This window comes from Oceanobacillus longus, from assembly GCF_042650085.1.
GTDB lineage: Bacteria > Bacillota > Bacilli > Bacillales > Amphibacillaceae > Oceanobacillus > Oceanobacillus longus.
Genome location: NZ_JBHSAO010000007.1, coordinates 1 through 57,671, shown reverse-complemented (window position 1 = coordinate 57,671; position 57,671 = coordinate 1). Strand labels below are relative to the sequence as shown.

61 protein-coding genes, 1 tRNA gene and 1 other RNA gene (1 of these 63 running past the window's edge) are annotated in these 57,671 nt (G+C 38.5%); 58 read left to right on the top strand and 5 right to left on the bottom strand.

Annotated features, from left to right (window positions below):
- Positions 1–300, bottom strand: partial view of an isochorismatase family cysteine hydrolase gene (locus ACFOUV_RS10160; RefSeq protein ID WP_379496658.1) — the 5' portion only. It extends 234 nt beyond the left edge of the window; the window shows 300 of its 534 coding nt (coding positions 1–300); the start codon lies at positions 298–300; its stop codon lies beyond the left edge, outside the window.
- Between the two features lie 88 nt (positions 301–388).
- Between ACFOUV_RS10160 and tadA the strand changes: the two genes are divergently transcribed.
- The 18 genes from tadA to rsmI all read left to right on the top strand — a co-directional run bounded on the left by tadA (position 389) and on the right by rsmI (position 12,891).
- On the top strand, positions 389–847 hold the full coding sequence (gene tadA, locus ACFOUV_RS10155) for a tRNA adenosine(34) deaminase TadA (RefSeq protein WP_379496657.1): 459 nt from the start codon (positions 389–391) through the stop codon (positions 845–847).
- Between the two features lie 54 nt (positions 848–901).
- Positions 902–1,167: signal recognition particle sRNA large type (gene ffs / locus ACFOUV_RS10150), an RNA gene on the top strand.
- Positions 1,168–1,357: 190 nt separating this feature from the next.
- A complete protein-coding gene (dnaX, locus tag ACFOUV_RS10145) occupies positions 1,358–3,043 on the top strand; it encodes a DNA polymerase III subunit gamma/tau (protein WP_379496656.1) in 1,686 nt (561 codons plus the stop codon).
- A gap of 172 nt (positions 3,044–3,215) precedes the next feature.
- Entirely contained in the window at positions 3,216–3,530 is a 315-nt protein-coding gene (locus ACFOUV_RS10140; protein WP_379496655.1) for a YbaB/EbfC family nucleoid-associated protein, read from the top strand.
- Positions 3,531–3,635: 105 nt separating this feature from the next.
- Complete coding sequence (recR, locus tag ACFOUV_RS10135) at positions 3,636–4,232, top strand: recombination mediator RecR (protein WP_379496654.1); 597 nt, start codon at positions 3,636–3,638, stop codon at positions 4,230–4,232.
- A gap of 41 nt (positions 4,233–4,273) precedes the next feature.
- Positions 4,274–4,486: a YaaL family protein gene (locus tag ACFOUV_RS10130; RefSeq protein WP_379496653.1), complete on the top strand. Its 213-nt coding sequence runs from the start codon at positions 4,274–4,276 to the stop codon at positions 4,484–4,486.
- A gap of 643 nt (positions 4,487–5,129) precedes the next feature.
- Positions 5,130–5,393: a pro-sigmaK processing inhibitor BofA family protein gene (locus tag ACFOUV_RS10125; protein WP_379496652.1), complete on the top strand. Its 264-nt coding sequence runs from the start codon at positions 5,130–5,132 to the stop codon at positions 5,391–5,393.
- A gap of 71 nt (positions 5,394–5,464) precedes the next feature.
- Positions 5,465–5,656, top strand: a complete 192-nt coding sequence (locus ACFOUV_RS10120; protein WP_379496651.1) for a sigma factor G inhibitor Gin — start codon at positions 5,465–5,467, stop codon at positions 5,654–5,656.
- A 122-nt stretch (positions 5,657–5,778) separates the two neighbouring features.
- Positions 5,779–7,191 carry an aminotransferase class I/II-fold pyridoxal phosphate-dependent enzyme gene (locus ACFOUV_RS10115; RefSeq protein ID WP_379496650.1) on the top strand — a complete coding sequence of 471 codons (1,413 nt, stop codon included), beginning with the start codon at positions 5,779–5,781 and terminating at the stop codon, positions 7,189–7,191.
- 21 nt (positions 7,192–7,212) lie between these two features.
- Positions 7,213–7,839, top strand: coding sequence for a dTMP kinase (tmk, locus tag ACFOUV_RS10110; protein WP_379496649.1), 627 nt, complete (start codon positions 7,213–7,215; stop codon positions 7,837–7,839).
- A gap of 15 nt (positions 7,840–7,854) precedes the next feature.
- On the top strand, positions 7,855–8,184 hold the full coding sequence (locus tag ACFOUV_RS10105) for a cyclic-di-AMP receptor (protein ID WP_379496648.1): 330 nt from the start codon (positions 7,855–7,857) through the stop codon (positions 8,182–8,184).
- 29 nt (positions 8,185–8,213) lie between these two features.
- Complete coding sequence (locus tag ACFOUV_RS10100) at positions 8,214–8,645, top strand: YaaR family protein (RefSeq protein ID WP_379496647.1); 432 nt, start codon at positions 8,214–8,216, stop codon at positions 8,643–8,645.
- 63 nt (positions 8,646–8,708) lie between these two features.
- Entirely contained in the window at positions 8,709–9,698 is a 990-nt protein-coding gene (gene holB / locus ACFOUV_RS10095; protein WP_379496646.1) for a DNA polymerase III subunit delta', read from the top strand.
- 4 nt (positions 9,699–9,702) lie between these two features.
- Complete coding sequence (locus tag ACFOUV_RS10090) at positions 9,703–10,527, top strand: PSP1 domain-containing protein (protein WP_379496645.1); 825 nt, start codon at positions 9,703–9,705, stop codon at positions 10,525–10,527.
- A 14-nt stretch (positions 10,528–10,541) separates the two neighbouring features.
- Positions 10,542–10,889 carry a DNA replication initiation control protein YabA gene (gene yabA / locus ACFOUV_RS10085; RefSeq protein WP_379496644.1) on the top strand — a complete coding sequence of 116 codons (348 nt, stop codon included), beginning with the start codon at positions 10,542–10,544 and terminating at the stop codon, positions 10,887–10,889.
- Between the two features lie 126 nt (positions 10,890–11,015).
- Positions 11,016–11,759, top strand: a complete 744-nt coding sequence (locus ACFOUV_RS10080; RefSeq protein WP_379496744.1) for a tRNA1(Val) (adenine(37)-N6)-methyltransferase — start codon at positions 11,016–11,018, stop codon at positions 11,757–11,759.
- The gene (locus ACFOUV_RS10075) at positions 11,749–12,015 is read left to right on the top strand and encodes a GIY-YIG nuclease family protein (protein ID WP_379496643.1); all 267 of its coding nucleotides are present in this window, start codon (positions 11,749–11,751) and stop codon (positions 12,013–12,015) included. The genes ACFOUV_RS10080 and ACFOUV_RS10075 overlap by 11 nt, the downstream gene beginning before the upstream one ends.
- On the top strand, positions 12,016–12,891 hold the full coding sequence (gene rsmI, locus ACFOUV_RS10070) for a 16S rRNA (cytidine(1402)-2'-O)-methyltransferase (RefSeq protein ID WP_379496642.1): 876 nt from the start codon (positions 12,016–12,018) through the stop codon (positions 12,889–12,891).
- A 602-nt stretch (positions 12,892–13,493) separates the two neighbouring features.
- Here the strand turns inward: rsmI and ACFOUV_RS10065 are convergent.
- Positions 13,494–13,769, bottom strand: a complete 276-nt coding sequence (locus tag ACFOUV_RS10065; RefSeq protein ID WP_379496641.1) for an AbrB/MazE/SpoVT family DNA-binding domain-containing protein — start codon at positions 13,767–13,769, stop codon at positions 13,494–13,496.
- Between the two features lie 320 nt (positions 13,770–14,089).
- Here ACFOUV_RS10065 and metG point away from each other — a divergent pair, with 320 nt between their 5' ends.
- From metG to ACFOUV_RS09940, 25 genes are all read left to right on the top strand, one after another.
- Positions 14,090–16,117, top strand: a complete 2,028-nt coding sequence (gene metG / locus ACFOUV_RS10060; RefSeq protein WP_379496640.1) for a methionine--tRNA ligase — start codon at positions 14,090–14,092, stop codon at positions 16,115–16,117.
- Positions 16,118–16,187: 70 nt separating this feature from the next.
- A complete protein-coding gene (locus ACFOUV_RS10055; protein WP_379496639.1) occupies positions 16,188–16,955 on the top strand; it encodes a TatD family hydrolase in 768 nt (255 codons plus the stop codon).
- A gap of 247 nt (positions 16,956–17,202) precedes the next feature.
- A complete protein-coding gene (locus tag ACFOUV_RS10050) occupies positions 17,203–18,435 on the top strand; it encodes a ubiquitin-like domain-containing protein (RefSeq protein WP_379496638.1) in 1,233 nt (410 codons plus the stop codon).
- Between the two features lie 109 nt (positions 18,436–18,544).
- A complete protein-coding gene (gene rnmV / locus ACFOUV_RS10045; RefSeq protein WP_379496637.1) occupies positions 18,545–19,111 on the top strand; it encodes a ribonuclease M5 in 567 nt (188 codons plus the stop codon).
- A complete protein-coding gene (gene rsmA / locus ACFOUV_RS10040) occupies positions 19,104–19,982 on the top strand; it encodes a 16S rRNA (adenine(1518)-N(6)/adenine(1519)-N(6))-dimethyltransferase RsmA (RefSeq protein ID WP_379496636.1) in 879 nt (292 codons plus the stop codon). Before rnmV ends, rsmA begins: the two co-directional genes overlap by 8 nt.
- A gap of 130 nt (positions 19,983–20,112) precedes the next feature.
- Complete coding sequence (gene yabG / locus ACFOUV_RS10035) at positions 20,113–20,979, top strand: sporulation peptidase YabG (RefSeq protein WP_379496635.1); 867 nt, start codon at positions 20,113–20,115, stop codon at positions 20,977–20,979.
- A 234-nt stretch (positions 20,980–21,213) separates the two neighbouring features.
- On the top strand, positions 21,214–21,477 hold the full coding sequence (gene veg, locus ACFOUV_RS10030) for a biofilm formation stimulator Veg (protein WP_379496634.1): 264 nt from the start codon (positions 21,214–21,216) through the stop codon (positions 21,475–21,477).
- 133 nt (positions 21,478–21,610) lie between these two features.
- Positions 21,611–21,793, top strand: coding sequence for a small, acid-soluble spore protein, alpha/beta type (locus tag ACFOUV_RS10025; RefSeq protein WP_379496633.1), 183 nt, complete (start codon positions 21,611–21,613; stop codon positions 21,791–21,793).
- A 126-nt stretch (positions 21,794–21,919) separates the two neighbouring features.
- Positions 21,920–22,771 (top strand): 4-(cytidine 5'-diphospho)-2-C-methyl-D-erythritol kinase, encoded by an 852-nt coding sequence (ispE, locus tag ACFOUV_RS10020; protein WP_379496632.1) that lies wholly within the window; start codon positions 21,920–21,922, stop codon positions 22,769–22,771.
- A gap of 65 nt (positions 22,772–22,836) precedes the next feature.
- A complete protein-coding gene (purR, locus tag ACFOUV_RS10015; RefSeq protein ID WP_379496631.1) occupies positions 22,837–23,664 on the top strand; it encodes a pur operon repressor in 828 nt (275 codons plus the stop codon).
- 176 nt (positions 23,665–23,840) lie between these two features.
- A complete protein-coding gene (gene spoVG, locus ACFOUV_RS10010) occupies positions 23,841–24,131 on the top strand; it encodes a septation regulator SpoVG (RefSeq protein WP_379496630.1) in 291 nt (96 codons plus the stop codon).
- A gap of 237 nt (positions 24,132–24,368) precedes the next feature.
- Entirely contained in the window at positions 24,369–25,748 is a 1,380-nt protein-coding gene (gene glmU / locus ACFOUV_RS10005; RefSeq protein WP_379496629.1) for a bifunctional UDP-N-acetylglucosamine diphosphorylase/glucosamine-1-phosphate N-acetyltransferase GlmU, read from the top strand.
- 15 nt (positions 25,749–25,763) lie between these two features.
- Positions 25,764–26,717 (top strand): ribose-phosphate diphosphokinase, encoded by a 954-nt coding sequence (locus ACFOUV_RS10000; RefSeq protein ID WP_379496628.1) that lies wholly within the window; start codon positions 25,764–25,766, stop codon positions 26,715–26,717.
- 136 nt (positions 26,718–26,853) lie between these two features.
- On the top strand, positions 26,854–27,483 hold the full coding sequence (locus tag ACFOUV_RS09995) for a 50S ribosomal protein L25/general stress protein Ctc (RefSeq protein ID WP_379496627.1): 630 nt from the start codon (positions 26,854–26,856) through the stop codon (positions 27,481–27,483).
- Positions 27,484–27,610: 127 nt separating this feature from the next.
- Positions 27,611–28,174, top strand: coding sequence for an aminoacyl-tRNA hydrolase (gene pth, locus ACFOUV_RS09990; RefSeq protein WP_379496626.1), 564 nt, complete (start codon positions 27,611–27,613; stop codon positions 28,172–28,174).
- Between the two features lie 99 nt (positions 28,175–28,273).
- The gene (locus ACFOUV_RS09985; protein ID WP_379496625.1) at positions 28,274–28,504 is read left to right on the top strand and encodes an anti-sigma-F factor Fin; all 231 of its coding nucleotides are present in this window, start codon (positions 28,274–28,276) and stop codon (positions 28,502–28,504) included.
- 77 nt (positions 28,505–28,581) lie between these two features.
- A complete protein-coding gene (mfd, locus tag ACFOUV_RS09980) occupies positions 28,582–32,109 on the top strand; it encodes a transcription-repair coupling factor (RefSeq protein WP_379496624.1) in 3,528 nt (1,175 codons plus the stop codon).
- Between the two features lie 128 nt (positions 32,110–32,237).
- The gene (gene spoVT, locus ACFOUV_RS09975; RefSeq protein ID WP_379496623.1) at positions 32,238–32,771 is read left to right on the top strand and encodes a stage V sporulation protein T; all 534 of its coding nucleotides are present in this window, start codon (positions 32,238–32,240) and stop codon (positions 32,769–32,771) included.
- A 131-nt stretch (positions 32,772–32,902) separates the two neighbouring features.
- Positions 32,903–34,489: a putative polysaccharide biosynthesis protein gene (locus ACFOUV_RS09970; RefSeq protein WP_379496622.1), complete on the top strand. Its 1,587-nt coding sequence runs from the start codon at positions 32,903–32,905 to the stop codon at positions 34,487–34,489.
- Positions 34,482–35,933, top strand: a complete 1,452-nt coding sequence (locus ACFOUV_RS09965; RefSeq protein WP_379496621.1) for a bifunctional methyltransferase/pyrophosphohydrolase YabN — start codon at positions 34,482–34,484, stop codon at positions 35,931–35,933. The genes ACFOUV_RS09970 and ACFOUV_RS09965 overlap by 8 nt, the downstream gene beginning before the upstream one ends.
- A gap of 4 nt (positions 35,934–35,937) precedes the next feature.
- Positions 35,938–36,195: an RNA-binding S4 domain-containing protein gene (locus tag ACFOUV_RS09960; RefSeq protein ID WP_379496620.1), complete on the top strand. Its 258-nt coding sequence runs from the start codon at positions 35,938–35,940 to the stop codon at positions 36,193–36,195.
- Between the two features lie 54 nt (positions 36,196–36,249).
- Entirely contained in the window at positions 36,250–36,552 is a 303-nt protein-coding gene (yabP, locus tag ACFOUV_RS09955; RefSeq protein WP_379496619.1) for a sporulation protein YabP, read from the top strand.
- Positions 36,549–37,148, top strand: coding sequence for a spore cortex biosynthesis protein YabQ (gene yabQ / locus ACFOUV_RS09950; protein WP_379496618.1), 600 nt, complete (start codon positions 36,549–36,551; stop codon positions 37,146–37,148). The genes yabP and yabQ overlap by 4 nt, the downstream gene beginning before the upstream one ends.
- 5 nt (positions 37,149–37,153) lie before the next feature.
- Positions 37,154–37,534 carry an FtsB family cell division protein gene (locus ACFOUV_RS09945; protein WP_379496617.1) on the top strand — a complete coding sequence of 127 codons (381 nt, stop codon included), beginning with the start codon at positions 37,154–37,156 and terminating at the stop codon, positions 37,532–37,534.
- Positions 37,535–37,603: 69 nt separating this feature from the next.
- Positions 37,604–37,987, top strand: coding sequence for a S1 domain-containing RNA-binding protein (locus tag ACFOUV_RS09940; protein ID WP_379496616.1), 384 nt, complete (start codon positions 37,604–37,606; stop codon positions 37,985–37,987).
- Between the two features lie 688 nt (positions 37,988–38,675).
- On the opposite strand, the gene ACFOUV_RS09935 is transcribed toward ACFOUV_RS09940, so the two are convergent.
- The 3 genes from ACFOUV_RS09935 to ACFOUV_RS09925 form a co-directional block, all read right to left on the bottom strand.
- Positions 38,676–38,749, bottom strand: a tRNA-Met gene (locus ACFOUV_RS09935).
- 109 nt (positions 38,750–38,858) lie between these two features.
- Positions 38,859–40,397 carry a DHA2 family efflux MFS transporter permease subunit gene (locus tag ACFOUV_RS09930; protein ID WP_379496615.1) on the bottom strand — a complete coding sequence of 513 codons (1,539 nt, stop codon included), beginning with the start codon at positions 40,395–40,397 and terminating at the stop codon, positions 38,859–38,861.
- A complete protein-coding gene (locus ACFOUV_RS09925; RefSeq protein WP_379496614.1) occupies positions 40,394–40,840 on the bottom strand; it encodes a MarR family winged helix-turn-helix transcriptional regulator in 447 nt (148 codons plus the stop codon). Before ACFOUV_RS09925 ends, ACFOUV_RS09930 begins: the two co-directional genes overlap by 4 nt.
- Before the next feature lie 356 nt (positions 40,841–41,196).
- Here ACFOUV_RS09925 and spoIIE point away from each other — a divergent pair, with 356 nt between their 5' ends.
- The 15 genes from spoIIE to lysS all read left to right on the top strand — a co-directional run bounded on the left by spoIIE (position 41,197) and on the right by lysS (position 57,218).
- Entirely contained in the window at positions 41,197–43,650 is a 2,454-nt protein-coding gene (spoIIE, locus tag ACFOUV_RS09920; protein ID WP_379496613.1) for a stage II sporulation protein E, read from the top strand.
- 259 nt (positions 43,651–43,909) lie between these two features.
- Positions 43,910–44,650 (top strand): VWA domain-containing protein, encoded by a 741-nt coding sequence (locus ACFOUV_RS09915; protein WP_379496612.1) that lies wholly within the window; start codon positions 43,910–43,912, stop codon positions 44,648–44,650.
- On the top strand, positions 44,613–45,548 hold the full coding sequence (locus ACFOUV_RS09910; protein ID WP_379496611.1) for a protein kinase domain-containing protein: 936 nt from the start codon (positions 44,613–44,615) through the stop codon (positions 45,546–45,548). Before ACFOUV_RS09915 ends, ACFOUV_RS09910 begins: the two co-directional genes overlap by 38 nt.
- A 55-nt stretch (positions 45,549–45,603) precedes the next feature.
- Positions 45,604–47,016, top strand: a complete 1,413-nt coding sequence (tilS, locus tag ACFOUV_RS09905) for a tRNA lysidine(34) synthetase TilS (RefSeq protein WP_379496610.1) — start codon at positions 45,604–45,606, stop codon at positions 47,014–47,016.
- 15 nt (positions 47,017–47,031) lie between these two features.
- The gene (hpt, locus tag ACFOUV_RS09900) at positions 47,032–47,574 is read left to right on the top strand and encodes a hypoxanthine phosphoribosyltransferase (protein WP_379496743.1); all 543 of its coding nucleotides are present in this window, start codon (positions 47,032–47,034) and stop codon (positions 47,572–47,574) included.
- Between the two features lie 170 nt (positions 47,575–47,744).
- Positions 47,745–49,772 (top strand): ATP-dependent zinc metalloprotease FtsH, encoded by a 2,028-nt coding sequence (ftsH, locus tag ACFOUV_RS09895; RefSeq protein WP_379496609.1) that lies wholly within the window; start codon positions 47,745–47,747, stop codon positions 49,770–49,772.
- Between the two features lie 127 nt (positions 49,773–49,899).
- Positions 49,900–50,676, top strand: coding sequence for a type III pantothenate kinase (locus tag ACFOUV_RS09890; RefSeq protein ID WP_379496608.1), 777 nt, complete (start codon positions 49,900–49,902; stop codon positions 50,674–50,676).
- A gap of 16 nt (positions 50,677–50,692) precedes the next feature.
- Positions 50,693–51,562, top strand: a complete 870-nt coding sequence (gene hslO, locus ACFOUV_RS09885; protein WP_379496607.1) for an Hsp33 family molecular chaperone HslO — start codon at positions 50,693–50,695, stop codon at positions 51,560–51,562.
- An 18-nt stretch (positions 51,563–51,580) separates the two neighbouring features.
- The gene (locus ACFOUV_RS09880; RefSeq protein WP_379496606.1) at positions 51,581–52,483 is read left to right on the top strand and encodes a peptidylprolyl isomerase; all 903 of its coding nucleotides are present in this window, start codon (positions 51,581–51,583) and stop codon (positions 52,481–52,483) included.
- A gap of 132 nt (positions 52,484–52,615) precedes the next feature.
- The gene (gene cysK, locus ACFOUV_RS09875; protein WP_379496605.1) at positions 52,616–53,545 is read left to right on the top strand and encodes a cysteine synthase A; all 930 of its coding nucleotides are present in this window, start codon (positions 52,616–52,618) and stop codon (positions 53,543–53,545) included.
- 114 nt (positions 53,546–53,659) lie between these two features.
- Positions 53,660–54,490: a dihydropteroate synthase gene (folP, locus tag ACFOUV_RS09870; protein ID WP_379496604.1), complete on the top strand. Its 831-nt coding sequence runs from the start codon at positions 53,660–53,662 to the stop codon at positions 54,488–54,490.
- Positions 54,483–54,848, top strand: a complete 366-nt coding sequence (folB, locus tag ACFOUV_RS09865; protein ID WP_379496603.1) for a dihydroneopterin aldolase — start codon at positions 54,483–54,485, stop codon at positions 54,846–54,848. The genes folP and folB overlap by 8 nt, the downstream gene beginning before the upstream one ends.
- Entirely contained in the window at positions 54,845–55,357 is a 513-nt protein-coding gene (gene folK / locus ACFOUV_RS09860) for a 2-amino-4-hydroxy-6-hydroxymethyldihydropteridine diphosphokinase (protein ID WP_379496602.1), read from the top strand. The genes folB and folK overlap by 4 nt, the downstream gene beginning before the upstream one ends.
- The gene (locus ACFOUV_RS09855) at positions 55,327–55,554 is read left to right on the top strand and encodes a helix-turn-helix domain-containing protein (RefSeq protein ID WP_379496601.1); all 228 of its coding nucleotides are present in this window, start codon (positions 55,327–55,329) and stop codon (positions 55,552–55,554) included. The genes folK and ACFOUV_RS09855 overlap by 31 nt, the downstream gene beginning before the upstream one ends.
- Before the next feature lie 182 nt (positions 55,555–55,736).
- On the top strand, positions 55,737–57,218 hold the full coding sequence (lysS, locus tag ACFOUV_RS09850) for a lysine--tRNA ligase (RefSeq protein ID WP_379496600.1): 1,482 nt from the start codon (positions 55,737–55,739) through the stop codon (positions 57,216–57,218).
- Positions 57,219–57,671 lie beyond the last annotated feature (453 nt).

Sequence of the window (57,671 nt, the reverse complement as noted above, 5' to 3'; positions counted from 1 at the left end):
AGAATGTTGTGGTTTAATCAGAAAGTAGTCTTCGTCATCGGGTTCTAAAGCTTCGATAATTTCACTACTTTTTTCATTTGTGCACTTATTGATGATTTTTCGGAAGTCTGCTTGCCATAAGTCGTAATGATCATTAACATAAATGATAGGAAGATCGTTTTCCTTGGCATATTTTCTTAACTTGATGAGATTGGGTAAGATGGCTTTTGTATGACGGTATAAATCATCTCCGCCATCAAAGTCAAAATCGTTTATAATATCTACAAAGATTACGGCAGTATTTGAAAATGATTGATCCATATTTAATGCTCCTTCACTAAACGTTTAATTAGCTTATTTATTACCCTATTACGTGTAATTCAAACTACTATAGAAGTGTTGTGATTAGATGAATGATGAAATATTTATGCGAGCAGCCATAGAAGAGGCGAAAAGAGCATGGATTCTGGATGAGGTACCGATTGGTGCAGTCATTGTACATGAAGATGAGATTGTTGCCAAAGGCTTTAATCTGCGTGAATCTTTACAAACCACTCTATCCCATGCAGAATTGATTGCCATCCAGGAAGCCAATACGAAAACAGGTAGTTGGAGGCTGGAGGACTGTACACTTTATGTGACACTCGAACCATGCCCAATGTGTGCCGGAGCTATCGTTCAATCGCGTATGAAACGAGTTGTATATGGTGCTCCTGATCCAAAGGCGGGTTGTGCGGGGACACTGATGAACTTACTAGATGAACCGAGGTTTAATCATCAGGTTGAAGTAACAAAAGATATTTTAAAAGATGAGTGTGCATCTTTATTAAAAGAGTTCTTTCGGGAACTCAGGAATAGGAAAAAATAGAGTAACAATATTTTCCATTGCAATATTCGACTAATGTAGTTATAATAATAAATACCGTGCTAAGCGGGGAGGTAGCGGTGCCCTGTACTCGCAATCCGCTATAGCGAGGCTGAATTCCCACTCAAGGTGCGGCGTTTTTATGGTCTGCCTTAAGGGAGTGGTGTTGACGCCCGGGTCCTGCGCAACAGGAACCCATGAACCCTGTCAGATCCGGAAGGAAGCAGCAGTAAGTGGACATTCTTGTGTGCCGCAGGGAAGCCTAGGCCGAGCCATGAACTTAAGTAACGCATAGGGACGTCGCATCGACAGTGGGTGCACGGCTACATAGAAATCAAAACCTTGTCAGTTCGTTGATAAGGTTTTTTTGTATCTTTACCCGTTATATCACGCTGGGTTCTGATACAATACCATAAAGGATTACGCTTATTAAAAATATTATTCTTCCACGGTTCACATTAACCCCTCAAATCGGGTATAATTAGAAATAGATCATAGAGGGGAATCTGTATTATGAGCTATCAGGCATTATACCGCGTTTGGCGTCCAATTACATTTGAAGATGTTGTAGGACAAACACATATTACAAGAACACTGCAAAATGCAATTGAACAGGAAAAATTTTCGCATGCTTATTTATTTTCCGGTCCAAGAGGAACAGGGAAAACGAGTGCTGCAAAAATATTTGCTAAAACCATTAATTGTGAGCATGCACCAGTGAAAGAACCATGTAATGAATGTTCGGCATGTCGGGGCATTCAGGATGGATCCATTTCAGATGTTATTGAAATCGATGCTGCTTCCAATACAAGTGTTGACGATATCCGCGAAATCCGTGACAAAGTAAAATATGCTTCAAGCTCCGTACCTTATAAAGTATATATTATTGATGAGGTACATATGATTTCCATTAACGCATTTAATGCTTTATTGAAGACATTGGAGGAGCCGCCAAAGCATGTCGTATTCATTTTGGCAACTACGGAACCACATAAAATCCCATTAACCATTATTTCCAGATGTCAGCGTTTTGACTTTAAACCAATTTCCAACCAAGCGATTGTTGGCCGTATGCGAGCCATTATGGATGCAGAAAATGTAACAGTATCACCTGAGGCGCTCGAGACAGTTGCGTTGGCTGCTGAAGGTGGAATGCGTGACGCATTAAGCATTCTTGATCAGGCCATTTCATACAGTGAGGACACTGTTGGACTTGATGATGTACTGGCTGTTACAGGTGGGGTATCTCAGGCTATTCTGACTGAAATTGTTAAAGCAATGTATGAAAAAGATGTGGAACATGCACTAAAGCGATTAGACGATTTAATCCAACGTGGAAAAGATCCGGGAAGATTTGTATATGATCTAATTTATTTCATGCGTGATTTACTGCTGTTTAAAAGTGCGCCAGCGTTGGAGGGCCTACTTGAACGAGCAAGAGCAGATGAGAGTTTCCTTGCTTTAGCAGAATCCGTAACAACCGGGTGGATTCAAGATGCGATTATGCAACTAAACCAGTGTCAACAGGAAATTAAATGGACAAACAGCCCGAAGGTTTTTATTGAAATTGCGGTACTGACGATTACGAATCGATATCAAGCCCAAGAAGCAACTTCAAGTTCTATTGATGCTGAATTAGTTACAAGGCTTAGTAACAAAATGGCTCAACTGGAAAAGGAAATTTCAATGCTAAAGGAACATCCAGTTACAGTAGCTCAAGCTCCAGCTGCCAAGGAGAAAAGAAGACAGCCTACGAGATCATCTAAAAATGGATACAAGATACCGTTTGAACGCATTCGTGATGTACTTGGTCAGGCAGAAAAACCTGCGCTTAAACAGGTACAATCACAGTGGGCAAACTTTCTGAGTAAGCTAAAGACAACAAACGCACCTGCACATGCGACCATTCAGGATAGTAAACCTGCAGCTGCTTCGGTCGATACATTGATTGTTGCCTTTAAATATGAAATTCACTGTTCCTTGTTTTTAGACAACAGAGAAACAGTTGAATCCGTACTTGCAAGTGTAATGGATAAGCAATTAACCATAATTCCCATTCCGGATAAGGATTGGTCAGAGTTGCGTACGGAATTTATTAGTAAACAGGAGAAACCAAAAGACGAACAATCCCAAGCAGATCCTGTTGTAGAAGAAGCCAAAAAACTTTTTGGCGAAGAACTATTAGAAATTCATGATTAGCATAGAAAGATGGAAGCGACTGTAATATAATAAGCAAGCAACGAAAAGTTCATGATTTTTGGCGCGATGACTGTAGTCGCTAGCATGTGAAACTGAACAAAAAAAGTAAGAAGGACTTACCCAGTGACGAAAAATCTGTAAAACATAAAATATTTACAAGGAGGTATTTTCCATGAAGGGAAATATGAATAATATGATGAAACAAATGCAAAAGATGCAAAAGAAAATGATGCAGGCACAGGATGAGTTACACGAAGAATCATTCGAAGCTTCTGCAGGTGGTGGAATGGTTACAGTTTTCGCAAACGGGAAAAAGGAAATTACTGATGTACAAATTAAAGAAGAAGTAGTTGATCCGGATGATATTGAAATGCTTCAGGATCTTATTATCGCAGCAACAAATGATGTATTGAAACAAATTGATGATAAGACAAATGAAACTATGGGGCAATACACAAAAGGATTAAATATGCCTGGCATGTTTTAATCTATGAAATAAAAGTGGATTATTGTAATTTTTTCTATCCACATACGCGCAGAAGTCCGAATAACTGGGTGCCTGCGCTTTTTGATTTTCTAGGAGGCAAATTTGATGTATTATCCAGAACCGATATCGAAGTTAATTGACAGTTTTACAAAATTGCCTGGGATAGGGCCAAAAACCGCTGTCCGCTTGGCATTTTTTGTCTTGAATATGAAAGACGATGATGTACTTAACTTTGCAAATGCGCTAGTGAATGCAAAAAGAGAACTTTCGCATTGTACGATTTGTGGTCATATTACGGATCAAGACCCTTGCGCAATCTGTCAGGATACCTCTCGTGATAATTCCATCATTTGTGTTGTCCAAGACCCGAAAGATGTAATCGCAATGGAGAAAATGAAAGAATTTCACGGGAAATACCATGTTCTTCACGGAGCAATCTCACCTATGGATGGGATTGGACCAGAAGATATCAATGTCCCGGATTTGATTAATCGATTGAAGGATGAAGAAGTTAAGGAAATTATCCTGGCAACTAACCCTAATATCGAAGGGGAAGCAACAGCAATGTATATTTCGCGTCTCGTAAAACCATCAGGAATCCGAACAACAAGAATTGCCCACGGATTGCCAGTTGGTGGGGATTTAGAATATGCGGATGAAGTGACATTATCGAAAGCATTAGAGGGAAGAAGAGACGTATAGTGTTTTTTGAACATCCTCTTATTAGGAGTTAGGTGAAGAACATGGGTAGAAAAATTAATAAAAGAGATGTGGATAGTGATCTGTTGGATGTGATCTTTCGAATGGAGCATGAATGGAAGCAGCTCCAATCGATTGTGCGAAAAAGTATCGAACCAACACAGAGTGGTGTTCAGCAGGAGGCGCTTGCTCGGGCGAAATACCTATTTCTCCTGCGTGAAGCAAGACAACGGAAAATGAACGCAATGCGAGTTTAATAGTTTAATAGTAAAGATTAGCTTTCAAAAGACAAGGATGATAGAATTCCTTGTCTTTTATTTAGGTTCTTTTCTAATGTTTGTTGCTTATTAATAAACGCAGAGTTGAGATAAACTGCGAACTAGAATAGGGAACTTCGGCGACCGCTCTAGGGAAATATACTTCGCTTTCCGCGGGCGGCTGGTGAGCCCTCCTCGTGCTTCGCACTGCGGGGTCTCACCGATGCCTCTCCTCCCGCTGGAGTCTTCGTATATTTCCCCAGAGCTGGTTTTAAGCTTATAAACTAATAACTGCATTAGTGATTTATAAAATTCATATCACCGATCTTCACCAGTCCGGGTGAGCGGCGGGCGGTGACTCCTGCGGGAAAAGCACGTGTCCGAAGACCCCGCAGAGTGGTCTTCTCGAGGAGGCTGAGGCCGTGCCCGCGGAAAGCATCCGCCCAGAGCGATCCCGGACGGCGGGAAAAGCAGTTACTTTAAGAAACCAAACAACTAGAGCAGTTACTTCGCAGTTTATAGAATTTGTGGGAAAAGCAACAATTCTTTTTAGTTCCATACGAAAAACAGCAATATTGGTTCTATTATGCAACATGTTTGCATATTTTACTAAAAAGAGGTCCAGGGAGAGGATTGATTCCAATTGAGTTCTTCAATCGTTATTACTTTAATTGTAGGTTTGATTATTATTTTGCTTTTTGTTGGTGCGCCTGTAAAGCCGATGAAATTTATTGGACAGGCAACAGTTAAACTTGGAATTGGAATACTATTTTTGTTCTTCTTTAACGTTTTTGGAGGCATGCTTGGCCTTCACATACCTATTAATCTCTTTACCGCAGTTGTTTCTGGTTTTCTAGGTCTGTTCGGGCTAGCTTCACTTGCTGCAATTCACTTATTTATACTTTAATGTTTTTCAAAGTTTCCTTGTATACTTTCCGTTAGATTAGGAGATACTAATTTTAAAACGGAGGTGGGGAAATGAAACAGTCAGATTCCTTTGAACACTGTGGCATTTGTGAGGAAGAGAAAGCAAAGGGGATTCATCTATACACAACGTTCATTTGTACAGAATGCGAGTATAATATGATTCATACCGAACCAAGAGAAGAGAAGTATAATTATTACTTGCAGAAGTTAAAAAATATCAATCAACCGAAATTATATTCATAGGTTAATAAAAAGTGGCTATTACGAATTGATTGAATTATCATGTATGTGGAAGTCTTTGCTTGCAAAGGCTTTTTTTGTTGAATTAGTATAGAAAGAGAACGCAGGCTGAGGAGAGAGTAGCAATGAAGAAAGTAGACCATAAAAGAATGCCGCTTTTTCAAATACTGAAGCAATTCTCGGCAGAACAACCACTATCCTTTCATGTGCCAGGCCATAAAAATGGAACATTATTTCCGGATGAACCATATAAATACTTCGAACAAATTTTGAAAATAGATATGACAGAACTACCTGGTCTTGATGATCTTCATGCCCCCAGTGAAGCTATTGCTGAAGCAGAATATTATGCCTCTGACTTCTTTCAATCGGATCACACCTTTTTTCTTGTAGGAGGAAGTACCGCTGGAAATCTGGCAATGATTCTAGCTTCGTGCAGTCCGGGAGATAAAGTTATTGTGCAACGTAATAGTCATAAATCAATAATGAACGGCTTGGAGTTAAGCGGTGCTAAGCCTGTTTTCATTGCACCGGAGTATGATGAGACGGTTGGTCGCTACACCAATCCAAGCATAGCTGTATTGGATGAGGCGCTAAGGCAACATTCTGATGCGAAAGCGTTGTTGTTAACTTATCCGGATTATTTTGGAAAAATCTATCCAATTAAAGAGATGATTGAAAAGGCGCATGCGTATCATATACCTGTTCTTGTGGATGAAGCGCACGGGGTTCATTTTTCTTTGGGCAGTCCATTTCCTGAATCTGCATTGGATTTAGGTGCTGATGTTGTCGTTCAGTCTGCACATAAAATGGCTCCAGCCATGACAATGGCTTCCTTTCTACATATTAAATCAAAATTCATAAGGAAAGAACGTATCGCGCATTTCTTGCAAATGATTCAATCTAGTAGTCCTTCATATCCGCTCATTGCTTCTTTGGATATTGCGCGATCCTTTTTAGCGATATTAACGACTGAGGAGATAAAAGCCATTATGGAGAGCGTTTCAAATGTGAGGAAGATTTTGCAAGCTACGACTTATGGCAAATTACTCCCTGCAGATGATCCATTAAAAATAACGTTTCACGTGAAACATGGTCTTTCCGTTAAGGAAGTGGCCAAGTTATTTGAAGCTGAAAATATCTATCCAGAGCTAGTAACACATAACCAAATTTTATTTATTCATGGACTTGCACCATTTAAACAAGAAGAGGCCTTGAAAAAAACAGTAAAAAGCGTAGAGGAACGATTAAAAAATCATACAAATCATGCTACAATAGAGATAGCAGAGCTCTTTTCCCAACCAATTCAGGAATTGGCTTTGTCGTATCAGGTAATGAACGCACAATCATATACAAGGGTACCTTTTATAGAAGGCATCGGACATATAGCAGCTGAGGCGGTTATTCCATATCCGCCGGGGATTCCCTTCATCGTTAAAGGTGAAATAATCACAGCAGCACATATTGAAGCAATTGAACAACTTCGTCAGCAGGGAATTCGAATTCAACAGCGCGAAGAAGGCATCAGGATTTATTGATAGGATGAAGGAGACACATACATGAGTGGTTATTTTATAACATTTGAAGGTGGCGAGGGTGCAGGAAAAACATCTATTCTCCATGCCATTTACACAAAGTTAAAGGGAGAAGGATACGATGTACTGACTACACGCGAACCCGGTGGTATTGAAATTGCTGAGCAAATTCGCAAAATTATTCTCGATCCTGTCCATATAGAAATGGAAGAGCGAACAGAGGCACTTTTATATGCAGCAGCACGGAGACAACATCTAGTGGAAAAGGTGTTACCGGCGCTTAAACAAGGAAAAGTAATCCTTTGTGATCGTTTTATTGACAGCAGTCTTGCTTATCAAGGACATGCACGAGGGTTGGGAATTGATGAAGTATTTGCGATTAATCAATTTGCCATCAAGGATTGTATGCCGGACCTGACCTTGTTTTTTGATATTGATCCAAAAAAGGGGTTAGACCGCATCGCGGCGAATAAAGATAGAGAGAGAAATCGTCTGGATCTTGAGAATATAAAATTTCATGAATTGGTTCATGAAGGATATGAGGTTCTTACAGACAGATTTCCCGAACGTATTCAAACGATTAATGCAGACCAATCCATGGAGGCTGTTGAGCAGGCCGCATTCGATTGTATTATCTCTCATCTAAAATAAAGGGGGCTTTTGCACATGAAATTAATCATGGCTGTTGTTCAGGATAAGGATTCGAATCGACTTGTTAATGCTTTGGGGGAAGGGGACTTCCAAACAACCAAACTGGCTACTACCGGTGGATTTTTAAAAGAGGGAAATACAACCCTTATGGTAGGATGTAAGGATGACGAAGTAGACCTTGCACTAAAAATCATCGAAGATAACTGTTCCCATCGTGAACAAATGGTAGCTCCAATTTCACCAATGGGTGGCAATGCAGATTCGTATATCCCAAAACCGGTTAAAGTTGAAGTTGGTGGGGCAACCGTATTTATTCTGCCGATTGAATCATTTTATCAGTTTTAATAATACACGTTTGAGAAGGGACTGAACCGATGAAAATCACAAATGAGATGCAAGCCAAGACAGAACCGAAATATACAAGGCAGGCATTTAATGAGAATCAAACTTTTAATAAACTGGTTCAGTCCCAGGCACAAAGTTTAAAGCAGCAGGAAGTACAGCAGCTGATTCAAAATATTACTGCTCAAGGTAACAAACTTGTGCGTTTCCGATCATTTCGAGAGTTGGCAAAATTTAAGCGAATGGTAAAGGGATTTTTACAGGAAACAGTTAATAATGGCTACAGCATGCAGAAATCACACAGTTTTGGTTTAAATGGTAATCGTAAATTGGCTATTATCAAACAAGTAGATGAAAAATTGATTGAACTTACAGAAGTAATTATGAATCAGGAAAAGAAGACAGTAGATATCTTGGGGCTTATTGGAGAAATCAAGGGATTACTGATTAATATATATACGTAGTTTTTTAAAACGCTGACAGTTTTAGCAGTGTGGATGAAAGTTAAACTTTTAGGGCGGGTACTTATGAAAACATGGTCTGAGGTTGCCGAGGTGCAACCACTAGCAAGTAGGATTATAATAAACAGTATAAAAAAAGGCCGGGTTTCTCATGCGTATTTGCTTCACGGTGAACGTGGGACAGGAAAAGAAGCAATTGCGTTATTAATTGCTAAAGGGTTATTCTGCAATCATAAATTTGGTGTAGAGCCATGTAATGAATGTAATAACTGCAAACGGATTGCTTCCGGTAATCATCCAGATGTTCATTGGGTCGAACCGGAAGGGCAATCAATTAAAATAGAGCAAGTGAGAAATCTTCAAAAAGAGTTTACCTATTCAGGTGTAGAATCGAATCAAAAGGTTTATATTATTAAAGATTCAGATACACTAACTGTTAATGCCGCAAACCGAATTCTTAAATTCCTGGAAGAACCAAGTAAACAGACAACAGCGATTATGCTGACAGAGAACAGTCAGTCCATTATTCCAACAATACGTTCACGTTGTCAGGTTGTTGATCTGCAACCATTGAATACTGTTTCTTTTCAAAATCATTTGGTAGAGCATGGAATGGCGAAGAATGATGCAGTGTTAATGAGTGCACTGACCAATAATCTCGATGAGGCATTTAAATGGAATGAAGATGAGTGGTTTGCAGAAGCAAGAAAATTAATGGTACAATTAATAGAAATGTTTACAATAAAGCCGGAAGACGTCTATCTTTTTATTCACAATCACTGGGTTCCTCATTTTAAGGATCGGAAGCAGCAGGAGCAGGGATTGGATTTATTGCTTTTGGCTTTTAAAGATATCCTTTATTATCATGTAGGAAATGAAGGTGCATATGCTTTTTTCACCCAAGAGGATGCATTAGTTGAAAAAGCTGCAATGTCCTTTTCCCAGGAACATTTGGTGAATATTTTGAATCTCGTCCTGAAGGCAAAAAGGAAATTGAAGCAAAATGTTCAACCCACACTTGTGATTGAACAACTGGCACTTCAAATACAGAGGTGAAATAATGATAGAAGTTATCGGAGTTCGCTTTAAAAAAGCGGGTAAAATATATTATTTTGATCCAGGCATTGAAAATGTCTCCATGGATAGTTATGTTATTGTAGAGACGGTACGCGGGATTGAATTTGGAAAAGTTGTTATTACGAATAAGCACGTGGATGAAGAAGATGTTGTTCTTCCTTTGAAAAAGGTGATTCGCGTTGCTGATGAGAAAGATAAATTGACCGTTGTGGAGAATCAGGAACAAGCTGAAAAGGCTTTTCATATATGTTCAGATAAAATTATGCAGCATAAGCTGGATATGAATCTGGTAGAAGTAGAGTACACGTTTGACCGCAATAAAATTATTTTCTATTTTACGGCAGATGGCAGGGTTGATTTCCGAAACCTCGTTAAAGACTTAGCATCCATGTTTAAAACAAGAATTGAACTGCGCCAAATTGGTGTTCGTGATGAAGCGAAAATGCTAGGTGGTATCGGTCCATGTGGCAGGATGCTCTGCTGCTCAACATTTTTAGGTGACTTTGAACCAGTTTCCATTAAAATGGCAAAGGATCAAAACCTTTCCTTGAATCCGGCGAAAATATCTGGATTATGCGGAAGACTGATGTGCTGCCTGAAGTATGAGAACGATGACTATGAAACAGCGAAGCGTGATTTGCCGGATATTGGGAAAGCTATTAAAACCCCATATGGAAAAGGAAAAGTAGTTGGTTTGAACATACTCGAACGACTTGTCCAAATCGAAATTCCGGAAAAGGAACGCGTTGTTGAATATACATTAGATGAATTAATAGAAGAAGGAATTTTAGCGCAAGCCACAGAATGATGAGGTGAGTGGGCGTGGGGAACAGAGAAATTTTTGATCAGGTTTCCGATATGGAAAAGCAAATTGGCGAGTTGTATGAGCAACTTGGTGATCTAAAAGGAAGATTAAGTGATCTTCTTGAAGAGAATCACCGGCTAGCCGTAGAAAACCACAATTTGCGTAACCATCTAGATCACACTGAAGCAGTTAAAGATAAAACTGCCAAAAAGGGATCTAAAAAGGGAAGTCATCCGGGTGAAGGATACGATAATCTTGCCAGGCTATATGAAGAAGGCTTTCACATTTGTAATTTGGAATTTGGAAGTCCGAGGAGAAATGAGGATTGTATTTTCTGTCTTGATTTCTTTGATAAAACAAAATAAAATGGCTTTCTGCAGTTCTTGTAGAAAGTATTTCATCGCTGCCTCCTATTAGAGGCAGCTTTCTTTTCAATTACGGAAGAATTCTTAAGTTATTGATAATAAAGTAGATGATGTAAGGAGTTAATGATGGTACAGTTATTTGATGATGAACGAATTGATTATTTATTAGCGAATGAAAGCATGCAGATTATTCAGAGCCCCACTGCTTTTGCTTTTTCACTCGATGCCGTTTTACTTGCTCATTTTACCTATGTACCGGTGAAAAGTGGAACAATTTTAGACTTATGTACGGGAAATGGTGTTATACCTCTACTTCTATCCATTCGAACAAATGCTAGGATCACCGGAGTAGAGATTCAAAAGAGAATCTTTCAAATGGCTGAAAGAAATGTAAAATTAAATAGTTTAGATGATCAAATGCAAATTATTCACGGTGACTTGAAAGAGATGCAGCCTGTACTAGGTCAAAGTAGTTTTGATGTGGTAACCTGTAATCCTCCTTATTTTAAAACCCTATCAAGCACAGAGCATAACCAAAATGAATACTTAACAATTGCCAGACATGAGGTGTATTGTACATTGGAAGATGTTGTAAAGGCATGTAAATTACATGTGAGACCTGGAGGAAAGGTAGCAATGGTACACCGACCTGGAAGACTTGTTGATATCATAGAACTTTTCAGAAAATATAAGATTGAACCGAAGCGGATGCAATTTGTCTATCCCAAAAAAGGGAAGGAAGCGAATATGCTACTGGTGGAAGGTATTCGGGATGGAAAGGCAGATTTGAAAATATTGCCTCCTTTGTATATATATGAAGAAGACAGAACCTATACGAAGGAAGCAAGGGAAATTATCTATGGCAGGTGAACATGTCGTGTACATCCTTCGTTGCAAAGATGATAGCCTTTATACGGGATATACGAATAACTTGGAACACCGGTTAAAAATGCATGAAAGTGGTAAAGGTGCAAAATATACAAGAGGTAGAGGACCATTCGTAGTAGTTTTTGTCGAAAAATTTAAAACGAAAGAAGAAGCCATGCAAAAGGAATATCAGATAAAACAACTTTCCCGAAAGGATAAAAAGCTGCTTATAGGGGAATTGTCGAAAGAAGGTATATGAATGAAAATACAAAAGAGCTTTGATGATGAAACACAAGGTGCACTGTATGTTGTTCCCACCCCGATAGGAAATCTTGAAGATATTACATATCGAGCATTGAATATCCTACGCTCTGCTGACTTAATCGCTGCAGAAGATACAAGAAACACGAAAAAGTTGCTGAATCACTTTGATATTTCCATTCCTTTAATCAGCTATCATGAACATAATAAATTGGCCCGCGGAGAACAATTACTTGAACGGATTGAAAAGGGTGAATTGATTGCTCTTGTCAGTGATGCGGGAATGCCAGCTATATCTGACCCTGGTTTTGAAATCGTTCAGGCAGCAATTGAAATGGATCAAAAAGTAGTTGTCTTACCTGGGGCAAACGCAGCATTATGTGGGCTCGTTGGATCAGGCCTACCTTCAGAAGAATTTTATTTCTACGGTTTTTTGCCGCGAAAAAAGAAAGCAAAAATGGAAGAATTGGACCGTTTGAAACGATTAAAGGCAACTCTTCTATTTTACGAATCGCCGTATCGGATAAAAGATACCCTAAAGGCTATTCAGGAACAGTTTGGAACACGACGAATTGCCATTGCCCGTGAACTGACAAAACGATTTGAAGAATTTGTACGCGGAACTACGGAAGAGCTAATCACATGGGCTGAGGAAAATGAGCTGAGAGGCGAATTTGTAATTGTGGTGGAAGGTGAAAGTGAATCGTCTGAAGACCCAGTTGAATCTGATTGGTGGGATGATTTAACTATCCTTGAGCATGTAGATTATTATATAGAAGAAAAAGCTTTATCGAGCAAAGATGCAATCAAACAGACAGCTGTTGATAGAAGTATGCCCAAACGAGATGTATATCAGAACTATCATATTAAATAGAGTCTTTTATATAAAGCATTGGGACTGCTCTTACTCGTTCTACCGAAAAGATTTGCTGTTATTTCATAAAATCTATAAACTACGAAGTAACTGCTGGTTGATTTCTATCGGTATGCAGAAACTTCGGCGACCGCTCTGGGAAATACACTGCGCTTTTCGCGGGTGGCTGGTGAGCCTCTTCATGCTGACGCATTTCAGTGTCTCACCTATGCCTTTCCTCCCGCAGAAGTCTCCGTGTATTTCCCAGAGCTGGTTAGAAGGTTGCTAATGATTACTATACTAGCGTAGCTAAAATAACATTATAAAACTTCACCAATCCGAGTGAGCGGCGGGCGGTGACTCCTGCGGGAAAAGCACGTGTCCGAAGACCCCGCAGAGTGAACTTCTCGAGGAGGCTGAGGCCATGCCCTAAGGATGCGCATCCGCCCAGAGCGATTCCGGACGACAGCAATAGCACATATCCTGAAAATAATTCTAAAGTTACATCACAGTTTATCTCAACTAAAAATAGCCTAAATAAAAGAGAGTTGACGTGCTCGGGTGCAGGCGTCAGCTCTCTTTGTAACTTTGTTATTTATTTGGTGAGTATGATTTTTATGTGATTATTTTAATCGTGTTTGAATCTCATCCATCAGTGCCTGTGCACCTTCTGGGCTGAGGACTAGCTTCCCATTTGCTAAAGACATGTTTTCCTCTGAAACTTCACCAGTAATTTGGCAAGTCATATTGGGTTTATATTTCTTCAAGATGATTTTATCGTTATCCACATAAATTTCCATTGTATCTTTTTCATGGATATCCAGTGTACGACGAAGTTCAATTGGTATGACAACACGGCCCAGCTCATCGACCTTACGTACAATTCCAGTAGACTTCATTGTTTCCTCCCAAGGTTAGTAAAACAAGAATCCATGTTTTACTGTAAATTTTCTCTTTGTTAAAAAAATCGTCATGGTTCGACATCTTTATTAGAAATAGAATACCAATTTTAAATTAATGTGTCAACAAAATTTTACCATTAGTGGGAAAATTTTATTTACTTCATTCGTTTTTAATTATATAAATAAGAAGAATGGGTTATAAATGCATTAGAAGAGTATTTTATATGTCGTTATTACACAGTATTTGGCAAATTACGTTATAATAGCTACAATAGATTTTATGATAATATGAGGGTATAGATTAAGGAGGTACGTGTATGTCAAAAAATGAGAAAACTTTTTATATAACTACACCAATTTATTATCCAAGCGGTAAGTTACATATTGGTAATGCTTATTCAACAATAGCTTGCGATGTAATGGCTCGTTACAAGAGAATGCAGGGTTTTGATGTATTCTATCTAACAGGTAGTGATGAACATGGTCAAAAAATAGAAAACAAAGCGATCGAGTTAAATACAACGCCACAGGAATATGTGGATGGTATGGCAGATGGTATGCAGAAATTATGGAAATTACTCGAAATAAGTAATGATAAATTCATTCGTACCACCGAAGAAACCCATAAAAATGCAGTAGCGGCTATTTTTGAACAATTCTTAGAGCAGGGTGACATTTATTTAGATGAATATGAGGGTTGGTATTCCGTACCGGATGAAACATTCTATACAGAAACACAACTCGTTGATGTAGAACGTGATACAGAGGGTAAAGTAATTGGAGGAAAGTCACCTGATAGTGGCCACCCGGTTGAATTGATTAAAGAAGAATCGTATTTCTTTAAAATGAGTAAATATGCAGATCGTTTGCTGGAATATTATAATGCGCATCCGGAGTTCATTCAACCTGAATCCCGTAAAAATGAAATGATTAATAATTTCATTAAACCAGGTTTAGAAGACCTCGCTGTTTCACGTACAACTTTCTCATGGGGAATTAAAGTACCAAGTAATCCGAAGCACGTTGTATATGTTTGGATTGATGCATTAGCTAATTATATTACTGCACTTGGTTACGGTACAGATGATAAGAAACTATATGACAAATTCTGGCCGGCAGATGTGCATATGGTAGGTAAAGAAATTGTACGTTTCCATACGATATATTGGCCAATTATGTTAATGGCTTTGGATTTACCATTACCGAAGAAAATCTTTGGTCATGGTTGGTTGTTAATGAAAGATGGTAAAATGTCAAAATCAAAAGGAAATGTTGTTTATCCTGAGATGTTGGTAGAACGCTATGGTTTAGACGCATTACGTTATTATTTGATGCGCGAAGTTGCTTTTGGAAGTGATGGCGTGTTTACACCAGAAGATTTTGTTTCACGGGTGAATTATGATTTGGCAAATGATTTAGGGAATCTGTTAAATCGTACGGTAGCAATGATTAACAAATATATTGGTGGCGATGTCCCTGCATACAATGGAAATGTAACAGCATTTGACGAAGAATTGAGGTCAACTTCTGAAAAAGTAATTGAAGTGTATCAGGAAGAAATGGAAAACATGCAATTTAGCAGTGCACTTAACAATGTATGGACATTAATTTCACGTGCTAATAAATATATTGATGAAACGGAACCATGGAAACTTGCAAAAGAAGAAGGGAAAAAAGCTGAATTAAGGAGTGTAATGGTCCATTTAGCTGAGAGTTTACGTGTATCGGCTATTATGCTGCAGCCATTCTTGACACATGCGCCAAAAGAAATCTTTACTCAACTAGGTGTTGACGGAGACGACGCAGGAGATTGGGCAACTGTGAATTTCGGTGGATTCCCGGAAAATACGAAAGTGGTTAAAAAAGGAACACCAATTTTCCCTCGTTTGGACGTGGAGGAAGAAGTAGCATATATTCGTGAGCAAATGGCTGGTGGTACTTCTAAGACTATAGAGGAAAATGAAGAAACAAACGATTGGAATCCGTCAGAAACAGAATTAATTTCGGTCAAGGAGAAACAAATTAAATATGATGACTTTGATAAAGTGGAATTAAAGGTAGCTGAGGTCATTGCCTGTGATAAAGTGGAAGGTGCAGATAAACTACTGAAATTCCGCCTGGATGCAGGAGACAAAGCACACCGTCAAATCCTGTCGGGTATTGCGGAATGGTATACAAATCCAGAAGAATTAATCGGTAAAAAAGTAGTTATTGTGGCGAATTTAAAACCACGTAAGATGCGCGGCGAAATTAGTCAAGGCATGATACTTTCTGCCGAAAAAGATGGTAAGTTACAAGTTATTGAAGCACCATCTGAAGCACAAAATGGATCTGAAATTGCCTAACTAAAAGATGCCCTGCTAAAATTTTAGCAGGGCGTTTTCAATAGAAATATAAGCGTAAAGGATGAGCGGCATGTTATTTGATACACACGTACATTTAAATGCAAAACAATTTGCGGACGATCGTGAGGAAACCATACAACGGGCTATTGAAGCAGGTGTTAACTATATGGTTGTAGTAGGGTTTGACAGGGAAACAATACCGCTTGCTATTGAGATTGCTGAACAATATGAAACGATTTACGCAGCGGTTGGTTGGCATCCGGTTGATGCGATTGATATGACGGATGAGGATCTTCAATGGATTGAAGATTTGTCAGACCATCCAAAAGTCGTTGCAATTGGAGAAATGGGACTGGATTATCATTGGGATAAATCTCCGAAAGATATTCAAAAGGAAGTATTTCGTAAGCAAATCCGCTTGGCTAAAAAGCTAAACATGCCAATTATTATTCATAATCGCGAGGCAACAGAGGATATTATTGAAATCCTGAAAGAAGAAGATGCCTCTAAAGTGGGTGGAATCATGCATTGTTACAATGATTCTATTGATTACGTACAGACATGTTTGGATATGAATTTCTATATTTCTCTTGGTGGTCCTGTAACCTTTAAGAATGCTCCATTGCCAAAAGAGGTTGCTAAACAGGTACCGTTGAATCGCTTATTAATTGAAACAGATGCACCCTTTTTAGCTCCTCATCCAAATCGTGGGAAACGAAATGAGCCTGCTTATGTGAAATTAGTAGCAGAAAAAATCGCAGAATTAAGAGAGATGGAAGTAAAAGAACTTAGCGAAGTGACGACGAAAAACGGACTATTTTTATTTGGAATTAATTAAGATTTCTGTAATAAAAGTTATATTCATGGAAAAAATTAGGGGATTGGCTTGATGCCAATTCTCTTTTTTTCTTATTTTGTAATAATCCACAAGCCCTTACACAGCAAGAAGTGAGAATATCTTTACTAATTAATTTCAGTCGTTGGATTACCCTCTGTAATATAATTGTAAACTAGTTGTAAACGGAATAGCTTTGACTTTACATATATCTGTTTATATAATCGATTGGGAATAAGGGGGCAGGAGCATGAGATTAATTCAAAAGCTATTGCCGGCATCGAAAATGAAGCTGGTTATTTCTGGTATTGGTGTTTTAGCACTACTTGTATTTTCTGGATTTGTACTATTTGAAGCAACGAAAGCGGAAGTAGTTTTTGCAGATAATGGAAAAGAACAAACAGTTATGACACACACAAATACTGTAGAAGACTTGCTTGAAGAGTTAGGAATAACCGTTGGAAAGCACGATGCGATATCCCATGAGATGGATACTCCCATTGAACATGGAATGTCAGTTGAATTTGACGCTGCTAAAGAAGTAACGGTGAGTATTGACGGCGAAGAAGAGACTTACTACACAACAGCCGAGACAGTTGATGATTTTTTCACAGAAGCAAACTTTTCGTTTACAGAACAAGATGAAATATCACATAATACAACAGAAGCAACCGAAGATGGTTTACATATAGAAGTTTTAACAGCATATGAAGTTACTATCAATGATGGTGGCAAAGAAAAGCGGATTTGGACAACAGGTGGCACTGTAGAAGACTTGTTGAATAAAGCGGAAGTAAGATACGATCGAAAAGGTGAAGATAAAATTGAACCAGCGCTAGATGAAGAAATTACAAAAGCTGATGAAATTTCAATTGTGCGTGTTAGTGAAGAGGAAGAGGTCATTACTGAAACACTTGCATATGACACCGAAAAACGTGAGGACCATTCTCTTTTGAAAGGGAATGAAAAAGTGATCTCTGAAGGAAAAGAAGGTACCGTTAAAAAAATATATAAGATTATAAAAGAGAACAATAAAGAAGTGAAACGTGAGCTGGTTAAAGAAGATATTACGGAAAGTGTTAACGAGGTCGTAGCTATTGGAACGAAGGAAGAGCAGCCGGAACCCAATCTTGTTACAGTAGCAAGTAAGAAATCAAACGCTTCAGCTGAATCTTCAAGCAATAATTCAGGTAGCAAAAGCATTACGATGACTGCTAGTGCATTTACCGCAGGCTGTAGTGGATGTTCTGGGATGACTGCTACAGGAATTAATTTGAAAGCAAATCCGAACATGAAGGTAATTGCTGTCGATCCAAATGTTATTCCTTTAGGAACGAGAGTATGGGTAGAAGGTTATGGAGAAGCAGTTGCTGGTGATACGGGTGGTCATATTAAAGGGAATCGTATTGATCTTCATGTTCCAACCAAATCAGATGCCTATTCATGGGGTGTTAAAACGGTTCAGGTAAAAGTTATAGATTAATTATATGTTTGTGAAATATGGGATAAAATGCTCTTATCATGCTATGATGATAAGAGCATTATTTAGTTATATTATCGTATTTATCCATTTGTTTATTGGAGGAAATCTTTTGAAAATCAAAGAAATAATTGTTGTGGAAGGCAGAGATGATACAGCTAAAATCCGCTTAGCAGTAGACGCGGATACAATTGAAACCAATGGTTCTGCTGTCAATAAAGAAATTCTGACCCGAATTAAGCATGCAAAGGAGAAACGTGGGGTTATCATCTTTACCGATCCCGATTATCCAGGCGAACGTATTCGTCATATCGTAGATCAGGCTGTCCCAGGTTGTAAACATGCCTTTTTGACTAGGAATCAGGCCAGAGCTAAAAATCAAACGAACAAAAGCCTTGGAATTGAACATGCGACGATCGAATCGATTCGTCATGCATTAAAGGATGTTTATGAACTAGCAGAAGTAAGTGACGGTGAGATAGATAAAGCTGATTTGATAGCATTTGGGCTTATTGGTGGGCCTCAGGCAAGCATGAGAAGGGCAAAGCTTGGTGAATTGCTCCAAATCGGACATACTAACGGAAAACAACTATTAAAGCGACTAACCCAGTTTCAGATTACGAAACAGCAATTTGAACAAGCTGTTAAAGTTTTGCAACAGGAGGATAAAAATGTCTAAAAAATATATAGCTACTCCTTTAAAAACGAAAGAAATACTAAATAAATATAAATTTACTTTTAAAAAGAGTCTTGGACAAAATTTTTTAGTGGATGTAAATGTATTGAAAAATATTATTAATAGTACAGGGATTGATCAATCTTCAGGTGCAATAGAAATCGGTCCTGGAATGGGGGCGTTGACGGAACAACTGGCTATTTATGCAAATAAGGTTGTTGCCTTTGAGATTGACCAACGTCTTTTACCAATTCTTGGAGATACGCTTGGGGACTATCCAAATGTTGAAATTATTCATCAGGATATCCTGGAGGCAAATGTAAGCGAAGTTATCCAAACATATTTTGAGCCTGGACAAGACATACATGTCGTAGCAAATTTACCATACTACATTACGACCCCTATACTAATGAAGCTTGTGAGGGATAAATTACCTGTTTCAAGCTTCACAGTGATGATTCAAAAGGAAGTTGCAGAACGAATGGCAGCAAAACCCAACAGCAAAAGCTATGGATCATTGACGATTGCCGTACAGTATTACACAGAAGCAAAAATTGTTATGACGGTACCTAAAAGTGTATTTATGCCACAGCCAAATGTTGATTCTAGTATTCTACAGCTGACCATGCGTGAAGAACCACCTGTACATGTAGAGAATGAGGAATTTTTCTTTAACCTCGTTCAGGCATCTTTTGCTCAGAGGAGAAAGACATTACGTAATAACTTAACCAGTTATTTTAAAGAGCAGTATACAAAAGAGGGAATTAATGAGATTTTAGAACGCATCGATATCAATGGTACAAGACGTGGAGAATCCCTTGATATGGCGGAGTTTGCTCTGCTTGCCAATACGTTTTATAAAGAGAGAATGTAATTATACAGCTATTGCCCTATAAGGCAGTAGCTTTTTCAATTTTTATGGGGGTAACATGACTTGGCTGCCAAGGAACAGGAGCCCTTACATACTCATAGTCTATAGAAGAACGAAGTCAAGAGGTGGGTAAATGGATATTACTACGGGTGATCTCGTTACACGAAAGTCTTATAACCATGATTTATTATTTCGTGTAGCATCGATAAAAAAGGATACAGCAATTATACAGGGAGCTGATTTGCGACTGGAAGCGGACGCTCCGATTAATGATCTTGAAATTGCTGCTGGAAGAGAAATTGTTAAAAGACAGGAAAAGGAAAAAGAGAAAGAAGAGTTTTCCTATCGACTATTTCGACAGGATTATCAGCTTATGAAAGAAAAAAGAACGTATCAAACAACAGATGGGTACCTTAACGAAGGTAGGTTTTTTCAGCTGCCAGCAAAAGTACTGCATTTGGACGGGGATCAGACATATTTAAGAAAATGTATTTCTTTATATCAGCGTGTTGGCCTACAGGTTCATGGAATTCATATCAATGAAAAAGAAATGCCGGATGAGATTGGAAGTTTAGTGAAACGAATACAACCAGATATTATCGTTATTACAGGTCATGATTCCTATTCAAAGAATAAAGGGATGAAAAATGATTTACAAGCATATAGGCATTCTAAATATTTTGCAGAAACGGTAAGGGAGGCAAGGCGAATAAATCCGAACTTGGATCAGCTCGTAATTTTCGCTGGTGCTTGTCAATCGCATTTTGAATCCCTTATACGTGCAGGAGCAAATTTTGCCAGTTCCCCTTTACGGGTCAATATACATGCACTAGACCCTGTCTATATTGCAGCAAAAATTGCCTATACACCATTTATGGAAAGTGTGGGTGTATGGGATGCACTGAGGAACACACTGACTGGGGAAAAAGGAATGGGTGGAATTGAAACGAGGGGCTTACTTCGAACTGGGATGCCCTATCTTGAAGAAAATGGAGAATAAATTTGGGGTTTTTCCTTATCCAATAGAGATAAGGACCCAAACTTCTGTTAGGACAAGTTTTATTCCGAAAATTTTTCGATAAAATAATACATATTTTGTTAATAATTACAGATAATATAGGAAATAGACAAATTTTATTGTTGACAGGAAAAAAGACTTACTGATATAATATAAAGTTTTATTTGACTATTGGACGGGTTTGTGTTAAACTATAAATTAGTGAGGTGGAGTATAGTGGCTAAAACATTAATCGAAATTAAGCAAGGTCTTGAATGTCATGTTGGAAAAAGGTTGAAATTAAAAGCTAACGGAGGAAGAAGGAAAACGATTATTCGATCGGGAGTTCTGGCAGAAACGTATCCTTCAGTCTTTGTCGTTGAGCTTGACCAAGACGAAAATGCATTCGAACGTGTTTCATACAGCTATGCAGACATATTAACAGAAACGGTTGAATTAAATTTTCTTGATGGAAATAAAGCAATATTGATGGAACAGTAGACACTTGTCTACTGTTTTTTGTTATTCAAAAAAATTTCCTTTTTTACATAAATCTGCTGGGTGTTTTTTTTTACGAATCAACACATGCTAATATTGTCGTAAGAAAGCTCAAACAGAAAGGGGTTGTTCTTTCGTGGGTAGACGCCGAGGAATCATGTCCGACCATTTGAAAGAGGAGATTGCCAAAGAGTTAGGGTTTTACGACACGGTACAGCAAGAAGGTTGGGGCGGCATTAAGTCAAGGGATGCCGGTAATATGGTTAAACGAGCTATTGAAATCGCAGAACAAAATATGCAACAGAAAGGCAGATCCTAACGGGTTTGTCTTTTTTAGTCTTCCTGTTTGCTATTTGTGCCTGTTAACAACACGCGAGTCGCCTATGCTTTTTAATTATGTTACAATTATTTATATTTTCAAGGACGTGAAAAGGTGGTGATAACAATGACTATATTAGAGAAAGCCCCAGCGAAGATTAATTTATCTCTTGATGTATTAAGAAAAAGAGAGGATGGATATCATGATGTGGAAATGATCATGACTTCCATCGATTTAGCTGATCGTATCGAATTGGAACGGTTAGAGGAAAATAGGATTGAGATTTCTCTGGAAAGCAGATATGTACCTAATGATGAACGGAATTTAGCATATAAGGCCGCAAATGTTTTTAAAGAGGCGTACGGGATTACGGAGGGGGTCCACATCCGTATTGATAAGAATATTCCAGTTTCAGCCGGACTGGGAGGAGGCAGTACAGATGCAGCAGCAGTATTGCGCGGGCTTAACAGACTATGGTCATTGGGTATCCCACTTGAAGAATTAGCAGAACTAGGGTCAACGATTGGCGCGGACGTCGCCTTTTGTGTATATGGAAATACTGCAATAGCTAGGGGGTATGGTGAAAAAATAGAGTCATTACCATCCCCACCTTCCTGTTGGATTATTTTAGCAAAACCAGATATTGGTGTTTCTACAAAGACCATTTTCGAGAAAATCGATGTAGAGAGACTTTTTCATCCCCAGACTTCGGAAATACTTAAAGCGTTAAGTGAAAGGAAATTCGATAAATTATGCAGGAACATCGGGAATTCACTTGAAGACATCACGTTTTCATTACATCCAGAAGTAATGCGGATAAAAGAGGCTATGGTTCATGCGGGCGCTGCAGGAGTACTTATGAGTGGTAGTGGGCCTACTGTATATGGATTAGTCGAACAACAAAGTAAAGCAACTCGAATTTATAATGGGATGCGCGGATTTTGTGATGAAGTATACCTTGTTCGTTTATTGGGGTAAGTATTGCTAAAATACGTATAATAATGATATATTATTAATTAAATATACGGTTTTGGGGTGTAGTAATGAAAAGAAGCAATAGGTTGGTAGTATTGACTGATTTTTTCCTGGAAAACCCAAGAAAACATATACAATTGCCATATTTCGTAACAATTTGTGAGACAACAAAATCTTCTATTAGTGAAGATTTGGATATTATTAATGAAGTTTTCCAGAATCAAGGTATGGGGTATCTGCAACGATCCACGGGTGCAGGGGGCGGCGTAAAATATATCCCTGCGTTTTCTCGTGAAAATAGTATGCAATTCATTGAAGAATTAAGAAAGAAACTCGAGGACCCAGCACGAATTTTGCCAGGTGGCTATCTTTATATGAGTGATTTACTCGGTGATCCGAGAACAGTAAGGGAAATAGGACGTGTTTTTGCATCTGCTTTTTCAAAAGTAAAGATTGATGTGATTGTCACTGTTGCAACAAAAGGTATTCCATTGGCATATGCTGTTGCCTCTTTCCTGAACGTCCCGGTTGTAATTGCCAGAAGAGATCCAAAAGTGACAGAAGGTTCATCCGTAAGTATTAACTATGTTTCTGGTTCTTCACGAAAAATACAAACGATGGTATTGCCAAAACGTAGCCTTGAAGAAGGTGCGAATGTTTGTATTATCGATGATTTCATGAAAGCTGGAGGAACCATTACCGGTATGATTAATTTGCTTGCTGAATTTGATGCGCGTGTACAAGCAATAGGAGTATTGGCTGAAGCAGATGATGAGGAAGAAGAACGTGTCATAAATAATTATACTTCCTTGGTAAAAATCACAAATGTAGATATCCGACATAATAAGATTGAAATACAATCAGGTAATTATGTGGAGAACCACACAGATTCCTAATAACCCACTAATGACGTTATTTTTAGATACTAATTCCAATGGGTTATTCGTATTTTTCCTTTTAAACTTACTTCTAATTTAAAATATTTAATTTCTTTTGTATTTTAAGCAGGAATTTCAATTGTTTTGTTGAAATAGTTAGAGTAAGTCCATAAGGGAAAAGGTGGTGAGACATCATGGAAGTAACTGACGTTAGATTACGCCGCGTTAATACAGAGGGCAGAATGCGAGCTATAGCATCTATCACGTTGGATCAGGAGTTTGTAGTCCATGATATACGCGTAATCGACGGTAATAATGGATTATTTGTGGCGATGCCGTCAAAAAGAACTCCTGATGGGGAATTTCGGGATATAGCACATCCAATCAATTCAGGAACACGTTCAAAGATTCAGGATGCCGTTTTAGAAGAATATCGTCGTGTGGGTGAAAGTGAAGTTAAATATGAAGAAGCAGGTGCTTCTTAATAGAGGTTTAAATAGTCATGATAAGTAAAGGGGTCAAATCTGTTAAAGGTTGACCTTCTTTTTTTGTTTAAAAAATCGCTATTCCCTCAAACATTTAAGGTTGCATTCCCACGCAAACGTCACAGCATCTACATTTTTCACTTCAAATATTATCCTCCATCGTTAACCGTTGTTGAAATGATATGTTTTTTACGATATATTTTAAAGTGGATAATTAGAAATGATGGAGGTTTCCTTATGACTAATCGTTATGCTGTCATTCTTGCAGCAGGGCAAGGAACTAGAATGAAGTCTAAGCTTTATAAAGTTTTGCATCCAGTTGCTGGACGCGCAATGGTGCAACATGTTATAGATCAATTAAATACAGTGAAATTGGATAAAATGGTAACAATAGTAGGCTTTGGTGCTGAAAAAGTGAAAGACCAAATTGGGCAGGCAAGTGAATTTGTAGTCCAGGATGAACAATTAGGTACGGGACATGCTGTTTTACAGTCAGAAGCGTTATTGAAAGATAAAGAAGGTACTACCATTGTAGCTTGTGGTGACACACCTTTGATTAAGGGAGAAACGTATCAGGCGTTATTTAATCATCACGAAGAATCAGGTGCTGGTACAACGATTTTGACTGCAAAGACAGATAACCCGGCAGGATATGGAAGAGTCTTACGTAATGAAACGAATGAAGTGGAACGAATTGTTGAACATAAGGATGCGAGTGAAGGTGAACTTCTTGTTAATGAGATAAATACTGGTACGTATTGCTTCGACAATCAGGCTCTCTTTGCTGCACTACAAGAAGTTTCCAATGATAATGTACAGGGAGAATACTATTTGCCAGACGTAATTGAAATTATGCGTAATCAAGGTAAAAAAGTTAGTGCCTTCTTAACTCCCGATTTTGAAGAAACATTGGGAGTAAACGATCGTGTTGCATTGGCTGAAGCCGAAAAAACGATGAAAAAGCGTATTAATGAGAAGCATATGCGCAATGGCGTTGCAATTATTGATCCGGATCATACGTATATTGAACCAGATGTCGTTATTGAATCCGATGTTATTATTCACCCGGGTACAATCATAAAAGGAACAACCATTATAAAAACGAATGCTGAAATTGGCCCAAACAGTGAAATCTCAAATTGTTCTATAGGGGAAGCTACAATTGTTAAACAAAGTGTGGCAAATGATAGTAAAATTGGTGACCGTGTCAAAATTGGCCCATTTGCGCATATTAGACCTGATTCAACGATAGGTCATGATGCTAAACTAGGTAACTTTGTAGAAATTAAGAAAACTGAACTTGGCGACAACAGCAAAGTTTCCCATTTGAGTTACATTGGTGATGCAGAAGTAGGAAGTAATGTAAACATTGGTTGTGGTACAATTACAGTAAATTACGATGGAACGAATAAATTCTTGACTACCATTGAGGACGATGCCTTCATAGGCTGTAATTCAAACTTAATTGCTCCTGTGAAAATTGGAAGAGGATCCTATGTTGCAGCAGGTTCAACGATTACGGAAAATGTTCCAGAAGAGGCATTATCTGTTGCAAGAGCTAGACAAACGAATAAAGAAGGCTATGTTACAAATTTAAAAAATAGGAAAAGAGATTAACGGAGGTTATATTTCATGACATCTAGCTACAAGGATTCATCGTTGAAGGTCTTCTCATTAAATTCCAACCCTAAGTTGGCGGAGGAGATTGCAGATCATATTGGAACAACACTTGGGAAATGTACGGTATCAAGATTCAGCGATGGGGAAATACAGATTAATATCGAGGAAAGTATTCGTGGTTCTGAAGTATATGTAGTTCAATCTACATCTGCTCCTGTTAATCAGCATATTATGGAATTACTTATTATGATTGATGCACTTAAACGCGCTTCAGCAAAATCGATTAACATCGTTATGCCATATTATGGCTACGCTCGCCAAGACCGGAAAGCTAGATCACGTGAGCCGATTGCCGCTAAATTGGTGGCAGACCTAATTGAAACTGCAGGGGCAAACCGAGTTATTACACTCGATTTGCATGCACCGCAAATACAAGGGTTCTTTAATATTCCAATTGACCACTTGCAAGGTGTTCCGATTTTATCAAGTTACTTTGAAGCCAAAAACCTTGAAGACTTAATCGTAGTTTCACCTGATCATGGTGGTGTGACGCGTGCACGTAAAATGGCTGATCGTTTGAAATCACCTATTGGAATAATTGATAAGCGTCGTCCGCGCCCAAATGTAGCTGAGATCATGAATATTATCGGAAATATCGAAGGGAAAACAGCTATTCTGATTGATGATATTATCGATACAGCAGGAACGATTACCCTTGCAGCAAATGCATTAATTGAAAATGGCGCCAAAGAAGTATATGCTTGTTGTACACACCCTGTACTTTCAGGTCCGGCAATTGAGCGAATTAATAACTCTCAAATCAAAGAGCTTGTTATTTCAAATAGTATTCCGCTTCCGGAAGAAAAATACAGTGGCAAAATTACAGCTCTCTCCGTAGCCCCGCTTATTGGAGAAGCAATTGTACGTGTGCATGAAATGCAATCCGTTAGTGTTTTATTTGATTAATGGTTTAGATCGACCGAATATCGGGTATTAATTATATTGACCGTTTTTTTCTCCACGATAAACATATGGAATGAATAGAAAGAGAAATACTTAACTGTTCGAAGAAATGTTTTAAAAAATTTGGAGGGTGATTAATATGGCAGTAAAGTTAAATGCAACGAAACGGGAAAATCTTACGAAATCAGCAACAAAAGAGATTAGACTAAGTGGGAAAATTCCAGCGGTTGTCTACGGAAAAGAAAAGGAATCGAAAAGTGTTGTGATAGATAGCATTGAATTAGTTAAAACGGTTCGGGACGAAGGTAGAAATGCAATCATCTCATTGGATGTCGAAAACGACGGCGCGGTGGATGTAATGCTTCATGATTATCAAATCGATCCGATTAAAGATCAATTAATTCACGCAGACTTTTATGTAGTTAATATGTCCGAAGAAATGGATGTAGCTGTCACACTTCGTTTAGATGGAGAAGCACAGGGCTCAAAAGATGGTGGAGTCTTGCAGCAGCCGTTATACGAAATTCAGGTAAGAGCAAAACCTGGCAGCATTCCTGAAGAAATTTCAGTGGATGTTTCTGCTCTGGAAGTTGGAGACAGTCTCACTGTTGCCGATATTCCAACAGAAGGATCATACGAAATTTTGGATGAACAGGACACTACCATTGCTACGGTAGTACCGCCAACCACAGAAGAAGATTTTGAAACAGATACAGATGAAAATGCAGAGCCAGAGTTGGTAGGCGCTGAAAAAGAAGATAAAGAATAAAATCAATTAAAGTTTTAATATAATGAACAGCAACGTACCCTCCTTTAAGAAGGAAAAACCAATTTCTTAGTGGGGGGGTTGTTGTTTAGAAATAGTTTATTACTTTTTTTCCAAAGGAAGAAGCAAAATGAAATGTATTGTAGGATTAGGCAATCCAGGTAAAAAGTATGCACAGACACGGCATAACATAGGTTTTATGGTGATTGATGAGCTCTTGAAACGTAATCAATGGAGCTTGAACAAGTCTAAATTTCACGGAGATTACGCCATGGAGATTTTTGGCGATGATAAAGTGATATTTCTAAAGCCACAAACGTATATGAATCTTTCCGGAGAATCTATTCGTCCATTAATGGATTATTATAATGTGAATCTCGAAGATGTTCTTGTTATCTATGATGATCTCGATTTACCAACAGGAAAGATACGACTGCGCCAAAAAGGTGGCCATGGCGGGCATAACGGAGTCAGGTCGACGATAGATCACCTTGGTACTAAGGAGTTTAAACGCATTCGCCTAGGTATCGGCAGACCATCAACATCTATTCCAGTAGTCGACTATGTGTTGGGATCTTTCCCAAAGGCAGAAAAAGAAGATGTTGTCATTAGTATTAAAAATGCTGCAGATGCCTGTGAATCTTGGGTTAAGGGTACATCCTTTATTGAAGTAATGAATGAATACAATAATTGATACATAAGCTTATATATACGGATTGATTTAAGTGTTGATGTATAATATACCATCAAGCGGATAAACTTTTAATAGAAAGATTATTCGAGGTGGATATCTATGTCAATTATTTATAACTGCAGACACTGCGGACATACAATCGGGAAACTGGAGCAAAAGGTGATTGATGCATCGTCACTTGGTTTCGATCAGTTGAGCAAAAGTGAAAAGGAAGAAATGATCCATTATGATAGTAATGGTGATATTCAAATAAATACTATTTGTGAGAACTGTGAACAAGCCTTAGGACAGCATCCCAATTATCATGAGTTGGATTTTTTTATACAATAACATACGCAGCAAAAGCTTTGGTTCAGTAAACCAAGGCATTTTTGCGCTTATATATGCATTTTAAGAGGGGTATAACGATGAAGGGTATTAATAACTATCTAAAAACGAAAGAAGATTTCCAATCGATTATAAGTGGGGTTACCGACGGAATGAAAGAGCAGCTAATTGCAGGGCTTTCTGGGTCTGCAAGAAGCATGCTCGTATCTGTGGTCAATCAATCTGTTAACAGACCGATTCTCTTGGTGACCCATCAACTGGTGCAAGCACAGCAGCTCTATGATGACCTATCAGAGTTCATGGGGGAAACAAATGTTTACTTATATCCAGTTAATGAATTGATTGCCTCAGAAATTTCCATTTCTAGTCCAGAACTAAGAGCCCAGCGGATTGAGGCACTAACACAATGGTCCAATAAGAAATCGGGAATATTAATTGCCCCAGTGGCAGCATTAAAACGAATATTACCGCCCAAAAATTATTGGAGCAACTACCAATTACGTTTTACCAACGGGGAGGAAATTGCAATTGATTCCTACCTTACTTCACTTGTCGATATGGGATATGAACGAGCATCGATGGTCACTACTCCTGGCGAGTTCAGCCGTCGTGGGGGAATTATAGATATATATCCAATTACAGAACAGCATCCAATACGTATTGAATTATTTGACGAAGAAATAGATTCGATACGTTATTTCGATGCAGAAACGCAACGATCCCTGGATAAGGTAGACAAGGTAATAATCGGGCCCGCCACCGAGCTGCTACTAACAGATGAAGACATTTTAGCCGCTTCAACAAGGTTGGAAGAGGCACTTGCTGCAAGCTTGAAAAAAATGAAAGCAATAGATGCGAAAGAGAAGTTAGTCGAAGTCATGGAGCATGATATTAGTCGCTTTAAAAATTTAGAGCGGTTTCAAGAAATGTATAAATATATCGGCTTTCTCTATTCAAAACCTGCTAGTTTATTAGATTATATAGCTTCTGACGGACTTATTATTCTTGATGAGATGAGCAGAATTCAGGAGACGGCTACGAATCTTGATACAGAAGAGGCAGAATGGTATAGCAGTTTGCTTGAATCCGGTCATATGGTAAGAAACAGCAGATTTTCATTGGATTGGAATACTGTAATAGAAACAATGAAGCACCAACGAATTTACATGTCTGTGTTTCTGAGACATATACCGAATACGCAGCCGGAAAATATTATTAATCTATCTTCAAGAGTCATGCAGGAATTTCACGGACAAATGCACTTATTTAAAAATGAGTTGAAGCGTTGGGAAAAAGGGGAATTTTCTGTAGTGATCCTTGCCCCGAACAAAAAGCGGGCAGATAAAATCCATTCGATTTTAGCCGATTATGATATTGACGCAACGATTACAAAGAGTTTGATGCTTCCGGTGGACATGCCGACCATAGCAGTTGGTAATATCACGAATGGTATTGAACTACCCATGCACAAGCTTGCGGTCATAACGGAAAATGAATTGTTTAAAAAACGGTCCAAACGACCAAGGAAGCAACAACAGAAGATTTCCAATGCAGAGCGTATAAAAAGCTATCAGGAGCTGAAAATTGGGGATTATGTGGTCCATGCGAATCACGGTGTAGGTAAATATCTTGGTATTGAGACGCTTGAATTAAATGATTTGCATAAGGATTACATGCTGATTAAGTATTCTGGAGACGACAAATTATTTGTCCCAATTGACCAGATTGACCTTGTCCAAAAATTTGTAGGTTCTGAAGGGAAAGAACCGAAATTATACAAGCTTGGTGGATCCGAGTGGACGAAAGTAAAGCGAAAAGTACAATCTTCTGTTGAAGATATAGCTGATGATCTTATAAAGCTCTATGCAGAACGAGAAGCGAAAAAGGGTTTTGCCTTCTCTGAGGATACGGAGATGCAGCGTGAATTTGAGGCTTCCTTCCCTTATCAGGAAACAGAAGATCAGCTTCGATGTATTGAAGAAATTAAGCAGGATATGGAACGGGAGCGACCAATGGATCGGCTGCTTTGTGGTGATGTAGGTTATGGGAAAACCGAGGTTGCAATTCGAGCTGCATTTAAAGCGATAGCAGACGGTAAACAGGTGGCTATATTGGTTCCGACTACTATTTTGGCACAACAGCATTTTGAAACCATACGGGAACGATTCCAGGATCATGCAATTAATATAGGTCTTCTTAGTCGTTTTCGGACAAAAAAGCAACAAACGGATACGCTTAATGGATTAAGGAAAGGGACTGTCGATATTGTTGTAGGAACACATCGAATTTTGTCCAAGGATGTTGAATATCGTGACCTTGGTTTACTTGTTGTCGATGAAGAACAACGATTTGGAGTCAAACATAAAGAAAAAATTAAACAGCTAAAAACGAATGTGGATGTTCTGACATTGACAGCGACCCCAATACCAAGGACACTGCATATGTCCATGCTCGGAGTTCGAGATTTATCTGTTATTGAAACTCCACCTGAAAACCGTTTTCCTATTCAGACCTATGTCATGGAATACAATCCGATTTTCATACGTGAATCCATTGAAAGAGAGATGGCGCGAGGAGGTCAGGTATTTTTCCTTTATAATCGAGTGGAGAACATCGATACGGTTGCCCGAGATCTTGGGATGCTTGTGGATGATGCAAAAATCGCCGTTGCTCACGGACAAATGAATGAAACCGAATTGGAAAGTGTTATTTTCGGATTTTTGGAAGGGGAGTATGATGTTCTTGTCAGTACGACAATAATTGAAACAGGTGTCGATATTCCCAATGTGAATACGTTAATTGTAAACAATGCTGATCGCATGGGATTAAGTCAGCTCTATCAATTAAGAGGCCGCGTTGGACGCTCTAATCGTGTGGCCTACGCGTATTTTACCTATCAGAAGGACAAAGTGCTTACAGAAGTAGCTGAAAAGCGCCTACAAGCGATTAAAGAGTTTACGGAGCTAGGATCTGGATTTAAGATTGCGATGCGTGACCTATCCATACGTGGCGCAGGGAACCTACTAGGGGCGCAGCAGCATGGATTCATCGATTCGGTTGGGTTTGATATGTATTCTCAAATGTTGACAGATGCAATCGATGCACGCAAAGCAGGGAAGAATCTGGAAGAAATGATGCCATTTGAGCCTGAACTCGCACTGAATCTTGATGCATATATTCCGGATGAATATATTAAAGACGAAAAGCAGAAAATTGACATCTATAAACAATTTCAGGGAATGACCCTTAAGGAAGATATTGAAGAACTTAAAGATGAATTAATGGATCGCTTTGGTGATTATCCGAAAGAAGTAGATAATTTATTTACGGTATCTTCACTAAAAATTTATGCCAAAACGGAGCGTGTGGAATCTGTTACGGAGCGGAACAAGAAAATTGTCCTACTTATCGACGAAAATCGTAGCCAGCAAATTGACGGTTCAAAGCTCTTTGAACTGGCAAATTCCTTTGGCCGAAATGTTGGATTGGGAACAGAAAACAAAAAGCTAAAGATTATATTTAAGTGGTCTAATGAATCGGAATATAGCAGATACGAAGTAATTGAGAAATTTATTAAGAAATTAAGTAGTGTTAATAGGGACAATTAAAATTTTCCATGGAATGTATAGTTATTTCTGGATGATTTATACTAAAACCACACCTGGTGATTTTTACACGTTAAGTAAACGAAACGTTAGGGAAAGTAATCATCATTAGAAAGTGAGGCTGCTTAGAGATGAAAGCAACAGGAATCGTACGTCGAATTGATGATTTAGGCAGAGTGGTTATCCCAAAAGAGATTAGAAGAACACTACGTATCCGTGAAGGAGATCCACTGGAAATATTTGTTGATAGAGAAGGGGAGGTAATCTTAAAAAAGTACTCCCCGATAAGTGAATTAGGGCATTTCGCAAAAGAATATGCAGAGGCACTGTTTAACTCTTTGCAATCACCTGTAATTATTAGTGACCGGGATGAGGTTATTGCTATTGCTGGTGAATCGAAAAAAGATTATTTAAATAAAAATATTGCTGCTCAATTGACTAAAACGATAGAAAGTAGAACCCAACTATTTGAAGCGGATCCCGTGACGATGGAAATAATTGAAGGTCAGGAACAGGAACTCCAATCTTATTGTATTAGTCCTATTATTGCGAATGGAGATCCTATCGGGTGTGTAATGATATTCTCTAAAGAGGAAAAAATCGGAAAAGTTGAACAAAAAAGTGCAGAAACAGCTGCAGGATTTTTAGCTAAACAGATGGAATAGTACTTAACGCATCGTAACTGCCTGAGAAGTTTAAACTTCTTAGGCAGCTTTTTATTTGGTGTATTTAGTATCAAGTGAAAGTTCAACACCTGTGTTATACTAAGGTAAAATTTACATGAAGGACGCGAATCATGAATGAAACAAACAAGCTGGTAAAAGGTGCATTGCTTCTGACAATGGCAGGAATTATCAGTAAAATATTAAGTGCAGGATACCGAATACCATTGCAGAATTTGACGGGAGATATTGGATTTTATGTATATCAGCAAGTATACCCAATATTAGGTATTGCATTGATTCTTTCGCTATATGGGTTTCCCTCGGCCATATCCAAAATGGCGGTCGAATTAAAGGCTACAGGAAAACCCCCTTCCTTTCGAAGTTTTTATCTTCCGGTTTTTTCCATTTTAATTGGAATAAATGGAATTATCTTTCTTTTTTTGTTAATGAATGCAGAGTCAATTGCGGCTTGGGTAGGGGATACTAATTTAGCACATACATATCAATTTGCCGCTTTTACTTTTTTACTTGTTCCCTTTTCTGCATTGTTAAGAGGGGCCTTTCAAGGTAATTATATTATGAAACCAACTGCTTACTCTCAAGTGGGAGAACAGTTTATCCGTGTGTTTATTATAATCATGGCAGCTTTGTATGTTGCTTTTGGAAATCACCAATTATATGAGATTGGACAGGCAGCAGCACTAGCGTCTATCTTTGGTGGAATCGTTGCAATTCTTATTCTGACATTTTTCTTTATCAAGACGAAGCCTGTTTCCAATGAGAAATATGAGATTCCATGGAATTACTATATGAGAAATTTGTGGATTCTTGGTATTATAGCTGCATTAAATCATATGGTATTGATCGTTATTCAATTTGCTGACGCATTCACATTGATTCAAAGTTTAAAGGAATATGGGCTAACACAAACGGAAGCGATGGAAGCAAAAGGCGTTTTTGATCGTGGTCAACCATTAATCCAGTTAGGAACAGTATTGGGATCATCTTTTGCATTAGCGTTGATTCCTACCATATCAAAGGAAAAGACAGAAGCAGATCCGGATACGTTTTACAATTATATCCGCACTGCACTACTTTTCAGTTTTTACTTGGCTGTCGGAGCAACTATCGGGTTGATTGCTATCTTCCCAGAAACGAATCTTTTATTATTCCAAGATGAAAAAGGAACAATGGAATTACAAACACTTGTACTCTCCATATTTCTTTGTTCGATTGCCATTACAGCCTCTTCCATCCTTCAGGGAATGGGTCATATTAAACGGACAGCTGGATTTATTTTAATTTCTTTTTTTGCTAAATGGATTGGAAACCAACTGTTAGTCCCAGTTTTAGGAATAATGGGCAGTGCGATTGCAACAGTCTTGAGTCTACTTATGCTGTTTATCATTGTTCTGTATGAACTGAAAAGGAAATTGCCGGGGCTCGACTTTCTTGGCCGAATTAATTGGTTGGCACTTATGAAATCGAGTATCGCAATGGGAGTCTATATTACGCTGATGGATTGGATATTTTCCGAAGCTGCAGAAGTTTCTCGTGTATTGTTATTGTTCTATGTTTTATTTATAGCTATAACAGGTGGGATTATTTTTATTATTATTCTGCTGCGAGGAAGTGCTTTTACAGAGAATGAATTAGCAATGTTGCCAAAGTCAAGGTTGTTTATTCGCATTTATAAAGGGAGGAAAATAAATGAGTAGGATTGAAATCATTGGACTTGGTGCCGGGGACGTGGATCAGCTTCCTTTAGGTATTTATAAAAAATTAACAAAGTCAGATACAATTATTTATACACGCACCATTGACCACCCGGTTATAGAATCATTGCAAGAGGAAAGTGTCCATTTTGAATCTTTTGACGCAATGTATGAGGAAGAAGAACAATTTGGAATGGTGTATGACCGGATTACAGAAACCTTAATTAAATATGCAAGGAATTCTGACGAGACACTTATCTATACTGTTCCAGGTCATCCGATGCTCGCTGAGAAAACAGTTCAGCTTTTACTGGAGCAGACCGAGGTGGAAGTGAAGGTGGTAGGAGGACAAAGCTATTTAGATGATTTATTTACATCCTTAAGGGTAGATCCGATTGAAGGTTTTCAATTTACTGATGGAACCTCTTTCAATCGAAGTGACTTGGATTACCGTCATCATATTATCTTTTGCCAGGTGTATGACCGCTTTATTGCTTCTGATGTGAAGCTTGCTTTACTGGAAGATCTTCCACCAGATTATAAAGTTACTATTATTGAAGCAGCTGGAAGTGAGCAAGAAAGAATCATTACCGTCCCTTTGGAAGAACTGGATCGCTCTATGGAAGTCAGTAATTTGACAAGTGTTTATGTCCCGCCAGCACCACCGACGACATTGAATCACACATTTAATCGCCTAAGGGAAATTATGGCGACATTAAGGGGACCAGGTGGATGTCCTTGGGATCAAAAGCAGACATATGAATCACTAAGGGAATATACCATCGAAGAGGTATATGAACTTATTGACGCCATTGATGCAGAAGATGATGAAAATATAATAGAAGAACTGGGCGATATACTGATGCATGTCATGCTTTATGGTCAAATTGGTGAGGATGATGGCTATTTTACAATAGACGATGTCATCCGTTCGATTACAGAGAAGATGATTTTTCGTCATCCTCATGTTTTTTCAGATACGAAGGTCAACTCTGTTGAAGAGGTAACAAGGAATTGGGAGGAACTAAAAAAAGAAGAAAAAGGCGATAAACGCAAATCCGTACTCGATGGGGTACCGAAGCACCTCCCTTCTCTTGCAAAGGCTTATAAGCTTCAGAAAAAGGCCGCAAAAGTTGGATTCAATTGGAAAGACGTAAAGGATATCTGGTTGAAACTAGAAGAAGAACTAAATGAAGTCCAGGAAGCGATCGAAACAAAGACTATAAATGAAATAGAAGATGAATTCGGTGATGTTCTGTTTGTGCTGGCCAACTTGACAAGGTATTATAAGATTAATCCTGAAATTGCATTAAACAGGGCTAATCAGAAATTCATTTCACGCTTTACCTATATTGAAAAGCAGTTTGAAAAGAAGAATGCTGATATGAACAAGGCAACGCTTGAAGAGATGGATGTATACTGGAACCAAGCGAAAGAAAGAGAGTGATACAATGCGATTGGATAAATTTTTGAAGATATCACGAATTATCAAACGGAGAACATTAGCCAAAGAGGTTGCTGATCAGGGGCGGATAACAGTTAATGGGAATCAGGCTAAGGCTTCCACTACACTGTCTCCAGGGGATGAGCTCATTATTCGGTTTGGACAGAAACTTGTAACTGTAAAAGTTAATGATCTGAGAGAAAAAGTTAGAAAAGATGAAGCCGAAACATTATACACAATCGTCAAGGAAGAAAAGGTTGAATAGAGTTCTATACTTGTCCCTCCTATCATAAATTAATAATGATAAGGAGGGCTTTTTATGAACTATTATGATAACAAGGAAACGATAACTCGTGAACAAACGGATCACTCTGTAAAATTGAATAACCGCAAAAACCTAGAGATAACTGGAGTAAAAGAAGTAGACAGTTTTGATAATGAAGAGTTTTTGTTGGAGACGGTGATGGGCTACCTGATTATTCGTGGTCAAAATTTACAGTTAAAGAATCTAGATGTGACAGAAGGTGTCGTTACAATAAAAGGGAAAATCTATGAGCTTTCCTATGTAGATGAACAGCAACAGGAGAAAGCTAAAGGATTCTTTAGCAAGTTGTTCCGATGACACTCAGTGTCCAATTCCTGACTCTAATCGCTATGGTTTCAAGTGGCTTTTATTTGGGAATAATACAAGAAACGTTTCGCCGATTTACACCTTACTGGAAGAACAGTATCTTTTTAACGTATTTTTTGGAAATAAGCTTTTGGCTGACCCAAACAGGAATTATCTTTTATGTGCTGTTTCGCGTGAATGCGGGGGAATTAAGGCTCTATGTTTTCCTGGCCTGTCTTCTCGGGTTTTCTATGTATCAAGTTTTTGCAAAATCGATATACAAAATAGCATTGGAATGGATTATACAAATTACGACCGCTATTTATCGTTTTTTCAAAAGTTTGTTTCAAGGTCTAATTATTACGCCAATCTCATGGATTATCAAACTTATTTTACGTATTATTGTCTCTATTATTACTTTGTTAGGTTCGATAATCCTATTTATTCTAAAAATGATTTTAACTCCATTTGGGTGGATTGCAATTGGAATGTATAAAGTAGCACCGAATAGATTTAAAAATTTTTTACACAAAATAGCAGGATTTTATAGTACAATGAAGAATATATGTTATAAATACCTGAAGTATCTAAAGTCTAAAAGGAGGTAGTGGCTATGTCGTCCAAGAAAGAAACGATTACAAGATTAGACTCGAATTACATGCAGCAGTATGATGCATACATAGAAAGACAGAAGAGAAAAAAGCAGCGACTAATTCGGCGTCTTGTGTTATTTTCTATTATTATAGCTATCGCTATTGGTAGCATGGCTGCATACCACTTTAACCAGCGTGAGCTTCAAGCCGAAAAACTAGAACAATATGAACAACTGGAAGAAGAACTTACAACGTTGAAAAAAGAAGAAGCAAACCTTACCGAGGAAATTGAGCTTTTAAAAGATGAAGATTATGTTTTGGATATAGCTCGAACGAACTATTTCTTCTCCAAAGAGGGCGAATTAATATTCAAGCTTCCTGACGAGGAGCCGTCTTATTGACACTTTTCAATCACATTAATATACTATATAAGAACTACACTTAATCTTTTAAGGAGGAGCATTTTTTTTATGTCAATCGAAGTAGGCAGTAAGCTGCAGGGGAAGGTAACCGGGATTACTAATTTTGGAGCATTCGTGGAGTTGGAAGCAGGTAAAACGGGTCTGGTCCATATTAGTGAGGTTGCTGACAACTATGTCAAAGATATTAACGAACACTTGAGTGTTGGTGACGAGGTAACAGTAAAAGTCATTAATGTCGAAAAGGACGGTAAAATTGGTTTATCCATTAAGAAGGCAAAGGATCGACCAGTACGTCAAAAAAGCCCGAAAGAACGGACTGAAAATTTCGAATCTAAGATGAATCGTTTTCTCAAAGACTCAGAGGATCGTTTAGCCTCTTTGAAGAAGCACACGGAATCCAAGCGTGGAGGTCGAGGTGCTAAAAGAGGGTAGCAGCTGCTGTCTATGGACAATGCTCTAATATATATAAAGCAGGCGCGGGTCGAAACCAGTACCTGCTTTTTTTAATGTAGAAATCAAATGTTTTACTTTTAATAACTATATCTTTATTTCAAGATAGTTTACAAATAAGATTTGTCGTTATTTCACAAAATCTATAAACTGTGAAGTAACTGCTTTTCCCGCCGTCCGGGATCGCTCTGGGCGGATGCTTTCCGCGGGCACGGCCTCAGCCCCGAAGAGAAAACCACTCTTCTGGTCTTCGGACACGTGCTGGGACTGCGATTACTCGCCCCACCGAAAACATTTGTTCCCGCAGGAGTCACCGCCCGCCGCTCACCCGGACTGGTGAAGTTGTATGATGTTATTTTAGCACACGCTATAGTAATTTCAGCAACCTCTTAACCAGCTCTGGGAAATATACGAAGACTCCTGCGGGAGGAAAGGCATAGGTGAGACTCTGAAATGCGTAAGCATGAAGAGGCTCACCAGCCGCCCGCGGAAAGCGAAGTATATTTCCCAGAGCGGTCGCCGAAGTTTATCTTACGTCGGAGTTTATAGATTTTTTAAAATAACGACAAATCTTTTTGGTGGACGAGTAACCGTAGTTCTATCTTTTAAAAAATAGCAAATAAAAAAATCCACTCAAGGCTGGAATGCCGAGTGGATTTTTATTTATTGATAGCGGCGGAGGGGATCGAACCCACGACCTCACGGGTATGAACCGTACGCTCTCGCCAGCTGAGCTACACCGCCAAAATAAGTCAACAGAATTTATAATACAACAGAGGAGAAATTGTGTCAATAGATATTTCATAATTTGAATGAAACATGCCAACTCTGTAAACAGCATATTTCATTTAAATTATAATTGTGACGCGTTTACCTTCCGAGTTCCTTGGGCTTTTTGAGCATTTTTGCTTGTCACTTGGTAATTGTACTCCTCATCCTCTTCCACAGGAGCTGTTCGCTTAATAAAGAAAGAAAGAACAAAACCTATAACGGCAAATACTGTTGCAACCATAAAGGAATCATTAATTCCTTGGATTGTTGCCATATTTTCAATGTTTACTAGCTGTTGATCCGTAACAATTCCGGAGGCAGGCATCGAATCATTCATGTGTTTCACTGACTGGGTGGTCATGACAGTAACTAAAAATGCCGTCCCAATGGATCCTGCCATTTGACGCAATGTGTTAGACATCGCTGTTCCGTGGGAATATAATCTCCTTGGCAGTTGATTTAATCCTGCAGTCATAATAGGCATCATAATCATGGAAATTCCAATCATTCTTAAACTATAGGCAACCATCATGAAATAATATCCCGTTTCATCTGTAAGGTTAGAAAATAGAAATGTTGTCACGACGATAATGCCAAGACCAATCAGGGCTAATGGCCGTGCACCTATTCGATCAAATAACTTTCCGGTAATCGGTGACATAAAAGCTGATATAAGTGCTCCCGGTAGTAGCAGTAAACCGGAATCAAGAGGTGAAAATCCACGGATATTTTGCAAATAGATTGGAATGAGAATCATAGCAGCAAACATCGCCATGGTTACAACCACACTAATGATGGTAGTTAATGTAAACATGTTATATTTAAACACCCTAAACTCAAGCATCGGAACTTTTATACGTAGTTGTCGGGTTACAAAAAAGAACATAATGACAGCTCCGATACCAAGAGGAAGATATACCTCCGGACTGGCCCATCCTTTTTCGCCTGCACTACTGAAGCCATAAAGTAATCCACCAAATGCAAAGGTCGATAAGATAATTGATTTAAAATCCACTTTCGGATTAGATTGCTTTGTAACATTTCGCAAAAGGAAATAAGCAAGAATGATATCAATAATAACAATTGGCAATACGATAAAAAATAAAACTCTCCAAGAATATGTTTGCACAACAATTCCTGATAATGTTGGCCCAATTGCAGGGGCAAACATCATTGCAAGTCCGATATATCCCATTGCTGAGCCACGTTTTTCAATTGGAAATAAACTCAAAATTACGTTCATTAGTAGTGGCATCATTATTCCTGCGCCAGCTGCTTGAACAACCCGACCTGCAAGAAGCGATGGGTATGAGAATGAAATCCCACAAATTAGTGTACCAATTGCGAAGAGTGTCATGGCAGTGAGAAATAAATGTCTTGTTGAAAATTTCTCCATTAAAAAAGCAGTGATTGGAATCAGTATCCCATTTACCAGCATGAATATGGTAGTTAGTGACTGAGCAGCATTCGCTGACATACCCATGTCAACAATCATTACTGGTAATGCTACGTTTAAAAGTGTTTGATTCAGAATAGCGACAAAAGCTCCCATCACCATGACAAAAATAATAGGTCCTTTAGGGACTTCCGAAGCCTCTACAAAAGCTGTTCTATCTCTCAATTCTGTTCATCTCCATTTACTCTAATCTTTTCTTTAACTAACTGGTGAAGTGCCAGCAATTTTTTTACATCTTCATCACTAATATCATTTAAATTGCGTAATCGATTGTAAAATAGTCGATGGCCTTCTTTTTCCTTTTCCCTCCCTAACTCTGTCAAGTTGAGGATAATTGCTCTTCTGTCAGATGTGGATTGTTCCCTCTGTATAAAAGAAGCCTTTACTAAGCGGTTAACCGTACTGCTAACCGTACTTTTATTAATATTCATTTTCTGAGTGAGCTCATTTAAACTCAAATTGGGTTCTTTAGATATTAATTTAAGTACTTGCAGTTGGACAATGGTTACCCCTAATTCATTCGCATGATGCCACATCTGCTTATTAAAAAATTTATCTACCTCTCGAAAAGAGTAGATAATACTACTAATCTTTTCATTATTCTCCATATCGCAACTCCTTCGTAACTAGAAAAGTTCATGCACGGACAATCTACCTATGAACTACTATAAGCATATGGCTTCCATTTTGCAAGTAGTTTTTTGGTGGAAATTTTGCCACTCATTCGCCAGAACACCTTGGGATTCGGCAAAAGATGGCAGCATCATGAAGTGCATCAATAGCTAAAATCCAAGTACTCCTTAAAAGTAGAATTATAGCTATCCATCTCTTTTCATGATTTTTTGTTGAAACCTGCTTCTTAACTAGAAAGTCGTCGAACGATTTATTGGTTGTGCTTTGCCATTTTGACAAAAAAAAAAGGAATAGTATGGTTTACTAGTTTGAAAGATAGGAGTGGGTGACAATGATGAGTTCAATTCCAAGGATAGAATCAAAAAGTTATAGTGTTGAGAAAACCGAAAAGAAGGGGAGAGTAAGGAAAGGGATTTCTATGAAAATGAGGTTAATTCTATTGGAGAACGGGTGGCTCTTTTATATCGCGGGTTTTTTACTCGGACGGGCTGTTATTTTATCTGCGGTTACCCCGTTTGCTGTAGCCTTTATCGCTTCTATGTGGTTTATACATAGGGAAAAGAGCTTTAAAGCGATGCTTGCCGTTTTGGCAGGAGCATTGAGTTACTCCATGACACACTCTATTTTTATAGGTTTGTCGATGATGGTATTCATTTTGCTTGCTGCCTTATGTAAAAATTTAAAGAATCAGCAGATTATCTTACCCCTTGTTGTATTTGCCTCAACGTCACTTCCAAGAATGTTCTTGTACTCGGTGCGTGGCGCTATTACTCCATATGAATGGCTGCTGCTCGTTGTTGAAGGGGTACTCGGAACTGTCCTAGTATTAATATTTATGCAAAGCATTCCTCTTTTATCACCGAAAAGATATAAACCTGCATTAAAAAATGAGGAAATCGTTTGTATGATTATTCTCATAGCTTCTGTTTTAACAGGTATGATTGGATGGCAATTTTATGGAGTTTCTGCAGAACAGGTTTTTTCGCGTTATTTTGTATTACTGTTTGCCTATATTGGTGGCGCTGCCATTGGTTCGACGGTTGGAGTGGTTGCTGGATTAATTTTATCGCTTGCAAATGTGGCAAATCTTTATCAAATGAGCTTGCTCGCATTTTCCGGTTTACTTGGTGGTCTTCTGAAAGAAGGGAAGAAACCTGGCACGGCAGTTGGACTACTTGTCGGTACTTTTTTAATTGGTATTTATGGAAGCGCAGTAACATTAATTCCTTCACTCGTTGAGTCTTCAATTGCAATTCTATTCTTTCTATTAACACCAGCATCTTGGTTCAATAGAATTTCCCGATATATCCCCGGTACGGAAGAATACACCTATGAGCAGGAGCAATATCTACAGAAGGTCCGAAATGTTACCGCAAGAAGAGTTGAACAGTTTTCGGGCGTTTTCCATGCGTTGTCAAAGAGCTTTGCTGTATCTGAAACATTCCCAACGGATGAGCAAGAGGCAAGACGTGAAACAGATTATTTTCTAAGTCAGGTTACCGAAAAAACCTGCCAGAATTGCTTTATGAAGGATAGGTGCTGGCAAAAGGAGTTTGATCAGACCTATTCCTTAATGGAAGAAATGAAGGAAGATATTACGGAGGGGCTGGAGCCAAATCGAAAAGTAATTCGGGAGTTTGAGAATCACTGCGTAAAATCGAGAAAAGTAGTAGAAGCGATGAAAGAAGAAATGACAGCTTATGAAGCCAATCGTAAACTTAGGCAGCAGGTGATGGAAAGCAAACGATTGGTAGCAGATCAATTACAAGGTGTATCTGAAGTAATGGAAGATTTTGCAAAGGAAATATTAAAGGAACGCCAGCATCACGAACTACAGGAAAGTCAAATTATTGATGCCTTAAAACATATGGGAATTGACTTGGAGAAGCTGGATATTTATCAATTGGAAAAAGGGAATGTCGATATTGAAATCACAGCATCGTTCTATGATTATCGCGGAGAGGGTTCTAAATTAATTGCACCGGTACTATCCGATATTCTAAATGAAATGATTGTTGTTAAACAGGAGGAAATCTCCCCGTTTCCAAATGGATACAGTCACCTGACGTTTGGTTCTGCTAAAGAATTTACAATTCAAACAGGGGCAGCCAGTGCTGCAAAAGGAGGTGGCCTAGTCTCCGGAGACAGTTTTACAACGATTGAACTTGGGGCAGGTAAATTTGCGATGGCTATCAGTGATGGAATGGGGAATGGAAGAAGGGCAAGGGAGGAAAGCATGGAGACACTTCGTTTACTACAGCAAATCTTGCAGACTGGGATTCCGGAGAAGGTAGCCATTAAGTCGATTAATTCCATTCTCTCCCTACGTACTACCGATGAGATGTTTGCGACACTGGACTTGGCTGTCATTGATTTACATGATGCATCGGTTCGCTTCCTAAAAATAGGCTCCACACCAAGCTTTATCAAACGTGGAAGTAAAATGATGAAAATTGAGGCGAGTAATCTGCCGATGGGCATTATTCAAGAGTTTGATGTGGATATAGTAAGTGAACATCTGAGTTCGGATGATTTACTCATTATGATGAGTGATGGCATTTTTGAAGGTCCAAAACACGTGGAAAATATTGATCTATGGCTAAAGCGGAAAATTAGAGAAATGGCAACAGAGGATCCGCAAGAAGTGGCAGACCTGCTGCTTGAAGAAGTAATTCGGACAAGGTCTGGGGAAATAAAAGATGATATGACTGTACTTGTAGCTAAGATTGCCAAGAATACGCCGGAATGGGCAGCAGTTCCTATATATGGCAATAAGGCACTGTAGGGATGGTGGATGTCCTATTCAATTGCCTCCGGTTTCCTCCGCTTTTCTATGTCTAGCTACGGCAACCAGGGGCTACATGGACTTCCTGAGCCCTCCGTGCGATAAGTCAACATCAGTTCGCTTTCGCTTACTGTGTTTCCTTTATCTCCTGCGGTTCAGTCCAGTCCATGTGCCCCTACCTGGTTTCTCCGCTTTTCTATGTATAATCTCCTGTTTTTTTGGTGATGATGTTAGTGGAATAAACAGGGAGGTTGGGGCATTGAAAAATGGGACGTTGAAACAAATTTTACTTCTTACGGATGGTTGTTCGAATAAAGGCGAGGATCCTTCTGCTACTGCAGCTCTTGCTTATCAGCAGGGTATTACGGTGAATGTAATTGGTATTCTCGATGATGATCAAACAGAAAGCCCGGATGGTTTACAAGAAGTGGAAGATATTGCTTTATCCGGTGGGGGAGTCAGTCAAATCGTATATAGTGAATCACTATCCCAAACCGTTCAGATGGTAACGAAGCAAGCAATGACACAAACGTTGCAGGGATTTGTAAATAAAGAACTTAGACAGATCCTTGGTTCCAACCAAAGTCTTGAAGATTTAGACCCCGAGAAGCGTGGGGAAATTATGGAGGTTGTTGAGGACTTGGGAGAGACAAGTGATCTTGAAGTTCTTGTTTTAGTTGATACGAGTGCAAGTATGCATAGTAAACTACCAACCGTCAAAGAAGCTTTGATTGATCTTTCCGTTAGCCTTAATTCGCGGATTGGAAGAAATCGTTTTAGTATTTACAGTTTTCCTGGAAGACGAAAGGATATTCAGAAAGTATTTGACTGGTCTCCAAAACTTGATGCCATATCAACTGTTTTTCCGAAGTTGACGAGTGGCGGCATAACACCCACGGGACCAGCAATTCGAGAAGCAATGTATCAATTTGGCAAAAAAAGCTTATTAAGGAGCTTTAGGCATGAAGATGAATCCGGCATCGAAGAAGCAGGCTATTGAACTCACACCAGGAACACGCATCAAAGGTAAGTGGCACCAACGCAGATATACCATACAACGGAAGCTTGGCGCGGGGGCAATCGGAACCGTTTATTTATGTGAATATGAAGGAAAGCTTGCAGCATTGAAAATTAGTGAAAAAGGCACTTCGATGACCGTGGAAGTAAATGTGTTAAAGTCATTGGAGAAGGTCCAAGGAAATCATCTTGGACCTTCTTTACTTGATGTGGATGACTGGATTACGTCAACAGGGGAAATTTTTTCCTTTTATGTGATGGAATATTTAAAAGGGGAAACCTTATCACATTTTATTGGTATCAATGGGAAGGACTGGATTGGTGTTTTCATGGTTCAATTGCTGGAGGATCTGGAAAAATTACATCAAACAGGTTGGATCTTTGGAGATTTAAAAGCAGAGAACTTAATTGTTGTTTCGTCTCCACCACGAATTCGTTGGGTAGATGTCGGAGGAACAACCAAGACCGGAAGAGCAATAAAGGAATATACAGAGTTTTTTGACCGTGGATATTGGGGAATGGGCACAAGACGTGCGGAACCTAGTTATGATCTTTTTGCATTTGTAATGGTATTCTTAAATATATATTATCCAAATAGGTTTGTTAAAAATGGGGATTCGTCAGAGAAACTGCTTTTCAAGAAAATTGATCAGGTCAAGGATCTGTACATGTACAGGAATGTATTGAAAAAAGCTATCAGAGGAACCTATCGATCAAGTGCAGATATGAAGAAGGAACTTATAACAGTCATAAATACAGCGAAGAAGCGGCAAAATTACCATAGAAAGAAAACCAACACATCTTCAAAGATTCATCTTGCTGAAACTGGGGGAATAGGATTACTTGCAGTACTTTATTACCTTTTCTCTCTACTTTTTTAGGTGTAACAGGTATGATAGAGTTAATTAGTAAAATTAGTCTTGGAGTTGGCCATCGATGAAGCAGGAAGTACTTACTTTTATGAAAAAAAACCAGTTACTAAAAAAAAATGCAACGGTTCTTGTAGGGGTTTCTGGAGGACCAGACTCCATGGCGTTATTGCATTTTCTCTCTACTTTAAAAAATGAATGGGATTTAACGCTTGTTGCTGTCTCTGTAGATCATCAATTAAGGGGAGAGGATTCTCTTGCTGATCTACAATACGTTAAAACTATTTGTGATGAGTGGAATATTACATTTAAAGGCGCTTCATTGGATGTATTTGCATATAAGGAAAAACATGGGAAAAGTACAGAACTGGCTGCTCGAGAACTCCGATACCGTTTTTTTGAAGAACAGATGAAAATTTATCATGCTGATTTTCTGGCACTCGGTCACCATGGTGATGATCAGGTGGAAACGATGCTAATGAAACTTGCTCGTACGGCCTCTTCCAGCTCATTTTCAGGAATTCCTGTGAAAAGGGAATTTTCGAGGGGCTATCTTGTTCGTCCGTTTTTATGCCTAACCAAAGGAATACTGGAGGAATATTGTAACGCACATCAGATTAAGCCAAGAATTGATTCGACTAATTTCGATACCGCATATACACGCAATTTTTTCAGGAATAAGATTCTGCCATTAATAAAAGAGAAAAATAGTAATATACATAGTACCGTTCAACATCTTAGTGAAACAATATCTGAAGATGAGGAATTTCTCAGAAAGGAAGCAGAGAAAATAGTTGAAGAACTGGTTGATTTTGACGCTGAAAATAACGTGGCTACCTTTCAGATAAATTTGTTTAAAAACCGTTACCAAGCTTTACAAAGACGTGCCTTTCATCTAATATTAAACTATCTCTATGAGGTCTTGCCTAAGGATTTATCCTATGTGCATGAGGAACAGTTTTTTGCTTTAATACAACGTGAAGTTGGAAATGCCCGACTGGATTTCCCATCTGCTCTGAAATTGGAGAAATCTTATGGGTTAATGAAATTTTATTTCTCCAATCACGAGGAGGCCCCTAATCTTTCTTATCATTACACGTTGGACATTCCCGGTACGCTTGAATTACCGAATGGTTCTACAATTGCTGCAAACTTCGCTGAAAAAAATACGTTACAACAAGGACATCTCTCTTATATTTTCTCCGTTGAACAGGTAAATCTTCCCTTACATATCAGAACGAGGAAACCTGGGGATCGTATGACTTGGAAGGGACTAAATGGAAGCAAAAAGCTGAAAGATATATTTATAGATGCTAAGATACCATTGAGTGACAGAGAAAAGTGGCCTCTGGTTTGTGATGACAGCGGCGAAATTCTTTGGCTCATTGGATTGAAAAAAGGACAAACCGAGTTAACATGGGAACAGGGCACGACTATTCAATTAATTTTTGAAAAAGGGAAAAATTTAGGAGGACTTTAGATGTTTCAGGAAAACATGCATGGTGAAATCGATCATATTTTAGTTACAGAAGAAGAAATCAAATCAAAATGTCAGGAGATAGGGAAGCAGCTTTCCAAGGAATACGATGGCAAATTCCCACTGGCAATAGGCGTGCTTAAAGGTGCAATGCCCTTCATGTCGGATGTGCTTCGTTATACGGAGATACACTTGGAAATGGACTTTATGGATGTTTCAAGTTACGACGGTGGAACTACTTCTTCTGGAGAAGTGAAAATTGTTAAAGATGTGAATACAAAAATTGAAGGACGCGATTTGATTATTGTGGAGGATATCATTGATAGCGGACTGACACTGAGCTATCTGGTTGATCTGTTTAAATACCGCAAGGCAAAATCGATTAAGATTGTAACATTACTAGATAAACCGTCTGGAAGAACTGCAGCCATTAAAGCAGATTTGATTGGATTTGAAGTGCCAGATGCATTTGTGGTAGGTTATGGCCTTGATTATGCAGAGAAGTATCGTAATTTACCATACATTGGAGTGTTGAAGCCGGAAGTTTATGGCGGGGAATAACTCTGATAAAAGGCCATATTTTGAAAAATAACGGGAATAATACTTTGCCCGCGAACCAATAATTATCAGGAAGTAAAATAAATCCTGATTTTAAGTTATATCAGTTGTATTTCAACTTTTTCATATGATACGATGTACTATAGTTTTTCCCACTTGGGAGGAGGTTGGCAATGAGTCAAATATTTCGTAACGTCCTGTTTTGGATGCTCATTTTCTTTGTCATAATTGGCGTAATAGGAGTATTCAACGGACAAGGTGAAGAAACAGAAGAATATAATGTACAGCAATTTATGGATGCTTTAAATAACGGTGAGATTGAAGAGTTGACCTACCAACCGTCGAATGGCATTATCCGTTTTAATGGAACATTGACTGATGGTGAAACAATCTTTATTGCACAGGTTCCTGATAATACAGAAATCATTGCAGAAATTACGGATACAGCAACGGAGCAAAGTATTCTAAATGTTGCCGAAGAAGAGCAGCCCAGTCCATGGCTAACCTTCCTTACTGGAATCGTTCCATTTTTACTAATCGGCCTTTTCTTCCTATTTATACTTAGTCAGGCGCAAGGTGGCGGCGGTGGTGGCCGTGTCATGAACTTTGGTAAAAGTAAAGCTAAAATGTATAGTGAAGAAAAACAAAAGGTTCGCTTCACAGATGTTGCAGGAGCTGATGAAGAAAAACAAGAGCTTGTCGAAGTTGTTGATTTTCTGAAAGATCCTCGTAAATTCTCGGCTGTAGGCGCGCGTATTCCTAAAGGGGTACTACTTGTAGGACCTCCAGGTACCGGTAAGACACTACTTGCACGTGCTGTTGCAGGAGAAGCTGGAACACCATTCTTTTCGATTAGTGGTTCAGACTTTGTTGAAATGTTTGTTGGTGTTGGTGCTTCTCGTGTACGTGATTTATTTGAAAATGCGAAGAAAAATGCACCATGTATCATTTTTATTGACGAAATTGATGCTGTTGGACGTCAACGTGGAGCGGGTCTTGGTGGCGGCCACGATGAACGTGAACAAACGTTAAACCAACTGTTAGTTGAAATGGATGGTTTCGGAGCGAATGAGGGAATTATTATTATAGCTGCTACAAACCGTGCAGATATTCTTGATCCGGCATTGTTGCGTCCAGGTCGTTTTGATAGACAAATTATGGTAGACCGTCCAGATGTTAAAGGACGTGAAGCTGTACTTAACGTGCACGCTAAGAATAAACCATTTGATAGTACGGTTGACTTGAAAGTAATTGCCATGCGTACGCCAGGTTTCTCTGGTGCAGATCTTGAAAACCTGCTAAACGAAGCGGCGCTTGTAGCTGCAAGAAACGATCGTAAATCCATTAGTATGTTAGATATTGATGAAGCTACTGACCGTGTTATTGCAGGGGTTTCTAAGAAAAATAAAGTTATTTCTCCAAAAGAGAGAAATATTGTTGCTTATCATGAAAGTGGACACACGGTCATTGGTATGGTTTTAGACGATGCTGATATGGTACATAAAGTTACCATTGTACCTCGTGGTCAAGCAGGAGGATACGCAGTGATGCTTCCTAGGGAAGATCGCTACTTTATGACGAAACCAGAACTGTTTGATAAAATTACTGGTCTTTTAGGTGGTCGAGTTGCGGAAGAAGTGATTTTTGGTGAAGTAAGTACGGGTGCTTCTAATGACTTCCAACGTGCTACATCGATTGCTAATAAAATGATTACCGAATATGGTATGAGTGATAAGATTGGACCAATTCAATTCACTAGTGGTGGTGGCGGTAATGTCTTCTTGGGCCGCGATATTAACAGCGAGTCAAGCTATAGTGATGCTATTGCTGAAGAAATTGATAAAGAAATGCAAAACTTTATTAATTATTGTTATGATCGCGCTAAGAAAATCCTTACTGAAAACAAGGATAAATTGGAGTTAATCGCTCAAACACTTCTTGAGGTTGAAACATTGGATGCAAGGCAAATTAGATCATTGTTTGACGAAGGTAAACTTCCAGATCCGGTAGAACCTGTGAAAGACGATGTTAAAGTAAATATTCATTCAAAAGATGAAGAAGAAGCATTATCTTATGAAGAGGCCAAAGAAAAGGCAGAAGTAGAAGCTGAGGCTGAAACTGATAATAAGAATTATATCAACGATCCGATTATGAACGATAAGAATTCCGATGCCGATTCGGAAGATAAAAACGATAAGTAATTAAGCAAAAAGCAGCCATGTTGATGGCTGCTTTTGTCTTGCCTTTATAGCTGAAACATAGCATTTCTAATGATTTCTAAAGTATGGTATATTAAAAAATAGAGATGATAGGAAGGTATGGTGGCTAATGTTATTTGTACTTGATGTAGGGAATACAAACACTGTTCTAGGAGTATTCGAAAAAGACAAATTAAAGTATGAATGGCGGATAAAAACAGACCGCTATAAAACAGAAGATGAATTTGGGATGTTAATTAAATCATTATTTGATTTTAAAGATGTTTCTTTTTCGGATATAGATGGGGTTGTCATTTCTTCTGTAGTACCACCAATTATGTTCGCATTGGAGAAAATGAGTAGGGACTATTTTAATATAGATCCAATGGTTATCGGTAATGCGGATTTCCAAGCCTATTTGAAAATGAATTATCCAAACCCAAAGGAAATTGGAGCCGATCGTATTGTGAATGCGGCTGGTGCTATCAAAGAACATGGAGCACCACTCATCATTATTGATTTTGGAACCGCAACAACCTATTGTTATATTAATGAAACAGCCGAATATTCGGGAGGAATTATAACTCCAGGGATTAATATTTCAATGGAAGCATTGTACAGTAAGGCTTCCAAGTTACCAAAGATTGAAATTCAGGCACCGGATCACGTTATTGGGAATTCGACTGTTGAAGCAATGACTTCGGGTGTCTTCTATGGATATGTTGGGCAGGTTGATGGTTTAGTCAATCGGATAAAGGAAGAGAAAAAGGGAAATCCAAAAGTGATCGCTACTGGAGGATTGGCCAGATTGATTTCTGATGAATCGACCACGATTGATATTGTTGACCCACATTTAACTTTAAAAGGACTTTACTTCATCTACCAGAAAATAAATCAGCAACGATAAAAGGAGAGAACCTTAGATGAAAGATCACATTATAAAAGCAACAACATTTAACGGAAAAGTCCGTGCATACGCGATTACATCCACCAACACAGTAGAGGAAGCACGAAGAAGGCAGGATACCTGGGCTACAACTTCTGCAGCACTTGGAAGAACGATTACGATAACCGCTATGATGGGTGCAATGCTCAAGGGCGAAGATTCCAATACTATCAAAGTACTGGGAAATGGACCAATAGGAGCTATTATCGCGGAAGCAAACGCGAAGGGACATGTGCGTGGCTATGTTACCAATCCGCATGTGGACTTTGAATTGAATGAAAACGGAAAATTGGATGTAGCCCGTGCAGTAGGGACAGAAGGAAGCCTAAGCGTTATTAAAGATTTGGGTCTAAAAGATTACTTTACAGGAGAGGTCCCGATTGTTTCTGGAGAAATCAGTGAAGATTTTACGTACTACTTTGCTACATCGGAACAAGTGCCTTCTGCTGTAGGAGCAGGTGTTTTAGTTAATCCCGATCATACGATTTTGGCTGCCGGTGGTTTCATTGTTCAAGTAATGCCTGGAGCAGATGAAGAAGTTATTACCAGGCTGGAGGAACAGATACAATCCTTCCCATCCATATCAAGCCTTATTCGTGAAGGGAAAAATCCGGAACAAATATTACAGCAATTGTTTGCAGGTGAAGAAGTAAAAGTCCATGAAGCAATGCCAATAGAGTTTCGTTGTAAATGTTCGAAAGAAAGACTAGCTAATGCAATCATAGGTCTTGGAAATGAAGAAATCCAAAGTATGATTGATGAAGATCATGGTGCTGAAGCTAGCTGTCATTTTTGTAATGAAATATATCATTTTACAGAACAGGAATTGGGAGAATTGAAGCGGTAGGAAAGGGAGTTTAACAATATGTCAAAAAAATTACTACTTGGTATCGTTGTTGTGCTTCTAATAACAAATATTGCTTCTCTATTGTTTTGGAATCAAGAGGAAAATACCGTTATAAGTGAAAATGATGAAATGGAAATAAAGCAGAATGAACCAGTTGCAACTATTGGTGAGGAAGAAATTTCTTATCAGCAATGGGTGGATAAACTAAGATCTGCTCATGGTCAAAAACAGTTAAAAAAAATGGTTGATCGAGTGGTAGTTAATCAATTAGCTCAAGAAGAAAATATTGAAATTGATGAAAAAATGATGCAACGTGAGATTTCATTTTTGTATACCATGCAAGATATTATGACAGAAGAGGAATCTGAAAGGGAAGAGGAAAAATGGCGGGAAGATATTATTTATCGCTACCAGTTACAACAATTGTTAACGGCGGATGCATCCATCCCTGAAGAGGAATTACAAACGTATTATGATACTTACGGTGAGCAATATAATTTCTCATCTTCAATAAAACTTTCTCATATTCTTGTTGATGATTTTGAGACTGCCGAAAAGGTTTTCGCTGAATTAGAGCAGGGTGCTAAATTTGAATTACTTGCACGGGAGTATTCAATTGATGAAGAAACGAAAAACACTGGTGGGTATTTAGGATCCATTTATACATCAAGTCAGTTTCTGCCAAGCAGTTATGAAGAAGAGGCATTAGAAATGGATGATCACACCTATAGTGAACCTTTTCAGGCTGAAAATGGTGTAGCTATTATATATCTGCATAAAGAGCTACCGGAAATTAAATTTACATATGAAGAAATTAAACCTTATATGGAAAGTGAATTAGCGTTACAGGAGCTCGGTCAAACACTAAATGCAGATCCTTTGTGGGAAGAATTAGACATTGAATGGATATATGGACAATAACAAGTTAACTTATTAATGCGTGTTTCTGAATAATAAACCAGTATTTTCAGATAAATTATTTGACATTTTTAATAGAAAGTCGTACATTATAAATAAATCATATGAAAATACTTGGAATTAGGAGGGGTTAATATGAAAGTTGCTGAAAATATTACAGGTTTAATTGGTGGTACTCCCATTGTTAAATTAAATAACCTGACAGATGCTGAGAGTGCTGAGGTATATGTAAAACTTGAATTTATGAATCCAGGAAGTTCTGTTAAAGATCGTATTGCTGTTGCAATGATTGAAGCTGCAGAAAAAGATGGTGGCTTAAAGAAAGGCGATACCATTATTGAACCTACTAGTGGAAACACGGGAATTGGTCTAGCGATGGTAGCTGCTGCCAAAGGATACAAAGCTGTACTAGTAATGCCCGATACAATGAGTCAGGAACGCCGTAATCTTTTACGTGCCTATGGTGCTGAGCTTGTATTGACACCAGGAGCAGATGGCATGAAAGGTGCGATTGCAAAAGCGGAAGAGCTGAAAAAGGATAATGGATATTTTATGCCACAACAATTCAGCAATCCTGCAAACCCAGAAATTCACGAACTGACTACCGGTAAAGAAATCGTAGAACAAATGAGCGACGGTCTCGATGCATTTGTTTCCGGTATTGGGACTGGTGGAACAATCACTGGTGCTGGTAAAGTGTTGAAAGAGAAATTTGAAGGCATTAAAGTTTATGCAGTAGAGCCTTCTGCATCTCCAGTTTTATCAGGGGGATCACCTGGACCGCATAAGATTCAGGGAATTGGCGCAGGATTTACACCTGAAGTGTTAAACACGGAAATTTATGATGAAGTGATAAAAGTAGAAAATGAAGAATCATTTGAAACATCACGTAAAGTGGCTACAACAAATGGTATTCTTGGTGGGATTTCATCCGGCGCTGCAATAGCTGCTGCCTTAAAGGTTGCTAAACAGTTAGGCAAAGGTAAGAAAGTACTTGCAATATTACCGGATAATGGAGAGAGATATTTATCTACCCCACTCTATCAATTTGAAGACAATGAATAGGAATTAATAAAGGCAAAAGGGTCGGCATGAAGATGCTGGTCCTTTTTTTCTTGTTATAGATAGGGTACGATAGATAAAAGCATACATATAATTACAGAAAGTAGGTTTATATAAATGATTTTAAAAACAAAAACAAAGACCTATGACCTGTCTGAAAGAACACACATGATGGGGATTTTAAATGTTACACCAGATTCTTTTTCGGATGGAGGAAATTATACATCGATTGAAAAAGCGGTTGAACAGGCGGTGCTAATGGAAAGGCAAGGTGCTGACTTTATTGACATCGGCGGCGAATCAACTCGTCCCGGGCATGATCCAGTATCCGTAGAAGAAGAGATTGAACGGGTTGTCCCGGTTATTCAAGCGTTAAAGAAAAGAATTAACATTCCAATTTCAATCGATACGTACAAATCAGATACGGCAAGAGAGGCTGTTAAGGCAGGTGCTGATATCATCAATGATGTTTGGGGTGCGAAAAGAGAACCGGAAATCGCTCGGGTGGCGGCAGACGCTCAGGTTCCGATTATTTTAATGCATAATCGTACAGATGAAAATTATACCTCTATTATAGAAGACATAAAAACGGATTTGGAGGAAAGTATCCAAATTGCAGTCGATGCAGGAGTTCGGAAAGAGGATATTATTCTGGATCCTGGAGTAGGTTTTGCCAAATCGGCTAAGGATAATCTTGTTGTCATGAATAACCTGGAACAGTTCGTGGGAATGGGATATCCGTTTCTTTTGGCAACCTCTAGAAAAAGATTTATTGGTAGTGTGCTCGATCTCCCCGCTGCAGATCGGGACAGTGGCACTGGTGCGACTACAGCCCTGGGGATCGTAAAGGGTGCCCAAATTATGCGAGTACATAATGTTAAGCTGAATGTAGAAATAGCCAAAATGACGGATGCTATTCTTAGAGAAGGAGGGTCTAACATTGGATAAAATTTTACTTAATAATATGCAGTTTTATGGATTTCATGGTTTGTTCCCTGAAGAAAATAAGCTAGGTCAACGATTTAATATAGATTTGGAGCTTTACTTGGACTTGAGTAATGCCGGCCAGACAGATAATATGTATGACTCTGTACACTATGGCCATGTTTATAACCTTGTGAAAGAAATTGTCGAAGGGGAAGCGAAGAATTTAATTGAGGCTGTTGCAGAGGAAATCGCAGAAAAACTACTTTCTTCTTTTGAGCTATTGGAAGCATGCATGGTAAAAGTAATTAAACCTGACCCACCAATTCCTGGACACTACCAGTCCGTAGCGGTAGAGATCTTAAGGGAGAGAACAGTATGAATCGTGCATATCTGGCTTTAGGTACGAATATTGAACCGAGATACAAACATTTATTAAAAGCTTTAGAATTGCTCAAGAGAAATGAACAGATTTCCATTAAAAGACAATCATCTATTTATGAGACAACACCAGTAGGATATACGGATCAAGCAGATTTTTTAAATATGGTTATTGAAGTAGAGACAACATTATCCTCGATGGAACTGCTTGCGTATAGCCAGTCGGTGGAATTACAACTTGGCCGTAAACGAGATATTCGTTTCGGTCCACGAACAATAGACCTTGACATTTTGACATATAATCAAGAAAATAGTACAGTAGAACGATTGATAATACCACACCCAAGAATGCATGAGCGCGCCTTTGTGCTCGTTCCGTTACAGGAAATCGCGCCAGATATGATTCTACCTGTCTGGAATAAAAGTGTAGTGGATTTTATTAATGATCTTCCTGATACAGACATAAAGGATGTAAGCATATGGACACAAAACGAATTGGAAGAAGAGTAAAAGCATTTCGCAAACTGAAAGGATTCACACAAATAGATTTCGCAAAGGCACTAGATGTATCCGTTGCACAGTTAGGAAATATTGAGCGGGGTACAAAGACTATGTCGGATGATCAACTTGCTCGGATTGCTGACAAGCTATCCATTTCAAAGGATGAAATTACGCTGGAAAAGTCCGGTAAAGAGACAGCAGAGTAAACAATAATGTTGTGAGATCTGCCGGCTTTTTTGTTGGCAGGTTTTTCTGATTTACATATAGTGCGTGTTCAAAAAGGAAGATAAAAAGACTAAGAAGTTCGAGGGCGAAAGCAAGGGAATAGACGTGAAAGAAGAAGTGTTTTGCTATATACTTAATATTATCAATGACTGGAGTGATAAAAGTGTCAGAAGAAATGAATGAACAGATGCGCGTACGTCGTGACAAACTAAGCGAATACCAGGAAAAAGGACTTGATCCTTTCGGTGGAAAGTATACTAGAACACATTTATCAAACGAACTTATAGAAAAGTATGATCAATATTCCAAAGAAGAACTGGAAGAAATGACTGATAAAGTTACCATTGCTGGACGCCTGATGACAAAACGTGGCAAAGGAAAAGCCGGTTTTGCACATCTCCAAGATCTGAGTGGGCAAATTCAATTGTATATACGCAAGGATGCAATTGGTGACGATGCCTACGAAGTATTTAATTCTACTGATTTAGGTGATATTGTCGGTGTAACAGGAGTAATGTTCAAAACGAAAGTAGGGGAGCTTTCTGTAAAGGCTACAGAATTCCACTTGCTAACCAAATCACTTCGACCACTGCCTGAAAAATATCATGGATTAAAAGATATCGAGCAACGTTATCGTCAGCGTTACTTGGACTTAATTACAAATATGGACAGTAGAGAAACTTTTGTATTACGTAGTAGAATCATTCAATCAATGCGTGAATATTTGAATGGACAAGGTTTTCTTGAAGTGGAAACACCAATGATGCATAGTATCCCTGGTGGAGCTTCTGCACGTCCTTTTATTACCCATCATAACGCATTGGATATTGAGTTATATATGCGTATTGCAATTGAACTTCACTTAAAACGTTTAATTGTCGGCGGATTAGAGAAGGTATATGAAATCGGCCGTGTATTCCGTAATGAGGGTGTATCGACAAGACATAATCCGGAATTTACAATGATTGAATTATATGAGGCGTATGCAGATTACCATGATGTTATGGCATTAACTGAAAATCTAGTCGCGCATATTGCAAAAGAAGTACTCGGATCGACAAAAGTGACGTACGGAGATGAAGAAGTGGATCTTGAACCACAATGGACAAGACTTCATATGGTAGATGCGGTAAAAGAGAACACAGGAGCGGACTTCTGGCAACAAATGACAGATGAAGAGGCGCGTGCTCTTGCCAAAGAACATGGGATTGTAATTAAAGAAACGATGACTTTTGGTCATGTCGTAAATGAATTCTTTGAACAAAAAGTGGAAGAAACATTAATTCAGCCTACTTTTATCTATGGACATCCAGTGGAGATTTCCCCGCTGGCTAAGAAAAATAAAGAAGATGACCGTTTTACAGATCGGTTTGAGTTATTCATTGTAGGAAGAGAACATGCAAATGCATTTAGTGAATTGAATGATCCGATTGATCAACGCGAGCGTTTTGAAGCTCAAGTTAAGGAAAGAGATGCTGGTAACGACGAAGCACATCTGATGGATGATGACTTTCTGGAAGCACTTGAATACGGTATGCCCCCAACTGGGGGACTAGGAATTGGTATTGACCGCCTTGTCATGCTATTGACAAATTCCCCGTCGATCCGTGATGTTTTACTGTTCCCGCAAATGCGAAATAAATAAACCGTTCTTTAGCCCTCATTACTAAAAAGTTATGTATCTTAGTAATGAGGGCTTTTATTTGTCGGTTTGGTATTATTTGTTTAGAAGCTAACGGTATAGGGAAAGTAGGGAAGAGATACTTCTAATGGGTTGATATGAACGGGAATCAATTAGGAGGAAACAAAAGAATCCACTTACTAAAAAATTATGAGCACTATAGCGTATAAATAGATTAAATAATACAAATACTAATTTCCATATATTTCTTTGCATATTCCTCTTGATTTAGTTTTAAAAACATGATAAATTAATAAACGTTGCATTAAGGAAACACATAAACAAACTTTGAACTGAAAAAGGCTTCAAAATAACTTTAAAAAAGTGTTGACATTAATAACGCGAAATGGTATATTAATAAAGTCGCCAATTTGAAAAGCGACTTACAAATTTGCTCTTTGAAAACTGAACAAAACA

Coding starts and splice junctions, on each gene's coding strand:
- ACFOUV_RS10100 (WP_379496647.1), top strand. CDS start 8,214: ATGAAAATCACAAATGAGATGCAAGCCAAGACAGAACCGAAATATACA.
- ACFOUV_RS10105 (WP_379496648.1), top strand. CDS start 7,855: ATGAAATTAATCATGGCTGTTGTTCAGGATAAGGATTCGAATCGACTT.
- purR (WP_379496631.1), top strand. CDS start 22,837: ATGAAAAGAAGCAATAGGTTGGTAGTATTGACTGATTTTTTCCTGGAA.
- glmU (WP_379496629.1), top strand. CDS start 24,369: ATGACTAATCGTTATGCTGTCATTCTTGCAGCAGGGCAAGGAACTAGA.
- tadA (WP_379496657.1), top strand. CDS start 389: ATGAATGATGAAATATTTATGCGAGCAGCCATAGAAGAGGCGAAAAGA.
- pth (WP_379496626.1), top strand. CDS start 27,611: ATGAAATGTATTGTAGGATTAGGCAATCCAGGTAAAAAGTATGCACAG.
- ACFOUV_RS09985 (WP_379496625.1), top strand. CDS start 28,274: ATGTCAATTATTTATAACTGCAGACACTGCGGACATACAATCGGGAAA.
- ACFOUV_RS09880 (WP_379496606.1), top strand. CDS start 51,581: ATGTCAAAAAAATTACTACTTGGTATCGTTGTTGTGCTTCTAATAACA.
- yabP (WP_379496619.1), top strand. CDS start 36,250: ATGAACTATTATGATAACAAGGAAACGATAACTCGTGAACAAACGGAT.
- hpt (WP_379496743.1), top strand. CDS start 47,032: ATGCATGGTGAAATCGATCATATTTTAGTTACAGAAGAAGAAATCAAA.
- yabG (WP_379496635.1), top strand. CDS start 20,113: ATGGATATTACTACGGGTGATCTCGTTACACGAAAGTCTTATAACCAT.
- folK (WP_379496602.1), top strand. CDS start 54,845: ATGAATCGTGCATATCTGGCTTTAGGTACGAATATTGAACCGAGATAC.
- ACFOUV_RS10065 (WP_379496641.1), bottom strand. CDS start 13,769: ATGAAGTCTACTGGAATTGTACGTAAGGTCGATGAGCTGGGCCGTGTT.
- tilS (WP_379496610.1), top strand. CDS start 45,604: ATGAAGCAGGAAGTACTTACTTTTATGAAAAAAAACCAGTTACTAAAA.
- ACFOUV_RS09970 (WP_379496622.1), top strand. CDS start 32,903: ATGAATGAAACAAACAAGCTGGTAAAAGGTGCATTGCTTCTGACAATG.
- ACFOUV_RS10140 (WP_379496655.1), top strand. CDS start 3,216: ATGAAGGGAAATATGAATAATATGATGAAACAAATGCAAAAGATGCAA.
- ACFOUV_RS10120 (WP_379496651.1), top strand. CDS start 5,465: ATGAAACAGTCAGATTCCTTTGAACACTGTGGCATTTGTGAGGAAGAG.
- ACFOUV_RS09945 (WP_379496617.1), top strand. CDS start 37,154: ATGTCGTCCAAGAAAGAAACGATTACAAGATTAGACTCGAATTACATG.
- spoIIE (WP_379496613.1), top strand. CDS start 41,197: ATGATGAGTTCAATTCCAAGGATAGAATCAAAAAGTTATAGTGTTGAG.
- ACFOUV_RS09925 (WP_379496614.1), bottom strand. CDS start 40,840: ATGGAGAATAATGAAAAGATTAGTAGTATTATCTACTCTTTTCGAGAG.
- ACFOUV_RS09995 (WP_379496627.1), top strand. CDS start 26,854: ATGGCAGTAAAGTTAAATGCAACGAAACGGGAAAATCTTACGAAATCA.
- rsmA (WP_379496636.1), top strand. CDS start 19,104: ATGTCTAAAAAATATATAGCTACTCCTTTAAAAACGAAAGAAATACTA.
- ispE (WP_379496632.1), top strand. CDS start 21,920: ATGACTATATTAGAGAAAGCCCCAGCGAAGATTAATTTATCTCTTGAT.
- ACFOUV_RS09890 (WP_379496608.1), top strand. CDS start 49,900: ATGTTATTTGTACTTGATGTAGGGAATACAAACACTGTTCTAGGAGTA.
- tmk (WP_379496649.1), top strand. CDS start 7,213: ATGAGTGGTTATTTTATAACATTTGAAGGTGGCGAGGGTGCAGGAAAA.
- recR (WP_379496654.1), top strand. CDS start 3,636: ATGTATTATCCAGAACCGATATCGAAGTTAATTGACAGTTTTACAAAA.
- ACFOUV_RS09940 (WP_379496616.1), top strand. CDS start 37,604: ATGTCAATCGAAGTAGGCAGTAAGCTGCAGGGGAAGGTAACCGGGATT.
- ACFOUV_RS09965 (WP_379496621.1), top strand. CDS start 34,482: ATGAGTAGGATTGAAATCATTGGACTTGGTGCCGGGGACGTGGATCAG.
- ACFOUV_RS10075 (WP_379496643.1), top strand. CDS start 11,749: ATGGCAGGTGAACATGTCGTGTACATCCTTCGTTGCAAAGATGATAGC.
- yabQ (WP_379496618.1), top strand. CDS start 36,549: ATGACACTCAGTGTCCAATTCCTGACTCTAATCGCTATGGTTTCAAGT.
- ACFOUV_RS10000 (WP_379496628.1), top strand. CDS start 25,764: ATGACATCTAGCTACAAGGATTCATCGTTGAAGGTCTTCTCATTAAAT.
- metG (WP_379496640.1), top strand. CDS start 14,090: ATGTCAAAAAATGAGAAAACTTTTTATATAACTACACCAATTTATTAT.
- cysK (WP_379496605.1), top strand. CDS start 52,616: ATGAAAGTTGCTGAAAATATTACAGGTTTAATTGGTGGTACTCCCATT.
- ACFOUV_RS10130 (WP_379496653.1), top strand. CDS start 4,274: ATGGGTAGAAAAATTAATAAAAGAGATGTGGATAGTGATCTGTTGGAT.
- rsmI (WP_379496642.1), top strand. CDS start 12,016: ATGAAAATACAAAAGAGCTTTGATGATGAAACACAAGGTGCACTGTAT.
- ACFOUV_RS09855 (WP_379496601.1), top strand. CDS start 55,327: ATGGACACAAAACGAATTGGAAGAAGAGTAAAAGCATTTCGCAAACTG.
- ACFOUV_RS10055 (WP_379496639.1), top strand. CDS start 16,188: ATGTTATTTGATACACACGTACATTTAAATGCAAAACAATTTGCGGAC.
- spoVT (WP_379496623.1), top strand. CDS start 32,238: ATGAAAGCAACAGGAATCGTACGTCGAATTGATGATTTAGGCAGAGTG.
- hslO (WP_379496607.1), top strand. CDS start 50,693: ATGAAAGATCACATTATAAAAGCAACAACATTTAACGGAAAAGTCCGT.
- dnaX (WP_379496656.1), top strand. CDS start 1,358: ATGAGCTATCAGGCATTATACCGCGTTTGGCGTCCAATTACATTTGAA.
- ACFOUV_RS10050 (WP_379496638.1), top strand. CDS start 17,203: ATGAGATTAATTCAAAAGCTATTGCCGGCATCGAAAATGAAGCTGGTT.
- ACFOUV_RS10115 (WP_379496650.1), top strand. CDS start 5,779: ATGAAGAAAGTAGACCATAAAAGAATGCCGCTTTTTCAAATACTGAAG.
- ACFOUV_RS09960 (WP_379496620.1), top strand. CDS start 35,938: ATGCGATTGGATAAATTTTTGAAGATATCACGAATTATCAAACGGAGA.
- mfd (WP_379496624.1), top strand. CDS start 28,582: ATGAAGGGTATTAATAACTATCTAAAAACGAAAGAAGATTTCCAATCG.
- folP (WP_379496604.1), top strand. CDS start 53,660: ATGATTTTAAAAACAAAAACAAAGACCTATGACCTGTCTGAAAGAACA.
- ACFOUV_RS09910 (WP_379496611.1), top strand. CDS start 44,613: ATGAAGATGAATCCGGCATCGAAGAAGCAGGCTATTGAACTCACACCA.
- ftsH (WP_379496609.1), top strand. CDS start 47,745: ATGAGTCAAATATTTCGTAACGTCCTGTTTTGGATGCTCATTTTCTTT.
- spoVG (WP_379496630.1), top strand. CDS start 23,841: ATGGAAGTAACTGACGTTAGATTACGCCGCGTTAATACAGAGGGCAGA.
- ACFOUV_RS10090 (WP_379496645.1), top strand. CDS start 9,703: ATGATAGAAGTTATCGGAGTTCGCTTTAAAAAAGCGGGTAAAATATAT.
- ACFOUV_RS10080 (WP_379496744.1), top strand. CDS start 11,016: ATGGTACAGTTATTTGATGATGAACGAATTGATTATTTATTAGCGAAT.
- holB (WP_379496646.1), top strand. CDS start 8,709: ATGAAAACATGGTCTGAGGTTGCCGAGGTGCAACCACTAGCAAGTAGG.